Raw genomic sequence first — 50,161 nt, forward strand, 5'->3', positions numbered from 1 at the left:
AGGAAATTTCTGTGACATATGTTTTTGTTGCATTATCAATGTGATTGAAAAGTTGTGTGAACATTGTGAAGTTCATAGCATTCCTCTTTAGCGAATTTCTAGTTTTCCATTACCTTGAGATATGGTGTATGTTACATTTACATTTACATAATCAAGATCGGCATTTTATTGGGATTGGGGTGGATTAAATCCTTGTGTGTTTCTTTAGAATGTTGAGAGTATACCCAATATTATGTAGTTGATTTCTCCTAAAGCAGAGGTAAAAATAACTGATCGCTGAGATAAGTTGTTTATAAAAAATATCATCTTATAGATCTTATAGTAGGCATTTCGCTATTTTTACTGTTAAGAATTTTCATATTGCGTTTTTGTTTTTGTTGACTGATGAGTGTTTGTTCTGCATTGCGTGAATGTCCGACCATTTGAAATTTTGCCGTTTCATTCTGGATCATAGTTAACATGCCTTTTATGCGTGCTTGTAACTCGGCAATGCTTTTTAGATCAACTGTTTTATCTATTTGTTCTACAAGTTTTGAGATTTGCTCAAAACGATTTTCTGTTTCTTGAAAAGCTTGTAAACTTACAGCTTTATCAATGGCAGCTGCATATTGGATACGTTCACTGATAAAATCGCGAGACTTATGATGAGAGCTAGTAATTTCTTCTTCTTGTAAAATCTTTGTAAGCAATGTAGGTATATCCGGATGACCATCTTTGTAGATCAATTCTGGTTTCTTGAAAAAAAAACTGGTGTAATCTGTTGGTGTAGTCTTGGATTTTTGGTCACTCATAATAGCGTTATGTGTTTTTTGTGCTTGCTCCAACTGCTTTTGTTTTACTTCAAGGTGTTGTTTTATTAATTTGATAATCTCTAAATAATGCTCTGGTACAGAAGGCTTTTTAGGATTCGGATTCGGCTTCGGATTTGTAAGCCATTTGCTCCACTCTAATGGCCAAACAACCGCAAAAGCCATTGCTGAGTTTGGAATTCCTACAATTGCTATTGTTGCGATTGCGATAATCATCTTTTTCATGTTTCCCTCCTATTAGCTTTTACATGTTGTAAAAAAATTGGTAACCACACTGCTGGATCATCACCTACTTTATTGATAATGCTTTCGGCCAATTCTGCGTTATCAGGCGTACCTGATAACACTAAAAGTTCATCACTAAAGTCACGCTCGATGGTTTTTCCATCAATTGTTACATGGAATTTGCCGAGATTTAGTTCTGCAAGTGCCGATTGATCACCTTGTTTGATAAGGAACTGACGGCTAAACTCTCCAAGTCCTTTTATAAGCTCAAATTCAGCATCTGTGAGTTTGAATCCTTGTGTATAATCTTCGTAATTTGCTTTAGGATTGGCTAGAAAAATGTAAGTTGCGCACTGCTGAATAAGCGTCTTGGCGATATTGCTTTCCAAGGCATCACTAGGCTCTTGTGTAGCGTAAACAAAAATACCATTTTGTTTACGGATAGTTTTTTGTTTATTCTTTGCCAAATCCTCAAAATACGGGTCTTGCAAAGGTTTCCAGAACTCGTCAAAAATATACATAAAGCGTTGCCCGCTAATCATTCCTTCGGTGCGGTAAAGCAAATACATCATTACCGGAGTACGAGTTTCTGGATTATCCAAGAATTCTGTGATATCAAAGCCATAAATTTGATGTGTTGAAAGATCAAGGGCATCATTGGGATTGTCAAATAACCATCCATAATCACCACCTTCGCACCATTTTATTAAGCGAGCGTGAACTGATGGATGTGCATTGTAATCACTTAAATGCGGATTTGGTAGGAATTGCACTAGAAAAGACAAGCGACGTAGTGATGGATCAATGTTGCTACTCATAACAGACGTGACAGCTTGGTTAATTTCTTCGTTGTCGTGATGTGTAATTTCACCACCAGCTTCTGCTAACTTTTTAACAAACTGTTTTAGAAAAATCAGATTGTCTTGTGTGGGGGGCAGCTGGAATGGATTAAAACCACTTTGCTTACCAGCTTTAAATGATAGATATTTACCACCCATCGCCCGAATAGCAATTTCCATGCCACGATCTTTATCAAACACAACGGTTGTCGGCTTAAATTTTTGCGCTTGCGCTAACAGGAACCCAAGTAGCACCGTTTTACCGGAACCTGATTGTCCGATGAGTGCGGTATTCCCAAGGAGACGCTTGTCCGTTGAATCTTCTTCAAGTTTGGAGGCATGAAAATTGAAATAAAGCGGTGTTTTACTGGTTGTTTTAAGAATCGTGACTGCGGGACCCCATGGATTTCCAGTCGGCTTACCTGACATAAAATTATGAAAGGACGAGAATGACAAGAAATTCAGTGACGTAATGGGCGCAGGACGTGGTCGCCATTTCCAATTTGCGGGAAGTTGTGCCCAATAACCAGCCTCTATGGCTAAATCTACAGGTTTTGGCAATACTGCAACGTCTAGTAGTGCCGCGCTCGCTTTTGCCATATGGTCGCGAACTTGTTGAATTGTATCGCCGTAAAGTGTCAGTGTACAATGATGCTCACCCATAACAAAATGCCCACTGACAAGCTGGTTAAGTGCTTCGTCAATTTGTTCAATTTGACTCGTTGCCACATCGCGTGCATCAATAAGATTACGTTGATGTCTCTGCAAATAATCCTTGGCAGCATGCCGTGAGAGCACCGAAAAACTCTGTGTCAACACAAATTCGAAATCGCTTTCCAGCAAAACATTAAGTTGACCCGGTCTGGTTGTTGTGTCATATTCCTTAATTTCCAGCATTCCAAATCGACGCATTCCAGTGATTGTACGCAGTTCACCTACAGCACCCCATTTCGAGAAAAAAGGCCGATTGATAGACATATAGTCCGCAAAACGATCATGGCATATTGGCATAGGTCGGTATTCGCCGTTAATCAGCATTCCAAGAAATTCAAGGGCAGAAGAATAGGCATGCCCATTTTTTTCATAAGCACCAAGAAGTTCTGCACCGTAACGTTTTAATGATTGACTTAAGGTGCGATTAATATCATTGAGAGCTTTTATACATGATTCTTGCCGCATCTTTTTTTGATCGAGCGTTTCGCGTTCATGCTGAGAAAAAAATGACATAACCTTATCGGCTATCGGTTGAAAAACAATGGTTAGATATAGGTCATTGACCATTAGATTATAACCAGTAAAGCTTTGCCGGTATTTTTCATCAAGCTGATAGCAAAACATCTTATCAAACATTGAATCGGGATATTCATAAACACGCCGACGCACGATATGAGTCCACAGAGATAAATTGGCTGATGCAATACCACGCAAGGTGTTGTTTAGCTCTTTTGTCCACTGAAAAATATCTTCTTCTGAAGCACTTTGATGCGAACGCCCGTCAATCTTCCAGACCGACAAATATTCTGCATTTTTGGTAGAGATAATCGTATCTGTGATATGGTGTGAGTAGGGTATGAACAGACTTACTGGTGTCTCTGATGCAAGGCGCTTGCTGCTTTCAACAGCCGTCATACTTATCTCCTTTTGCGGTAGTTAGAGGGACTGTAACTTGAGGCGCCCCAAAAGCTCTTGTTTCGGTTACGGAACTTAGTATCAATCCACAACCACCAGATTCGGAATGCCTTATCATCGTTTTTGGTAATTTGTGCCATAATAAACCACAATGGTGGAGCTATGATCCACAAAAAGATATTTATTGTCATAGCGAAAGCAGCTACACCTACAACCATAATAATAAGTGGCATCATGGGTACACCCCAAAGTGTTGGAACGCGAGTTGCTCCCTTGAATAAAGGAAATTCTTCATGTTTTTGCGATCTCATGAGCCTCTCCGATTAGCTGATATGAAATAATATATGACTAAGATAGAATGCTGCACCAGCAATAACGACACTGAACGCCCACCGTGCAAATGTAACCCTTGCAATGATGCGAAATGCCCAAAGAAGTAATAGAAATACAAAAATGATAGCAGACGCAATGGGAATAATTACACTTAACCCGTACTGCATACCTATGAAAACATCTATGTTATTTGTTTTTTCTTGAGCATATGTAGGCTTTGTCGCTAAGAATAAAACTGGAATTATAAAAGAAACACGAATCCTGTTGCTTACATTTTCAATTTTTTTCTGGAAAGTATTTAATTGTTTCATGATTTTATTCCCCTTATGATTGAAGTTGCCAATAAAAAACATCCTTTCCTTGCAACATAAGTGAAAATTTCACTAGTATATTTACAACTGATGGATAAGGACTTCACGTTAAAAAAGAACACCTCGTTCCATACGGTTTCACAGTTTGTTTCAATTAGGTTTGAACAGCATTGTGGTAAGTTGAACTGCTGAACCAGCGATGACAACACCAATCGCCCATCGCACAAATGTATCCTTTTCGATGTAGCGCCCTGCATAACCTATTGCTAAGCATAGAAGTATAAGTGTAGCAGCAATAGGGATAATTTTACTTGTAAGTTCTGTCTGCAGAGTCTCTAGAGCCGTTTTAGCATTATCTAGTTTTGCATATGCAGGGTGGGTCATAAAAAACACCATCATAGCAGCAGAAATTGCCAAGATGTTATTTTTAAATTTGAAATTATTTAACCGCTTCATATTGGTTATCCTAGTTCAGATTATAATTAACACTATTGGCTTCTTTTTCTGTTGTAAAAGAAGCACTTCTTGATATGCATGAAACTACAGAAATTCAGGTCTCACTTTTAATAAAAGGAATACTTCGCGTTAGATAGCTTTACGCTTAGCCTCCTGTAAATAACATCTTGGCAATTTCGGCAGCCGAGCCAGCGATTACAACACCGATTGCCCAGCGTACAAATGTATCTTTTTCGATGTAGCGCCCTGCATAGCCGATTGCTAAGCACAAAAGTATAACAGCAGCGGCAATAGGGATAACTTTTTTTATGAGTTCATCTTGCAGTTTTGTTAGAGCTCTACTAGCATTATCTAGTTTTGCATATGCAGGGTGGGTCATAAAAAACACCATCATAGCAGCAGAAATTGCCAAGATGTTGTTTTTTAATTTGAAATTATTTAACCGCTTCATATTGTGTATCCTAGTTCAAGTTATAATTGGCACTATTGGTTTCTTTTTCTGCTATACAAGAGATACTTCTTCTTGATAGGCACTAAATTATTGCAATTCACGTCACACTTTCAATAAAGTGAACGCTTTGTGTTAAATAGCTTTACGCTTAGTTTCCTGTAAACAACAATTTGGCGATTTGAGCTGATGAGCCAGCGATGACAACGCCAATCGCCCAGCGTACAAATGTACCTTTTTCGATGTAGCGTCCTGCGTAACCAATTGCTAAACATAAAAGGATAACGCCGGCAGCAATAGGAATGATTATATCTAATTGTGTTTTGAATGTTTCTAAAGCAGTTTTTGCCTTGGTCAAATCTTGCGCTTGAGCACGCAAAGGATGTGCCATAAAAAACAATGTTACAACTATAGTAGTTATAAGGTTTTTTTTATCACTTATTGCTAGAAGAGTTTTTAACTGTTTCATATTGTTTATCCTCGTTCAGGTTATAGTTAGCACTAACAGTTTCTTTTTCTGCGGTACAAATCATACCCTCATTGATATTCATAAAATTATCGAATTTTAGTCTTTCAAATAAAAAGAACGTTTTATGTTGCGTGATTTTATAATTCATTGTGTAAATAACATTGCAGCAATCTCGGCTGCTGAACCAGCAATAGTGACACCGATCGCCCAGCGTACAAATGTATCTTTTTCGATATAGCGCCCTGCGTAACCAATTGCTAAGCATAAAAGGATGACAGCAGCAGCTATAGGAATAATTTTACCCAACTCTGTTTTGAATGTGTTTAAAACATTTTGAGCCCTATCCAAACTTTGGGCTTGGGCACATACAGGATGAGCTATAAAAAATACAGTTACAGCTGCAGCAGTTGTAATAATTTTATTATGAACTGTTGTTTGAAGAATATTTGATTGTTTCATGTTTTTCGTCCTGATTAAGTTTAAAATTGCCATAAACAACACCTCTTTCATGAAGAAATTTGAAGAGATATTTTGGATCAGCCCAAGTTCTTAATTTTCCTCTCTGTGTGAGAAGTGTGTACTTATTTGGTTTTCCGGTTATTGGATCATCTGCAACAAACGTAAAATACCATTCTCTCTCTGAACGCCTCACAATTGTAATTTCACGTGCTGCTTTTTGATTGAATGCCGTATCAACGCTGTTTTGTTCTATCATTTTCATTATTTTGCCCTCAATTAGAAAGATTTCATTCAATCTTACTAATTAGAGCTTTAATATTTCCTTATCTACCTTTCATTGCTTTATCCTATCAAAATTGTAGTTCTCATCCGTAAATGTAAGAATGATTACTCTTGTCATCTTTCTAATGAAGAGGGTTCTTCAGTTGTAAAAGCGTCACTGACACGGCTTTCTTTATGCATAAATGCATCTACTGACTCTTCTGAGGAGGGTAGAAGGGATTCTGTTTCGATGACATGTTCTGGTCTTTCCGTATGAAGCTGCAAAGTTTCTTGTAAGTCGTTACTCACAAGTGCAGGAACCTTCACTATGACATGCGAAGAAATTTCTTGCACAGAGATGGTAGTAAAATCACTGTTAGAATTTCTTGTGTTGTAACAGCTCAATGCCGCTTGCAGTGCAGCTTGTTCAGAGCTGTACTTAGACATCTCTTGTTTATAGCAATGAGTCAAAATAGTTTGTACAACTTTAAGATTTTTGCATGGATCAAACAAGTCAGAGAGAGACATACCAAGCAATTTCAAATTTTTGACATTAATTTGACCTAAACCCATGTCAAAATTATGACCATCTTTTTTAAGCTGTTCTGCTGTTGCGACTGCTTCGTTAAAGGAGGATGGTTGTTGCAATAGTTCGTAATTACCATTAACACCTATTGCATAGATATGACCCCGTGATTCTTGCATAACAATAGCTGAAAGTGTTGTCGGGTGAACAGCGGGCGCACATGCGGCAGCGAGCATCATAAAATCCGGAACAATCATGAACAACACACCCGATGATAGAAAATTTTGTTGATATAAACGCCAATCTTGTGTGGTTCCTTTGAGGATTGCCACAATGTATTTTCATAACTTGGCAAAGCATGTTTGTTTTGTCTAAAATCTTGTTTTTTACAATTATAGATTTTGTATTCTCTGAGAATATTTTGTACATGTACTAACATGCGACTAATTGTATGAATATATGGGACAAAACCGAACATATTATGCCAATTAATACTACGACCACTGCGTTTACAAAAAGAGAGACTGGATTCAAGTGATGACCGCTTTTGGAGGTTTATTGAGGTTGATTGTATCGTATCATTTTTTGTTTTTTCTACTGCTTTTGAAGAATACTGACATGAAACAGAGTCCAATTGTATGTAAGAATGCGTCTTATGGGAAGAATAAACATCTTTTTCGTTGTGTATAGAGGTCTTGTTCTTTGTCGAGTATTGCCATAGTTTATAGACTGATAGTTTGTATTGACTTTCGACCGCTGATCCATAAGCACTAGAAAGCCATAATGGAGTGTGCACATCCAGTCTACTCCTTTCAGCGTTCAAACTGAAAAGAGGTAAAGAAATGACAATTGATACACCAATAAAGGATTCTTTGTGGTTCAAAGTATGTCTCCGTAAAAGTGATATATTCATCATAACTTTAATTCCGATAATAAAGTTGTCAAAACTCGTCTATAATTGTGTTAAAAATATGTCAAAGTGCAATTCTTTTTTGCAAGGGGAGTAATAAAGTGGATGATCTCAAAAATATGAATCTTGATGAATTACAGGAAATGCGTATCCAAATTGACGCAGAATTAAAAAAACGGCAAGCAAGAGAAAAGCAGAATGCACGGAGAAAAATACTTGAAATTGCTAATGCGCATGGAATTGATATCGCCGATCTTGTGAGTAAAGAGCGCCATTATAGAAATCCTAATAACCAGTGGGAATTATGGAATGGGCGGGGGCGTAAACCTAAGTGGATTAAAGAATGGTTGGAAAATGGTTATGCGCTTGAAGAACTAGAAGTAACATAATATGTTGCAATATTCGTAAGGTATGAGGATATCAAAAAATATGAACTCAAGTAGTGTGTTTTTTTGGTGATGTGATAAGTCGAAACACAAAACTAATGCGTTGGTAATGTTCTAAGATGTTTGAATACTGCTATATATAACAGTGCAAAGAGTTTGTTTAACTGTGAGGAAGCTGTTGTTGTAACAAGTTAGCATCATCATTTTTTCAGTCTAAATATTGTGTTGCTTTTTCATCAAGATTGCTCATAAGAGGCATTTTTACTTCTTTCTTCAATGGTTTTATCGGCATATTATCTCTCTTGTGATACGGAAGAAAATAGTTCTGTTATGATTCGTCATAAGAAGGTTTAAAATGAGAGAGTCTTGCGATGTTTGGGTTTTCATTTAAATTGTAAAACGGTAAATTATCATTATAGGTTAATTTGTTTCTTTATACATACATTTTGTATATTTATAATGTTGATCTGTAAAATAACAGCTTGAGGGATTTTATGAATTTTGGTCGGAGATCTCTTTTATGAGGCGTTAGATATCAGTTTCAGGCTCTTGTTATTTGTGTGGTTTAGATTTGAGAGTGTCTTGGAAAACGGAATCTCTCTGTAATGGGTGTTGGTTTTGGCCTTTTCGTTTTTAGAGGGAGGGTGTGATACGTTTGATGTTTGTCTCCGAAATTTTTTCTGTGTATCAAGGAATAAAAAGTGTGTTGAAGGTCCCGAAAAGAACAGGTACTTTTCTGGTTTTTGTCCGTTTTTTTGAGTGTGTAGTAGGTAGTAGATGCAATCAACTCATCTTGAGTGTAGATACCTGTTGGCAGATTTCAATTGTTTAAAACGATTTTTCTATTTTATATTTATTTCGGATGCTCTGAATATTAGGTTTTTAGATTTTTAGAAAGTTTCTGTTACTTAAAAACATTGGGTTATAGTTTCCTTGGTGTTTTTTTGTTTTACTCGTCTATTGCTATAAGTTCGATTACATAACAGGCTCTTTTTGTATTATGAAGCTAGGTTATGGGGTAGCTTTCCTATTATATTATAAATACCTTTGGCTTTGACAGATTCAGAAGCTGGGCTTTACCAAAATTTTAGTACACCAGAGTGAACAAAAAGGTTATCTAATTGAAGAGAGTTTCATTTATAGGATGCCAAAAGTGCAAGGGTATATTTTTTCTTAGAGTGGGATTCCGTGTAACAAACGTGGGGCATTAGGGGTGAGTCCGGAGGCTTCCTGCATGAAATGCTTTTTCATTTTTGGTGTTTGATTGACAATTCCAAGTCCAACATCGCGGAGCATTCGCAAGAGAAGGTTATCATTAGAAAAAAGTTTGTGCAGCCAATCGTTACTCAAGGTCATACGTACAATTTCGAAACGTCTCCAGCGTTGATAGCGCTCTAAAGCAATGAGTGATCCGATATCAAGACCCAACCGTGCTGTTTCAATAATGATCTCAGCGAGCGCGGCGCTGTCGCGTAATCCTAAATTGAGTCCTTGTCCTGCAATGGGGTGAATTGTGTGGGCAGCATCGCCAATGAGAGCAAAACGAGGTTTAATACATTGGCGTGTTAAAGAAAGGCTCAAGGGAAAAGCTTGGCGTTCTCCATTCCAAGAGAGTTTTCCTAGTTGATGACCAATGCGTTTTTCGAGTTCTGTTTCAAAAATAAGAGCGTCAGCTTTGAGGTAATATTGCGCAGTTTCATGGTGTTCATTCCATACAATAGCGGATCGGTTGCCTTTGAGAGGAAGAAGAGCGAAAGGTCCAGTGGGTAAAAAATGTTGAATTGCTCGTCCATGATGGGGTTTTTCATGTTCAATTGTGCAAATGATTGCTGTTTGTTTATAGGGATGAGAAAAGTTTTTAAGTCCTGCTTTTTCGCGTAATTGAGAATGTGCTCCGTCGGCTGCAATCAGTAATTTTGTTTGCCAGATTTCTTTATTGCTTAACGTGACAGCAGTGTGTTGGTTTTTTTGATGAAAATCAATGACACGCATATTTGCAAAGAAAGTAATACTCAAATCTTGTGCACGCTTTTTTAAAGCACTCATAAGTGTACTTTGTTCTACCATAGCGGCAAAGGGTTCGTTGGGGGTGATATCTCCTTCAAAGGTTAAAAGGGTTGGTTTGACAGGATCATTTGTGCCTGTATCCGTGATGATCATTGAATGAATGGGTTGGGCATAGGGCTCTATATGTTTCCAACATTGCAATTGCTTTAACATACGAATAGAAGCAGCTGCGAGGGCAAATGCTCGTATATTGGAAGTGAGAAGTTTTTCTTGAGCAGCAGCGGCATCGACGATATTAATTTTCAGTTCAGGAGCTGCTTGCTTGAGCGCTATTGCCAGTGTTAGCCCGACAACTGCACCGCCTGCAATGAGGATATCACATTGTCTTATGTTTTTATTGGGTTCTAGATTTCTCTTGGGTTTTATATTTTTATTGGGATAAGAATGCACAACGCTTCATTCCATTATTTGCAGTTTTTTTTACTCTTAAACGAAAAGGGTATCTTTCTTCAATAACACCTTTTATACCATATTATAAGGCGATTGTTATGATTATGATGGTTAAAACTGTGTTAATATTTTTTTGTTATAATCTTATGACTCTTTAATGCAAAGGTTTTGTACTTGGAATTTATGAATGCATCAAAGTTCTTCCCCTTATGATCCATTAGAAGAGCAACAATCTTATGGTTCACGGCTTATTGAAATGTTTTTGCGCCAGATTGGTGTTTTCATTGGGCTTGGGCTTTTGGGTTTCATGATCTTTTGCGTTGTTGCTTTGGCAACTTGGAATATTGCAGATCCTTCATTAACGCATGCAAGTGCAAATAGGGTTACAAATTTTATGGGGTGGTTAGGTGCAATTTTCGCAGATTTTGTCATGCAGTTTTTTGGTTTGGCAAGCGTTGGTATTTTATTGCCGCCATTATTTTGGTCGTTTCTTTTGCTTGCACAAAAAGATATCCATAATTTGTTTTTTCGTCTTTTTCTGTGGGTGGTGTCAGCGGTTTGTTTTTTAGTTTCTTTTGCTCTTATGACACCTATTGTTCCTTTTACGTATTGGCCATTGCCGATGGGTTTGGGGGGAGTTTTGGGGGATAAAGTTTTAAGTGCTGCTTATTTAATCTTCCCTGTTTTTCTTTCTCCATTTCAAAATGTGCTCTTGGGTGTGATTCTTATCCTTTTAAGTTTTTTATTGGCTGCTTTTGCGGGTAATGTGGTGTGGCGACGCCAAACAAATAAAAGAAAAACAAAAAACGTTCAAAAGGTCGAAAATGTGAATTCAACTTTCGATATGTTAGAGGATGAAGAAGATTTTGCAGATAGAGCACAAAACAGTTTTTTTGTTACGACTTTTGGAGCTATTTTACACTTTTTTTATTTTTTACAAGCACGGTTTTTTCGTTTTTTCTTTTTCAAAAATTGCTTTAAGAAACAAGGAAAATCATTTGATCGGATTGAACCGGTTTTCCTTGATGGAAAAATGAAAGATCACGAAAATAGAGATAAGGTGCCGGTTTCTCCCCTGAAAAGCCGTGTTTTTAAGCCGTTAAAGGTTTCTAGAAAAGATGGTTTTCTCCTTCCGCTTTTAGATTATCTTTCGGTTTCTCCACCGGCAGCAAGGGATGCAAAGCTTTCTCCTGCTGTCTTAAGAGCTAATTCACAGGAACTTGAAGGTGTTTTGTTAGATTTTGGCGTTAAGGGAAAAATTATTGATGCACGTCCTGGTCCGGTGGTGACTTTGTATGAATTTGAACCGGCTGCTGGTATTAAGTCTTCCCGTATCATTGGTTTGGCAGATGATATTGCGCGTTCGATGCGTGCGATTTCAGCGCGTGTTGCTGTAGTTCCAGGGCGCAATGTGATTGGGATAGAATTGCCTAATGCAACACGTGAGATGGTTTATTTACGAGAAATTTTGCAAGCGCAGGAATTTGTTGAGAGCAAAGCAAAATTAGGGCTTGCTTTGGGCAAGACTATAGGGGGGGAGACGGTTATCGCAGATTTAGCAAAAATGCCACATCTTTTGGTGGCAGGTACAACAGGATCAGGGAAATCTGTCGCTATTAATACGATGATTTTATCGCTTCTTTACCGTATGACACCTGATCAATGTCGTCTCATTATGGTAGATCCCAAAATGCTTGAACTTTCGGTTTATGATGGCATTCCCCATTTGTTAACACCCGTGGTAACAGATCCTAAAAAAGCGGTCATTGCGCTTAAGTGGGCTGTTCGTGAAATGGAAGAGCGCTACAGCAAAATGTCAAAAGTTGGTGTCCGCAATATTGATGGGTTTAATGCACGTCTCAAAGAAGCAGAAAATCAGGGGGAGACAATAACCCGTACAGTTCAAGTCGGATTTGATCACGAGACTGGTGAGCCACTTTACGAAACAGAAACTCTCAATTTGAGTCCTATGCCCTATATTGTTGTCATTATTGATGAAATGGCTGATTTGATGATGGTTGCCGGCAAAGATATTGAAGGGGCAGTGCAACGCTTAGCGCAAATGGCGCGTGCGGCCGGTATTCATGTGATTATGGCTACACAACGTCCTTCGGTGGATGTGATTACTGGGACGATAAAAGCCAATTTCCCCACACGTATTTCTTTTTCTGTAAGTTCAAAAATTGATAGCCGAACAATTCTTGGGGAACAGGGAGCTGAACAGTTGTTGGGACAAGGAGATATGCTCTTCATGATGGGAGGAGGGCGTATTCAGCGTGTTCATGGACCTTTTGTGGCCGATGATGAAGTTGAGCAGGTTGTGGTACATCTCAAAGCGCAAGCACGGCCTGATTATTTGGAAAATATTACGCAAGAGATTTCAGAAAATGATACAGATACTTCTTTGATTTCTCCTTCAGCAGATGATCCCTATAGTCAAGCTGTTGCTGTTGTTCTTCGGGACCGTAAGGCTTCCACTTCTTACATTCAACGTCGTTTAGGTATTGGCTATAATCGTGCTGCTTCATTGATTGAACGGATGGAAGAAGAAGGTATCATTAGTCCAGCCAATCATGCGGGTAAACGGGAAATTTTAGTACCTGCGGAAGAAGAACGCTTTTAAAGTGAAAGCTTGTAAGTGTTTTTTCACAATATTTTTCTCTTTTAAAGAAAAATATTTATTCATCATTTGTTGTTTATATTAAAAGGTAAATATACTGGAAATGTTTTTTTATTCTAAAAGTGTCTAGGTTTTTAGGAATCATTTCTTGGTGGTGTTTAACTTTTTTCGGTTAAGTATTGACTGTAATTGTATTGCTTCATTGATTGGGCGGATGGAAGAAGAAGAAGGTGTTTTTAGTATCGCAAATCACGCAGGTATATGAAAGATTTTGATGCCTTTTGAAATAAAAATCTTTTGATAGTTTTTTCAAATAATATCTTTCTATTTTAAAGGAGGGTGTCTATTTATCGTTTGCTGTTTTATTGCAAGGTAAAATTGTATCGCTTGGGAGCATTTTTATGAGAACGTTTTTTTTACTGCGGAGAAAATCCTTTGCATTTGCTGGAATTATTGTCTTTTGGAGTTTAATTTTTCCTGCTGTTTTACAATCATCTCAACAAATTATAAGGGCGCAGAACGTTGTCAATCGCTTTGCAGCGATTAAAACAATGACAGGTGATTTTATTCAATTTAGCCCAAAAGGAAAGATGTCTCAGGGGACATTTTATTTAGAGCGTCCAGGAAAGATTCGTTTTATTTACAAAAAATTACCTTTACAGATCATTGCAGATGGTCAATTTGTTGGCATTAACAATCGTGCTCTGAATACTTGGAATTTCTCACAGCTCTTTCAAACGCCGATGAAGTTTCTGTTGGATGATAAAATTAATGTATCATCAGGGCGTTTATTAGCGTTTCGTGAAGATCCAGGGGCAGTGACAATTGTTTTGCGTGATAAAAGCATTGGAGCAGGGCAAATAAGGATGGTGTTTGATTCTGAAGGCACCGCTTTACGGCAGTGGACAATTGTTGATCAACAAAATCTGGAAACTACTGTTCAAATCATGAATGTACGGACGGGTGTTAGGTTTGCTGATGGGATGTTTACGCTTCCCTCAAAAAAATAATACGCTGTTATAGTATCGGAGTTATAGTATCAGAATTGAAACAAATGTTCTTTCGTATTGCGACTTGGAATATTAACTCTATCCGTTTGCGTTTGGCGCAGGTTTTTCAGTATTTGGATATATTTACTGCAGATGTTTTGTGTTTACAGGAGACAAAATGTCCAGATGCTTTATTTCCAGTTCAGGCTTTTGAAGCGGCCGGATATAAGCATATCGCATTGAGCGGACAAAAATCTTACAACGGTGTAGCGATTATATCGCGTTTGCCTTTTAAGAGTGTTGAAAAGCGTTCATTTTGTCAAAAGGAAGATTGCCGTTACATTTCTGTGACTGTTGAAGTCTATGGCAGAGATGTGCGGATTCATAATTTCTATGTTCCTGCTGGAGGTGATGTTCCTGACGCTAATGTGAATGAAAAATTTCGTCATAAGCTTGATTTTTTAGAAGAAATGTCTCTCATTCGCGCGGATCAGGGAGATGATCTTTCTTCTCTTTTGCTGGGTGATTTAAATATTGCTCCTTTGGCAGAGGATGTATGGTCTCATCAGCAATTATTGAAGGTTGTAAGCCATACACCTATTGAAACTGAGCGTTTACAGGCTTTATGTTGCCAAGGTGGGTGGATTGATTTGATGCGTGTGCGTTTTCCTGTTCCTCTCAAGCTTTATACATGGTGGAGTTATCGCGCACGCGATTGGGCACTTTCTGATCGTGGGCGGCGGCTTGATCATGTTTGGTCTTCTCCTGATCTCGTTCCTTTTATGACGGATCTTGCGATTTTTCGTGCTGCACGAGGGTGGAATCAGCCTTCAGATCATGTTCCAGTACAAACTATATTTGATTTTTCACGTCAAGTTTGAAATAAGACGTAAATAAAATATTAATGATTGATTCTGGAGAAATACGGGAGACTGGATGCATATCAGCAAATGGGTTGTTTCTAACGGATTGCTTTATAGTATTTTGTTGTGCTTTTTTATATTATCAGGATGTATGGTTGGTCCTAATTACCATAAGACATCTTTTCGTGTTCCAGCAGTTTGGGGAGAGACGTCTGCAAAGACGTCTGGGCGTATGGGTGTGCTTGCAGGATGGTGGCGACGTTTAAATGATCCTGTTTTGAATGCGTTAATGGATTATGCGATTTCTGAAAATAATAGTGTTGCTGTTGCCAAAGCACGGGTCCGTGAGGCGCGTGCTGGTTTAGGACAAGCTGTGGGATCTCTTTTGCCGAGTGTGTCAAATTCAATTTCAGGAACGCGTAGTAGCGCTGAGCAATCTAATGCGTTTTTCAGTCAATATCGTAGTGGTTTTGATGCGAGTTGGGAACTTGATTTTTTTGGTGGGCATAAACGGGCGGTTGAAGCAGCACGTTATGGTCTTGAAGCGTCTATAGAAGATATGCGTGCGACAATGGTGACGCTGTTGGGAGATGTGGCGACAAATTATGTTCAAGTACGTGGTTGGCAACAGAAATTGTTGATTGTACGGCAGATTGCTTCATCTCAGCGTAAAACATATGAATTGGTGCGTGCTAAATTGAAGGCTGGTGATGTTTCGGAGCTTGATGTTTCAAATGCGCAAGCACAAATGGCAAATACAGAAGCAGATATTTCACAGATGGAAGCGAATTTAGCAATGAGTATTCATCGCCTTTCCGTCTTAACTGGTCGTGTTCCTATGGCTTTGAAGGACCTTTTGCAAAAGAATGCTAAGCGCGCAAAGATTCCACAGCCACAGTGGCCAATACCAGCGGGGATTCCAGCTGATATTTTGTTAACGCGTCCAGATTTACGACGGGCGGAGCGCCAATATGCCCAAGCGACAGCACGCATTGGGCAGCGTGAAGCCGATCGCTATCCCTCTCTCTCTTTAACTGGGAATATTTCGACGGCAGCAACGGCAATTGATCAATTGTGGAAAAATTCAACGATTGGATGGTCTTTTGGACCGGGGCTGCGTTTTCCTTTTTTTAATGGAGGACAGGTTATGGCGTCTGTTGCGGTAGCACGTGCACAACGCGATCAAGCTTTTATTACTTATCGGGCCGCTGTATTAGGAGCTCTAGAAGACGTGGAAAATGCGCTTGTGAGATTGACAAAAGAACACCAGCGATTAGAAAAGCTTGTTGTTGCAAATAAAGCTTCTCTGCATTCTTTAAAACTTTCACGGAGTCTTTTTGAAAATGGAAATACCAGTTTCTTGGAATTATTAAATGCTGATCGCTCTTATTATTCTTCGCAAATGGCGCTTAAAGATAGCCGTGTTTCTTTGGTTACTCAATATATTACACTCATGAAGGCATTAGGTGGGGGGTGGGATGGCGTGGTTGATGTTTCACGTCCCGAAGTCGTTGATGGTATACCCCGTTCGCATATGAGAGTAGGGCAATGAAAAACAGTTTCATCAAAAATTTCATTACAAAACATAAAAAACTTTCCTTCTTTTTAACTGCTGTCCTTCTTCTTATCTTTTTTTTGTGGCTGCGTTCTGTTTTTTGGGGAACGTCATCGCCTGTTTATATGACAGCAGTAGTGAAGCGTGGTGATATCGAAGAAAGTGTTTTGGCTTCTGGTCTTGTGCGTCCTTATCGGTTGGTTGCTGTTGGTGCGCGTGCAACAGGGCGGGTGGTGTCAATGCGCGTTTTCCCAGGCAGTGTTGTGAAAGAAGGGGATCTCCTAGCAGAAATTGATCCTACAGATCAAGAAAATGATCTGAAAAGAAAAAAAGCAGCGTTATCCCATTATTATGCGAGTTTAGTAGAACAGGAAGCTTATCTCTCTCTTGCGCAGAAAAATTTAGAGCGCCAGAAAAAAATGATCGAAGCACATGCAATTTCACGGGCTAACCTTGATGAGGCTGCAACACAAGTAAAAATACGCGAGGCGCAAATTGCTCAGCTTCGGCAGCAGATTGTACAAGCACAAATTGATGTGGACAGTGCAGAGGTCAATTTAGGCTATACGAGGGTGACTGCTCCTTCAGCAGGAACGGTTTTGGCAACCATCGTGGAAGAAGGGCAGAACGTCAATGCTGTTCAGTCGGCTCCGACGATTGTTATTTTAGGCGATTTGTCAAAGATGACGGTCAAAGCGCAAATCTCAGAAGCCGATATTCTTAAAGTGCGTGCTGGGCAGCCTCTCTATTTTACCGTTTTTGGTAGTGCGCAGCGTCGTTATGAGGGAACTCTGGAAAGGGTAGAGCCGGCACCTGAAGCAATTCGCGCTGATGTGAGTATTAATCCTGGTATGGTCGGAGCTTCCAATTCTTTAGCATCATCGGCTATCTATTATAACGGCATTATCCATGTTGATAATGTGGATAATTTTTTGCGTACTTATATGACTGCTCAAGTTCATATTATTTTAGGGCGTGCTCAAAATGTTTTGTTGGTTCCCAGTGATGCTTTACGTGATGAAACGAAAGAGCGTAAAGCATGGGTTTCTCTTTTGGTAGGGCAAAATAAGGTGGTTGCAAAACAGGTGACTGTTGGGCTTAATAACAAAGTTGTGGCAGAGATTGTTTCAGGACTTAATGAGGGTGATGTCGTTATTACCGGTTCGCGCGATGGAGTGATGCCAGATATTCCTGATGAACATAGCGAAGATGAGAGCTAAAGCATGAAAGCAGATGCTGTCCTCGTTTTAGAAAATATTGCGCGCAAGTTTCCCGCGGGTGAAACGTTTGTCACTGTTTTGAAAGATATTAATCTGACCATTAAGCGCGGTGAAATGGTGGCGATTGTGGGAGCTTCCGGTTCGGGAAAATCCACCTTGATGAATATTTTAGGCTGCCTTGATCGACCAACCTCTGGACGTTATTGGATTTCAGGGAAAGAAACAGCTTTTCTTACTGCTGATGAATTGTCGGCTTTGCGGCGCAATCATTTTGGATTTATTTTCCAGCGTTACCATTTGTTGAATGAATTGACAGCTCTTGGTAATGTCGAAATTCCAGCGATTTACGCAGGATGCTCTGTCGCAACAAGAAGACAACGTGCACAAGACTTATTAACACGCTTGGGAATGGGCAATCGGATGAATCATCATCCAAATCAACTTTCCGGAGGTCAACAACAACGTGTGTCGATTGCTCGGGCGTTGATGAATAATGCGGAGGTTATTCTCGCAGATGAGCCAACCGGTGCGTTAGACAAACAAAGTGGTCAAGAAGTATTACGTATTTTGGATGAACTTCATAAAGAGGGGCGCACCATTATCATTGTGACCCATGATATGCAGGTGGCTGAAAGAGCAGATCGTATCATTGAAATCAGTGATGGGGAAATCATTGCTGATAAGGTGTCAAAGGGTGCAAAAATAAAAGCTGTGGGTGCAAAAACAAAAACTGATAGTCAATCTTTTCAGGGCAAACAAAATCTAAAAGATGAAAAATTGCTTGGTGTTTTTCGTTCTTTTACTGAGCGGTTTCGTGAGGCTTTTGTCATGGCGTTGTTGACAATGAATGCGCATAGGATGCGAACTTTTTTAACAATGCTTGGGGTCATTATCGGTATTGGTGCGATTATTGCGATGGTGGCTTTAGGAAATGGCACACGAGAAAAAATTATGGAAAATTTTAAGAGTTTGGGTTCTAATACATTGACAATTTTACCTGGAAAAAGTTTTTCTGATCCACAAGCAGGAAAAATAACTAGTTTGGTTGAGGCTGATGCAGAAGCTCTATCAAATTTATCTTATATTTCTGGTGTAACACCTCAGATTTCAGTAAACTCGATAGTGCGTTTTGGTGCGGTAGAAGTCAATACAGTCATTATGGGGGTAGGAGAACAATTCTTTCAGACACAGGGGCTTAACGCTATCGAAGGGCAATTATTTGATCAGAAAAGTGTGCATGATCGAGCGGTTGATCTTGTGGTTGAAAAAGAAGCGCTTTCTGTTCTTTTCCCCCATAGCCGTGAAAGTCCTCTTGGGAAAGTGGTGCATGTTGGGCAGGTTCCAGCGCGTATCGTTGGTGTTGTGGATCCACAAAATCATGCAAATGGAGGGGTATCAAATACGTTGCAGATTTATTTGCCTTATACAACAGTGCAAACACGTTTTCTTGGAACAACGCAGGTTCGTGCAATTACGGTTAAGGTTGCCGATGATGTTGATTCACATTTGGTAGAGAAGATGGTACAGCGTTTTCTCATTATGAGGCATGGTAGTGAAGATTTCTTTATTAGAAATTCAGAATTCTTCCGTAATCGCATCATGGAAAGTACTCATATCTTAACGCTTTTAGTCTCTTCAATTGCAGCGATTTCTTTGATTGTGGGCGGTATTGGGGTGATGAATATTATGTTGGTTACCGTTTCGGAGCGGATCAATGAAATTGGTGTGCGTATGGCTGTTGGTGCACGTCAAAGTGATATTTTACAGCAGTTTCTCATTGAAGCGGTTTTGGTTTGTGTGATTGGTGGCGGTGTTGGGATTCTATTCGGATTTTCTATCGGTGGTTTATTTTTGCTGTTTAAGGCACCTATCCACTTGATTTATACGATTGATTCTATCATTATGTCTCTTACTTTTTCAACGCTTATCGGAGTGTGTTTTGGCTTTTCGCCAGCGCGCCAAGCTTCGCGGCTTGATCCTGTTGTTGCTCTCTCACGCGATTAAGTGTCATGAAGTGTACAGGGGCATGGTTGTTTGATGTGTTACACGAGGTAAAACATTCGTGGGAAGCGGCATTGATCAAGAAGGTGATGCTGTACAGGATATCTGCTTTAACAAAGCAACAAGTAGGCACGGTGGTGGGTGAGTGTTTTTTGTTATTCTCTTTAATGGTAAATGTTCGTTACAGATTTCCTTTGATGAAACAGCTTTTGTGATGAGATATTTTCCCTTTTAATGGTTTCAACAATCAAATCCAATGCTATAAAAAGCATTTGGTGAGTTATCATATTTGCTAGTCTAAAGCTTCTTAAGTCTTTTGATTGTATCATCTAAAAGTGCGTGTTTATAGAAAGTGTTTTCATGGGAGAGTACACATATCGTAATGTTTTTAGTCTCATCAATTTCAGGCACTTTAGTGGTTGTAGGCAGTACGGTTACGTGGAGCTTTTTAATAAAAAATGTTATGAAGAGAATGCCTGATGGGCCAAAAGTAAAAAAATCAACTTTATTATTGTAAGTTATGTCGTAAATATTTTAGTGTTGCAGTTGGTGTTATAAAGGAATCTTGTAAAGTTTCTATCCCAAAGCAGTTTTAAGTAATGTATTTCACGAATATGTCCCACAAAGGTATTTCAAGTAGTCAAGTTGTTAAGCAACTAAGCATAAGGTAAAAAGACGGTTTAGTTTATGATACAACTAATTCGGAAGTTTTAGAAAATTGAGTAAAAAATACTTTCGGAGAGATTAAGATCCCCAAAATTCGTTTCTTATGAACATAAAACAGTTTGGCAAGTGCATTGGAGATTATATGAACGGAAAAAGCTGGTACAAATGGAGTCGAATCCTTGTTGGCTATTTTAAAGCACAGTTATTACGGAATTTATTGCAATTTCAGCAGCAAACACTTGCAAGGATATGTTAACGAGTTGACACTCTGCTATGATGCGGTCTCTATGAAACTTGATGAACGCTTTGGGTATCTGCTTAAAATAACTGTAGGTAAGAGAATCCGATACTTGGAGCTGATAGTATGAGAAAAATGATAAGTCAAAGAGATCTTCTAGAAGTCTCTATTTCAATGAAATTAAGCCTGTTTTTGATTATTTAGCAGAACTCAGAAATAAAAAATGCTTTTTAGGGATATAGATGACAAAGAGAATAGAATTTATTTTCTAATCTTGGAGGCTTTCTCTAAAGAATTTCAAAGGCTCTGTTTAGATTATCAAGATAAATTTGTAAAACTATTGTTTCAGCATATTACAGGTTCTTATGATTTTTATAAGATTATAATAGATACGAGATCTAAACAAAAATAGGTTATTATTCAGTCTTTTAATTTGAATGGTACTCTAGGATATGGTCGTAAATGGAGAATTCCAAGCACAATCTTATCTGTAGCAATCAAACCAGAAAGTAAAAATAAACTCATTATAATTTTTGAAGATGGCTGGAGCATTTCTTTTAGAATTCATAATGCATCGAGTAAAGTAGAAGCTTCATTAAAATTTGATATTCAATTTGTAGGATTATCTTCTCAGGTAATTAGCCATCAAATTCCAGTTGTCTAGTTATGTATATAATTTCTAATTTTTGCATAAAATAAGATTTCAGAGGGGAGATTTTAGTTCAAAAAGGTATGATTCATACCAAAAGGAATTGCTATGAAGAGAGCGGTGTTAGTGATGACTGTTGTGTAGAAAGAGCTCATTGTGTCTATGATATAAATGCTCTCTTAAATACGTGAATACGTGGTGCAAAGAGCTTTTTGGAAAATTTTCAGAAAATTAGTGCGTAAAGGTTAAAATGCGGTTCTGATATAGACATCGATTGTTTTGATATATTGGAATATAAGAATGCGTATTTGATTGATCTGTTGTATTGCGCTTTCATTGCCGCTTTTTTTAACAGGATAAGCAATGAACTTAATGTTAGGCATGAGATATTTAAGTTCACGCAAAGAGCGCCACATGTGGTAATCATGGGTGACGATATAAACTGTTTGGTAGTTGTTTTTTTTGATCCAAGTAGCACTTTCTTCAGCGTTTCCTTTTGTGTTAGTTGCTTTATGCCCGATGTCAACGCAACAGTTAAAGAGCTGTGGGACAATATACGTATTATGACTCAGTTTCTGAAGATTGGTTGTAGTATTTACTCCACTGATTAATAATCGCGAACCAAGTCCTTTTTGTAAGAGTTTTAACCCTTCTTCTATGCGGTTTTCTCCTCCTGTAAGAACGATGATTGCATCGGCTTTTGGCAAAGGATTTGGTGGTTGAAGTCGTTCGGTTTTTTCAGAAAAAACTACAAAACCAACACAAAAGAGGAGAATGACCATTAAAAGGGCAAGTGCTGTCGGTGAGAAATAGCGCAACAAGCAGCAAAGATGCCATAGATTGCCTATGCGACGTTTTTGCTGGGGGTGCTCTAAACTGCTTTGCGTCATAATTTAAAATTATATGAGTCGTGAGTTATAAAAATTAAAATAAGCCATTTTCACATTGATCTATTTTTTTTAGCTGTGCTAGAATAGTCATCCGGTTTGTAAACGTGGTAAGTAAAGAAACGAAAAAAATGAGGCCAATGATTTTTCCATAAGGAAGAGAACTTATAGAAATATATCCGAACAAAGCGGTTACTTGGCTAGTTTCTGCTTTCCCTAGGTTGTAGTTGGTCCACAAGGTAAAAGCAGCAAATAGAAATGCGCTTGTGATACCACCGTATAATGCTCCGCGTAGTGCATTTTTAAAAAAATGCCAGTCGAATTGTCGCGCAATAAAAAGGGTTTCAGTGCCAAGAAAATATAAGACATTGATAATATGCGCATTCTCTGCCAGCGCGTTGCGTGTGGCAAAGATAATTGTGAGTATCAGTGAGGCTAGAACCAATGTTAAGATTGAAAAACCAATAAAAACAGTTGTATGTGCCATTGTTGAAAAACGATTCACCCAAACACGGTGATCATCAAACTGACCTCCTGGAATTTGTGTTTTAATAGCGTCATTAATTGCACGAAAGTTGATTTCTTCATTCTCTTTCAGTGTTACGATGATAAGGCGAGGAAGAGGCAGTTCATTTAAGTTTAATCCTGTTCCAAGCCATGGTTCTAGTAATTTTTCTGTAGCTGTTTGGTCAACAATGTTGGCGTCTTGTACACCATGAAATGTTTTAACCAATTTAACTGCATCACGAAGGGTTTTTTCGATATCAACATTTTCAATGGGGCGTATTTGAATGGTTGCTTCATAGCTGATTTGATTGCTCCAACTGTTAGCAGCACGTTGTACTAAATCAACACCGATTAATGTGAGGCTTGAGAGAAATGTCATAATAGCAATCACTGCAACCAGCGCTTGACCAGAAATGTTGCTGCTGGGAATAATAGCTGTTGCGTTTTTTTGATTGTTTGTAAAAATAGGGAAAGACTTATTCATGAATTGTCATCCGTCCGTTATGGAGAAGCATACGCCGTGCTGCGACTTGTTCCATCAATGCGATATCATGGGTGGCGATAACGACCGCTGTTCCAAAACGATTTAATTCTATAAACAAACGGAGCAGGCGTTTTGCCAAAGGGGGATCAACATTTCCTGTCGGTTCATCGGCAAGCAGGATTTCGGGTTGGTCAATGAGTGCACGCGCAATGGCTACCCTTTGTTTCTCACCGCCAGAAAGAACCGGTGGTAAAACATGAATATGATCTCCAAGGCCTACCCAACAGAGAAGATCTTCCACTTCGCTGCGATAAGTTGCTTCTTCTTGCCCTTTAATGCGTAAAGGTAAAGAGACATTTTCATAAGTGGTCATATGATCAAGGAGACGGAAATCTTGAAAAACGACACCGATACGTTGTCGTAGTGCGGGAAGCTCTTGTCGTTTGAGCAATGCTGTATCGTTTCCAAAGAGGTCAATATGACCGCGGGTTGGTTTGAGAGCCAAAAACATAAGACGCATCAACGACGTCTTACCTGCTCCAGAGGCGCCTGTGAGAAATTGAAATGATCCGGGAGGAATATGAAAGCTAATATCACGAAGGACTTCAGGGCCCATTCCGTAGCGCAGACCGACATTCTCAAAATGAATCACTTTTCGTTACCACTTCTGCTTTTATATTGCACCACTGCGAGGACTTTTGCTCTCATTGCTTTAGGCTCTTGTTTGGTTTACACTTTACAGTTCTCAATATCTTTATCTTTTCTTTCACAATTTCTCATTTGTTGTTGAGAAATATTGCTTGTGAAAATATTATTGATCGTTACATCTCCTTATTTCACCTTTATTTATGATTTTAGCAGGAATTCCAAGGTGTTTCTAGCAGAAACATGAGGACGCTCACTCGAGTTTTGTTGGTTTAGCAGTGATTGTTTTCGTTTGCCGGTTGAAAAAGGGTGCTTGGCTTTTCTCTCTCCAAGTTTTTGTTAGAATTCATACTTCACAATTCTGAATGTTTTCCTCTTTACCCTTCACCGGTGGTTTTAGCAGGAATGCTAAAGCCACCGTTGGTGCTTTGCATTAAGCAATGGCTTCTCTATTTTGGCGATTGGCAATAAGATCATCAACGACTTGTGGTTCGGCAAGGGTTGAAATATCTCCTAGATTATCAAAATCATTTTCGGCTATTTTTCGCAAAATGCGTCTCATAATTTTTCCTGATCGTGTTTTGGGTAGCTGAGGAGCAAACTGAACTTTATCCAATATGGCAATGGAGCCGATTTCCTTTCTTACATGTTTAATCAGCTCTTTTTGCAATGCTTCACTTGGGGTTGTGCCTTCCATTAAGGTGACAAAACTGTAAATTCCTTGTCCTTTAATGGGATGAGGGTAACCGACAATTGCTGCTTCTGAAACAGCAGGATGAAGAACAAGCGCTGATTCAATTTCAGCTGTTCCTAACCTGTGTCCAGAGACATTGAGTATGTCATCAACCCGTCCTGTAATCCAATAATAGCCATCTCTGTCGCGTCTACACCCATCGCCTGTAAAATATTTCCCTTTATATGTGGAAAAATACGTTTCAATAAAGCGCGCATGGTCATTATAAAGGGTGCGCATTTGTCCGGGCCATGAGTCAATAATGCAGAGATTGCCTTCTGCTTCACCTTCCAGAACATTTCCTTGGGTATCAATGATTTGAGGTTGAACACCAAAAAAAGGACGGGTGGCTGAGCCTGCTTTAAGCTTTGTTGCACCGGGAAGAGGAGTGATCATATGCCCACCCGTTTCTGTTTGCCACCATGTATCGAGAATAGGACAGTGATTGTTTCCAACGATATGATAAAACCATTCCCATGCTTCTGGATTAATGGGTTCGCCCACGGTGCCTAAAAGGCGCAAGGATGTTCTTGTTGAGCGTTCGACAAATGAATTGCCTGCACCCATTAAGGCACGAATAGCAGTTGGTGCTGTGTAGAGCGTATTGACTTTGTGTTTATCGACAATTTCCCAGAATCTACCTTTGTCGGGAAAGGTTGGTGTTCCTTCAAACATGAGAGTGGTGGCACCGTTGCATAGAGGTCCATAAACCAAATACGAATGACCGGTAATCCAGCCAATATCGGCAGTGCACCAGTAAATTTCATGAGGATGATAATCAAAAACATATTGATGTGTCATCGATACATAAACGAGATAGCCCGCTGTTGTATGCAAAACACCTTTGGGTTTGCCTGTCGACCCCGAGGTGTACAGAATAAATAGGGGATCTTCAGCGTTCATTTCTTCTGCTGGGCAATCTGTTTTGGTATGAGGTATTTCTTCATGGTACCAAAAATCACGTCCCTCTACCCAATGAATTGTTCCACTGGTGCGTCGTATGACCATGACTTGATTGACATGCACGTTCTGGTGGGCTGCAATCTCAATAGCATAATCAACGGTCTCTTTTAAGTTTATCTGTTTGCCTCCACGCAAGCCTTGATCGGCGGTAATGATGAAGGTTGATTCACAATCAACAAGACGTTGTGCTATTGCTTCAGAAGAAAACCCCGCAAAAATGACCGAATGAATGGCGCCAATGCGGGCACAGGCGAGCATGGCATAGGTTGCTTCAGGGATCATGGGGAGGTAAATGGTAACCTTGTCGCCTTTTTTTACACCGTGGTTCTTTAAGATATTGGCAAAACGACAGACATGTTGATAAAGTTCTTTATAGGTTATTTTTTTATCATGATAAGGGTTATCTGCTTCCCAAATCAGGGCAATTTTATCACCATGGTTTTTTAAATGGCGGTCAATGCAATTATAGGCAACATTTGTTATTCCATCCTCGTACCATTGAATGGATATATCTCCATTAAATGAAGTGTTTTTTACTTTTGTATAAGGCTTAAACCATTCAATGCGTTGACCGTGTTTTGCCCAGAAGCTTTCTGGATCATTAATGCTTTCTCGGTACCATTGGTGGTAAGTTTCTTCATCAATCAAAGCATTTTTTTTGATATTATCTGGTATTGGATAGATTTTTTCAGACATATGTTCCCTCTCCTCATTTATTGTTTGGAAAAATCAGTCATTGTATTTTTGTGTTTTTGGCAGAGTTTTCCCAATAAGCTTTTCATTTTGAGATTAGACTAAATTACAAATATTGGAATAGTTAATTTTTCAAATCTGGTGAGTTTGTCTTTACGTTTTTATTTAAGAGGGCGTTTTTATGCTGTTTTAGGATGCTTAAATGCAATAAAGTATATCATCATAAAGAGATGTAAATTGTATAAAATACAAAAGAGCATATTATTTTATAGAGCTTTTTATAAACGAATAAAGAAATGAAAGTTTAAAAAACTTCGTATAAAAAATTAAAGATAGATGGGATGAGGGCGTTCATAGGTTATGGGCGTCATTTGTAAAGCCATTCCCGAAGTGCGAATATTGTGATGACACAGGTTTATCATGTTTTGCGTTATGCCATTCACGGATGGTGTTGGGAGATGGGATTGAGAGCAAGAAAAGATGTTAAAAAATAACAAAAATAGAAATATATATAATGGAATGGATAATAATTTTACAGCTATTTAATTAATCTGTATAAAAACATAAGAGTAAAATATATTATCATTATAAATAATAATTTTATTATAATACTTTTAATCTTATATCCTTTAAATTTCAAAATAATTACAAGTAATAATCCAACTCCAATTGTTTGAAATAATGCATCTAGGAATTTATGATAAATATCCATTATAAAAATTTCTCAAAACTTGATATAAACCAATATAGTTAAATAAAATACTAACAATAAAAAATATAAAGCTTGTTAATAATGCGTTTTTTAGAGAATCTTTCCAACTGTAAGAAATAAATTTATAATAAAAAAGATATATTAAACCAAAAAAAACTGTTACCATCAACGATTCAATAATTTTATGAGTAAAATCTGACATTACGAAATCCAAATTATAATATATGTGATTATAAAGTATAAATATCTCTGAAGTCCATCTTAACTATAATTGTAGACAATATAACTTAGCTATTTTTCTGAAAACAATTATAAAATTACTAACTTCAGAGATATCTTTGTAGCTATTCTCTTTAAATTAGAACCAACACTCACGAGCTTTCTCTACGAAACCCAAACCAAAACCTCCGAAGAAGCCAGTCGTGGCGCCCGCAAGCCCACCCATAAGTGCACCTGGACCAAATATAGCACCCGCTGCTGCCCCAGTTAGTCCTCCTGCAATTACAAAATCAAAACCCTGTGCATTCATGTGAGACATAAAATCATTAGCACTACATGCATTTCCATAAACAGGCGTTGAATCATTTATAGTATAAACTAAGCCTGAACCAAAATTACTCATATAAATCCTCCTTGTGAGATATTAAAAACAGTATCACTATGATACATGCAAAGGCTTATCATTTCCCTTTTTAGAATGTCAAACATAATTTTGCTTTATAGCAATAAAAACACTTTATAAACACTAAATATATATGTCTATATTATAGAATACAAAATATTATTTTAATAAATAGTATATTTTTTACAATACCGTAAAGATATAATCATTATAAATAATACTTTTAATCTTATATCCTTTAAATTTCAAAATAATTGTAAGTAATAATCCAAATGCAATTGTTTGAAATAATGCCTCTAGGAATTTATGATAAATATCCATTATAAAAATTTCTCAAAACTTGATATAAACCAATATAGTTAAATAAAATACTAATAATAAAAAATAGAAGGCTTGTTAATAATGAGTTTTTTAGAGAATCTTTCTAACTGTAAGAAATAAATTTATAATAAAAAAGATACATTAAACCAAAGAAAACTGTTACCATGAACGATTCAATAATTTTATGAGTAAAATATGACATTACGAAATCCAAATTATATTATATGATAATAATAGATATCTTTGAAAAATATTTTATTCAACATTTTTGAAATTTGTTCAATAAATGTTAATATAAACCAAAATATCTACACACACTATCAAAAATAAAAAAAACAATTCCTGCTGATAATGCTGTTATGATAGATAATTTCCAACTACGATTATAGAATAATTTAGCAATAGTAGCATATAGAGAGACAAATACAACAATCATAAAAAAAAATCTTATGATTTCATAACGAATGTTCATTATAACAAAGTCCTAATTGTAATATATGATACATAATAGATATCTATAAAATTAAGTTTATTAATTTTTCTCGAAATTTATTCAATAAACATTAATATAAACCAAAATATCTACGGGAAAAATCAGAAATAAAGAATATAATAATTGACGATAATGCTAACGTTATAGATAATTTCCAACTCCAACCACTAAATATTTTAGAAAAAGTGGCAATTATAGGAGTGATTATAATTAGCATGAGAAAAAGTCTTATGATTTCATAATGAATATCCATTATAACAAAATCCTAATTATATTATATGATACTAATAGATATCTCTGAAAAATATTTTATCTATAGATATAGATATTTAATTTTGATATATTTTTTCAAATATGTTTACAAGATTATTGATTTCAGAGATATCTTTGTAGTTATTATCTATAAATTAGAACCAACATTCATAAGCTTTTTGTCCGAAGCCCCAGACAGCACCTCCTATATATCCCGTTGTGAAACTTGCGATTCCAGCTGAAACTGCACCTGCTGGTCCTCCAGCTATACCACCTAACAATGCTCCGCTTATTCCTGCCGGACCCCCTATTTGAAGACCCTGTGAATTCATGTGAGACATAAAATCATTAGTACTACATGCATTTCCATAAACAGGTGTTGAATCATTTATAGTATAAACTAAGCCTGAACCAAAATTACGCATATAAATCCTCCTTTAAATTTTGGAATAAACGTATTATAATAATGCATGCAAATGCCTATCACTTCCCTTTTTAGGATGTTAAACATAATTTTGCTTTATAGCAATAAAAACACTGTATAAATAATAAATACATTATGTATATATTATAGAATACAAAATATTATTTTAATAAATAGTATATTTTGTTTACAATACGGTAAAGATATAAGATTGTTTACAATATTCTTTTAACAAAATAACAAAATAGGAAATGCTGAAAAATTGGTATTTTTTTCTTGGTTTATAAAGAGCACGAAGAAATATATTTACATTGTCATTGAATTCAGTTGCATTACTATTGTCTCGTGCGCATGTACTGGGTAAATTCATTTATTTTTAGGCAATTATCGACGGCGTTTTGCTTTTTCAGTGTGTGGAAAGTCTGAATGTTATTCTTGTGAATGCTATCATGCTGTTGCGTATAGCTCTTAGTACTTTATCGGCACTTTAGGGGCTTGTTGAGTTGGTAGGCTTGCTCTAGAATTGGGAGGTTGTATTGACACCCATGTTTTAAGCTTTTCCTTGTCTGCTCTTTGCACACTTGGTAAGTGGGTGAATTGTTTACACGGATTGGAGAGGTTAATATAATCTGTGTTTTTTAAGGAGAGCTATTGCGACAGCTGTTCTGAATGTTTTTTGTGATCATGTCTCTTGTGGTACTCTTTTCTATGAGTGTGTAATGTACCTCATGCACTTTTATCGTTCTCATTATTACAAATGGGTTCTTTTTTGTGGTATATTTCAGTGGAGAGGCGATTAGAGAGGGCGGTTTCCAAATAAAGCAGAACCAATGCGAAGGACGTTAGAGCCGAATTGAAGAGCTGTTTTAAAGTCGTTGGACATGCCCATCGAAAGCTTTGGAAGACCAGCTTTTTTTGCGAGTTTTGCTAAGAGTGCGAAATAGGGGCCGGGGTTGTCCTCTACGGGTGGGATTGCCATAAGACCAATAATATTAAGTCCGTAGTGATTTTTACACTGGGTGATGAAAGGAAGCACTTCTTGCGGTGCAACTCCACTTTTTTGCGGTTCTAAGCCAATATTGACCTGAACATAGCAGGGGAGAATTCTTTTTTGTTTTTGCATTTCTTCGGCCAAGCTTTTAGCTATTTTTTCGCGGTCAACTGTTTGAATGACATCAAAAATTTTGACAGCTTCTGCTGTTTTATTCGATTGTAAGGGGCCGATAAGGTGAAGTTCAATATTTTCAAACTGTTGACGCAAGCGTGTCCATTTTCTCATGGCTTCTTGCACGCGGTTTTCTGCAAAGCGCGTTTGACCTGCTTGCAAAAGGGGGAATATGTCATCTGCCGAGACGGTTTTTGAAACAGCGAGAAGTTGTACCTCTTCTAAAGAGCGATTATAGTCTTTACATGTCTCAGCAATGTCTTTTTGAAGGTTTTTCCATGCTTCAATGGAAGGGGCATGAGGGATAGTGTGGGTGCTCATTTTTTCGTGCTTTCTGTTTTTATTTAGCAATAAAATAATGGTTTGTAAAAACTTTGAAAAATACTTAGTGAAATATTCACTGAAAATGTTGACGTTGGGGGTAATCCATGGTCAAGCATAAAACAAGTTTTTTAGTTCAATTTTATAAAGAGTATAATAGAAATGACGATTGAACGTTATAATTTAGGTGAACGCTATAATCCTCGTGCCCACGAACAAAAATGGCAAGCGATTTGGGATGAAAAGAAGATTTTTCAGACCGCGGGGGAAGATTGCCGTGAAAAATATTATGTTTTAGAGATGTTTCCTTATCCCTCAGGGCGTATTCACATGGGGCATGTGCGTAATTATGCTATGGGAGATGTCGTTGCACGCTATAAACGTGCAAAGGGGTTTAATGTGCTTCATCCCATGGGGTGGGATGCTTTTGGGATGCCGGCTGAAAATGCTGCTATGCAAAATAAAGTGCATCCCAAAACGTGGACCTATCAAAATATTGCTGTGATGCGCGGGCAATTAAAGAAATTAGGGCTCTCATTAGATTGGTCGCGTGAATTTGCGACTTGTGATGTGGATTATTACCATCGTCAACAAATGCTGTTTCTTGATTTCTATCAAAAGGGGTTGGTTGCACGCAAAGTGGCTAAGGTGAATTGGGACCCCGTTGACCACACCGTTTTGGCAAATGAGCAGGTTGTTGATGGTCGGGGGTGGCGTTCTGGCGCGTTGGTTGAACAGCGTGAATTGACGCAGTGGTTTTTCAAAATTAGTGATTTTAGTGAAGATTTACTGGCAGGGCTGGAAGAGCTTGATCAATGGCCGGAAAAAGTTCGCACTATGCAAAAAAATTGGATTGGTAAGTCACAAGGTTTGCTGATTCGTTGGGCTTTGAAGACGGTAGATGATGTTGTTGATGGGTGTGCGGAATTTAACGAAGTTGTCTGTTATTCAACACGACCTGACACGCTTTTTGGTGCTGCTTTTTTGGCGCTGTCTGTTGATCATCCCATTGCAAAAGCTTTAGCGCAAAAGGATAAAGCGCTTGATGCTTTTATCGAAAATTGTCGGTGTGGGGGTACGACAACTGCTGTACTTGAAACAGCTGAAAAACAAGGGTTTCGCACAGTGCTTATGGCGGTTCATCCCTTTGATCCAACGGTGCATATCCCCGTTTATATCGCCAATTTTGTGCTTATGGATTATGGAACGGGGGCTGTTTTTGGGTGTCCTGCCCATGATCAGAGAGATTTGGATTTTGCACGTAAATATGGTCTCTCGGTGCGACCAGTGGTTTTGCCAAAGGGGGTTGAGAGGGAAAATTTTGTGATTGCTGAAACGGCTTATACTGGTGATGGGGTGATGATCAATTCAGACTTTTTGGATGGTTTGACATCGCAACAAGCTTTTGAAGCAGCAGCTAAACGGCTTGAGGGGCAAATGCTTGGAGGGCAGCCTCAGGGGAAAAAGACCGTGCAATTTCGCTTGCGTGATTGGGGGATTTCGCGTCAACGTTATTGGGGGTGTCCTATTCCGATGATCCATTGTGCGGCTTGTGGAGTGGTTCCGGTTCCGCGTGCTGATTTACCGGTTGTGTTGCCCGATGATGTCACTTTTGAGCAGCCTGGCAATCCTCTTGCGCGTCATGAAACATGGCAAAAGGTTGCCTGTCCTGTCTGTGGTCAGTCTGCTAGACGCGAAACTGATACCATGGATACATTTGTGGACTCTTCTTGGTATTATGCGCGTTTTACTGCACCTTTTGCACAAGAACCTGTCGACAAACAAGCGATAGCTGAATGGTTGCCTGTGCAACAATATATTGGTGGAATTGAGCACGCAATTCTCCATCTTCTTTACTCGCGCTTTTTTATGCGTGCTATGAAATTGAGTGGGCATGTGACTGTTGATGAGCCTTTTAAAGGGCTTTTTACCCAAGGGATGGTCGTTCATGAAACCTATCGCGATGACCAAGGGTGGGTTTCACCAGAAGAAATTTCTATTGTTGAAAAGGATGGAAAACGTCAGGCTTATAAATTGACCGATCAAAGTGAGGTGACGATTGGTTTGATTGAAAAAATGTCAAAATCAAAAAAGAATGTCGTTGATCCTGATGATATTATTGCATCCTATGGAGCCGATACTGTGCGCTGGTTTGTTTTGTCAGATTCTCCTCCTGAGCGGGATGTTATTTGGACAGAATCTGGTGTTGAAGGAGCGCATCGTTTTGTGCAACGCATTTGGCGTTGTGTGGCTTTGAGTGCTCCGATTTTAAGAGAAGTGGCGCCTTGTGCTGGTCGTCAGGGTGCGGCTTTGGAACTCTCAAAAGTGGCGCATCGCACGCTCCACGCCGTGGAAGATGATTTGGAAAAGTTCGCCTTTAATCGCGCCATTGCGCGCCTTTACGAATTCTTGAATATTATGGCGCCTTTACTAAATAAGGTAGAGAATGTTGAGAATGAGATGAAGGAAGCTTTGCGTCAAGCAATAGATTTTTTCCTTGTCCTGATTGCACCTATAATGCCTCATTTGGCAGAGGAATGTCATGCTGCTTTGGGAGGAAAAAATTTGATTTGTGAGCTTCCTTGGCCTGTTTATGACTCCGCATTAATTGTTGAAGATTCCTATATTTTGCCAGTACAGATTAATGGTAAAAAGCGTGGTGAAGTGACTGTTTTGGCAACAGCAAATGAAGCGATGATTGAAGAAGCTGTTCTAGCTCTTGATTTTGTAAAGGCACATCTGGTCGAAAAAACCGTTAAAAAAATAATTATTGTTCCAAAAAGGATTGTGAATGTCGTTGTTTAGAAAATTTATTTTTGTGGGTTTAGCTGGTTTGTCCACGCTTTTGTGTGGGTGCATAATTGAACCACTTTATCGTCAGGTATCTGAGATTTCGACAACAATAGATTCTGTGGATTCAGTTTTTGATAATTCATCTCAAAAATCAAAATCTTTGAATCTTTCCGAAAAACTAGCTTCCATTGTCGTAGCAGAACCGTCAGATCGTTTTGGTCAAATGGTACGCAATCATTTGCTGTTTCTGCTTTATGGAAATGGGCGGAAACCTTCTACTCCGGCTTATCAATTAGCATTGAAAACATCTACGTTTACACGAAATTCCGTACAGATAGAGGTGGATCGCGATAGAAAAAGAGAGGGGCGACCTTCCGTTGGAACCGTGATGGGTAAAGTTTCCTATATCTTGCAAGATATGAAAAATATTCTTATTGCCGAAAGTACGGTAAGCATGAGCACATCTTTTGAACGGCTTCGTCAAGAATATGCAACTCTGCAAGCAGAGGAAGATGCGCAAAAGCGTGTGGCCGAAGAACTGGCTGAAGAGATTTTACTGCTGCTTTCAAAAGATCTTTCAAATCACTAGGCGATATTTTGTCCTGTTTTTTTCCAATCACTTGAGAAGATTTGCAAGCCTTGATCAGTTAAAGGATGTTTGACCAGTGCTTTTAAAACTGTTGGTGGAATGGTTGCAACGTCTGCACCGCTTAATGCTGCTTCTTTGACATGATTAACGGTGCGGATTGAAGCTGCTAAAATTTGCGTTTCAAAGTTGTAGTTATCGTAAATTGTGCGAATTTCATGAAGCAATTCCACACCATCACTTGCGCAATCATCGAGCCTACCGATAAAAGGTGAAATAAATGTTGCGCCTGCTTTGGCGGCTAGTAATGCTTGGTTAGCAGAAAAACAAAGTGTGAGATTTGTTTTTAATCCTTGTATTGTGAGAGCTTTACAGGCTTTTAAGCCATCAAGCGTTAAGGGAAGCTTGATGCAAATATTGTCGGCAATTTTTGCTAAAACCGCCGCTTCTTTCATCATATTTTCAAATTCAGTTGCTGCAATTTCGGCAGAAACGGGTCCCTTAACGAGAGTGCAAATTTCTTTTGTAACCTCAAGAATATTGCGTCCCGATTTGAGGATAAGAGAAGGATTAGTGGTAACACCATCAACGAGGTTTAAATTTTGTAATTCTCGGATCTCTTCAATATTGGCGCTATCCACAAAAAATTTCATGCCAAATCTCCTTGGTTTCTGGCTCGTTATTCAAAGCTTCTGATGTTTCACTCTATTTTTGTTATGCGTTATTGTTTATCGCAAAAGCAAGAGGGAGAATACGTGTTTCCTATGGTAAATTAAGATATGAAGGGTAAAAATGCGGACTTACAGTTTGTTTATAGCGTTGGCGTTTCTGCTATCAATAACAGATGCACGTTAGAATCTTCATCGTTGATAAGATATTGTTGATGAGGGGGGGATGAGAGATCATACAAGGTGATTATTCTTCGCGACGGGTAATATGTCAAAAATAAGGTGTAAGGACGATAGTAGTATAAAAGAGGCTGTATAAAAGTTGGGACAAAAGATGAAGTCAAATGAGGGTATGACAGAGAGAAAAATTGTTTCTATTTTAGTACCTCTGCCTGTTGCACATGCTTATAGTTATGAGGTTCCATCTTCGATGGAGGTAGAGGCTGGTTCTTTTGTTCGTGTTCCGGTCATGGGGCGAGAAGTTTGTGGTTTTGTGGTGGATGTTGGAGAACAGTCCGCAAAGGATGGGCAAAGTGTTTCACCCGTGGCTCGTAGAAAACTACGCTCTCTCCTCCATGTTTTTGATTGCCCGCCGTTAAAAGTGGAGATGATCACATTCTTGCGTTTTGTTAGCCGGTATACGATGACTCCTTTGGGTCTTGTTGCACGATTGGTTTTGTGTGTTCCGTCCGCTTTGGAACCGGAGGAACAGATGCTGGGTTTGCGGTATTGTGGGGGAGAGATAGAGCGCTTAACACCAGCACGATCACGGGTTTTAGAGTTGGCACGCGCTGGTGAGATTTGGACACGTTCTGGTCTTGCCCATGCGGCAGGAACTTCTGTTTCCGTTGTTGAGGGGCTAAAGACGCTTGGGGTTTTTGAAGAGGTTATGGTACCTGCTCCTGCTCTTGTGGCGCTGCCTAATCCTGATTTTTGCTGCCCTCAATTGGAGGGAGAACAGAGCAAAGCAGCGCGTCTTTTGCGGGAAGGTGTTTTATCTTCTCAATTTCAAGTTTTTCTGCTTGATGGTGTTACTGGGTCGGGAAAGACAGAAGTTTATTTTGAAGCGGTTGCTCAAGCGCTTACAGGTGGTAAGCAAGTTTTGATTTTGTTGCCGGAAATTGCTTTAACACAACAATTTTTAGATCGTTTTCATGCACGCTTTGGAGCGGCAGCAGCGGAATGGCATTCAGATTTATCACCACGTCGTCGGGAACGCGTATGGCGGCAGGTTGCAGAAGGGCGGGTGCGGGTTGTGGCTGGAGCGCGTTCGGCACTTTTTCTCCCCTTTCCAGAGCTTGGGTTGATTGTTGTGGATGAAGAACATGATGGTGCTTACAAACAAGAAGAGCGCATTTTTTATCATGCACGTGATATGGCGGTTGCACGGGGGTCTTTCGGGCATTTTCCTGTTATTTTATCCTCAGCGACTCCTTCGATTGAAAGTCAGACAAATGTCTTGTGGGGGCGTTATCAACGGGTCCATTTGCCATCGCGTTTTAAAGCAGCTGCCCTTCCGCAATTGCGGGTGGTTGATATGCGTCAAGGAGATGAGGAAAAGGGAGGTGTGCAAAAGGGGCGTTTTATTTCCTCTACTCTTGAAGGGGCTTTAAAAAAAACGCTTGAGAAAGGTGAACAGGCACTGCTTTTTCTTAACCGGCGTGGTTATGCACCTCTCACATTGTGCCGAGTTTGTGGACATCGTTTTCATTGTCGTGACTGTTCAAGTTGGTTGGTGGAGCATCGTTTACAAGGACAGCTTAAATGCCATCATTGTGGATATCATCAGCCGCTTCCAGAGGCATGCCCTGAATGCGGGACATTAGATCATCTTGTTGCTTGTGGTCCAGGGGTAGAAAGAATTGCCGAAGAAACACGGGGGCTTTTTCCACAGGCGCGGTTGTTGATTCTCTCAACGGATCTCAAAGGCGGGATTGGTCAGTTGCGGCGCGAATTGGAAGCGGTGGCGAATGGGGAGGTTGACGTTATTATTGGAACGCAGTTGGTTGCTAAAGGACACCATTTTCCAGGACTTTCTCTGGTCGGGGTCATTGATGCGGATCTTGGTCTTGCCAATGGCGATTTACGTGCGAGTGAGCGTACTTTTCAGCTCTTATCTCAGGTTACAGGGAGGGCAGGGCGTATGGGATTAGAGAGTTTAGGATTATTACAAACCTATCAACCTGATCATCCAGTAATACAAGCTCTGCTTTCGCGACAAGGTGAAGATTTTTATACTCATGAGATTGCTATGCGTCAGCATTATCATCTGCCTCCTTATGGGCGACTTGCTTCTTTGATTGTGTCTTCAGAAAAGCGTCAAGCAGCGGAACATTATGCGCGTGCGTTGCGTCAAGTTGCACCGAGGGGAAAAAAGATCTCGGTAATGGGACCAGCAGAAGCCCCATTGGCACTTATTCGAGGGCGTTATCGTTTTCGCCTTTTGCTGCAAGGGCAACGTTCTTTTGATATACAAGGTTTTATTCGTGCAATGCTTTCAAGTGCACCCAAAATACCTTCTTCAGTTCGGGTTCAGATTGATATTGATCCGCAAAGTTTTCTTTAGAAAACACAAGGGAAGTAACGGGGAGGTTTATTTGCTTAAAAGATGCTCTAGAAGGAATAATTTTAAGCAAAAAGATACGTTCCCTCTTTGTTTAAGGGAATAGCCCATTATTGTTGCTTACTTATAAATTTGAAATGATAGATTTTTTGTCAGTTCTTTTGGTGGAAGAGTATTTAATACTGAAAAGAGAGCTTTTTGTTTATGATTTCAGAGTGATTATGAATGATCAAGGAAAGACATTTAAGAATTTATGGGGGTCAAAATTTATGAGGAGATGCCAAAAAGAAACACAAAAAATTGTGGTGCTGATTTGTGTAGTGTAAAAAATCCTTTTCAAAAATATTTTGAATATTTTATTTAAAATTTTCAAAAAGCAGTGATTTGGAGTGTTGCGAGTCTGTTATGTCTATGCTAGAAACCGAGAAGTTTTTTATTCTAGGTTTTAAGAAGGGTGTTCTTAAAATCTGGGATGTCTGATTCATTTCATCTGATAACTATCTTCATCTGGTAACTATCAGAGACTCGCTCAAGGGAAAGAGGCGGTATTTCGTGTCGGATTCATTTTCTCTTATACCGTTGCCATTGGTGGATCAACGCTATGCGCAAGCGCTTTTTGATTTTGTTCAAGAAGCAGGGATTGTGGAAAAGGTTGAAAAAGCAGTGGCGTCTTTTTTGCTTGTTTTGGATCAAAATGAAGATTTAAAACGCTTTGTGCAAAGCCCATTCTTTTCAGTAAAAGAACAGGTTAAGGTAATGCGTTCTGTTTGTGAGCGCATCAAATTTGTTGATGAGGGCGCTGGTCAGATTGTTGGTAATTTTTTGCGTGTTATTGCGCTAAACCGTCGGCTTTGTGCTTTGTCTGGGATTTTACACGCTTTTCAGCGTTGTGTTGCTCTCTCTCGTAGGGAAATTTCGGCGCAGATTGTTTCTGCGCGCCCACTGAGTTCGCACCAAGAACAAGAGTTGCGTGTGGCGTTGGAAGGTGTCGTGGGGGGAAAAGTTTTGCTACATGCCCTTGTTGATCCAACAATTCTCGGTGGATTAATCATTCGTGTGGGGTCGTTTCAGATTGATACGTCTCTTGAAACAAAATTATCTTCGCTTAAGCTTGCATTGAAAAAAGAGGTCAGCTGATGGATATTAGACCATCTGAAATTTCAAAAATTCTCAAAGAGCAAATCAGAAACTTTGACCAAAAGGCTGAAGTTTCAGAAATTGGTTGGGTTCTCTCTGTGGGTGATGGTATCGCCCGTGTTTATGGTTTGGATAATGTCCAAGCAGGGGAAATGGTTTCCTTTTCAAATGGCGTGCGTGGTATGGCTTTGAATCTGGAAATCGATAATGTTGGGGTTGTGATTTTTGGGTCGGATCGTGATATTCGTGAAGGTGATACCGTTAAACGGCTTGGGTCTATTGTGGATGTTCCTGTAGGACCAGCTTTGCTTGGGCGTGTTGTTGATGCATTGGGAAATCCTATAGATGGTAAAGGACCGATTAAGGCAACAGAGCGTCGTCGTGTTGATGTGAAGGCTCCAGGGATTATTCCACGTCAATCTGTGCATGAGCCCATGGCGACGGGATTAAAAGCCATTGATGCGCTTATTCCTATTGGACGTGGACAGCGTGAATTGGTGATCGGTGATCGACAGACAGGAAAAACAGCAGTTTTGCTCGACACATTTTTAAACCAGAAACCGTTTCATGAAAAAGATGCTGGACGAGATCAAGACAAAGTGTATTGTATTTATGTTGCCATTGGTCAAAAACGTTCAACGGTGGCGCAATTCGTTAAAATTTTGGAAGAGCGTGGAGCGCTCGAATATTCTATTATCGTAGCAGCTACGGCTTCTGATCCTGCTCCATTACAATTTATTGCGCCTCTTGCTGGATGTGCGATGGGTGAGTATTTCCGTGATAATGGTCAACATGCTTTGATCGGTTATGATGATCTTTCAAAACAGGCAGTTGCTTATCGTCAAATGTCTCTTTTACTTCGTCGTCCACCTGGTCGTGAAGCTTATCCTGGTGATGTTTTCTATCTTCATTCGCGTCTTTTGGAGCGTGCGGCAAAGCTGAATGCTGAAAATGGTTCTGGATCTTTGACGGCTTTACCCGTCATTGAAACTCAAGCAAATGACGTTTCTGCTTATATTCCTACAAATGTGATTTCAATTACTGACGGGCAAATTTTTCTAGAAACCAATTTATTTTATCAAGGAATTCGTCCTGCTGTGAATGTAGGTCTTTCTGTGTCGCGTGTTGGTTCTGCTGCGCAAATCAAGGCGATGAAGCAAGTTGCTGGTTCGATCAAAGGTGAATTGGCACAATATCGCGAAATGGCTGCTTTTGCACAATTCGGTTCAGATTTGGATGCTTCAACGCAGCGTCTTTTAAACCGTGGTGCGCGTTTGACAGAACTTTTGAAGCAGCCGCAATTTTCTCCACTGAAAACAGAAGAACAGGTTGTTGTTATTTTTGCTGGTGTGAATGGTTATCTTGATTCTTTAGCTGTTTCCGATGTTGCGCGGTTTGAACAGGGGCTTTTAACGCTTCTGCGCAGTGATTACCAAGATCTTTTGAAGGCCATTGCTGACCAAAAACAGATAACCGATGAACTTAAAGATAAATTGATAACTGTTCTTAAGTCTTACGCAAAGAATTTTTCGTAATGAGAATTGATGGAATGCTCGAATGGCGTCGTTGAAGGATCTTAGAGACCGTATCGCTTCGGTTAAGGCAACACAAAAGATTACCAAAGCCATGCAAATGGTTGCGGCGGCAAGGTTACATCGTGCGCAAGAGGCGGCAGAGGCTGCTCGTCCTTATGCTCAGAGGATGGCTGCTATTTTAGCTGGTGTTGCAGCCGACGTTGATGCTATTGATGCACCACCTCTCATGCGGGGTACTGGTCGAGATGATGTGCATCTTTTGGTGGTATGCACTGCGGAGCGCGGTCTTTGTGGTGCTTTTAATGTACAAATCGCTCGTCGTGCGCGCGAACAGATTAAGACACTGCTTTCTGCTGGTAAAATCGTTAAAATTTTAACCGTGGGAAAAAAAGGCGCTGATATTTTATCGCGTGATTACAAAGCTTTGATGATTGATCATATTGATTTACATTCTGTAAAACGGATTGGTTTTGCAGAAGCTGTGATGATCAGTCAGCGGATCATTGATTTGTTCAATGAGGAAGCATTTGATGTGTGTACGCTGTTTTATTCTGAATTTGTTTCCGTGATCAATCAGCGTCCAACAGCTTTTGGCTTGATTCCAACGCTGTCTTCTAAAGAGGTTGTCGAAGGAGAGGCTATCGTTGAAAAAAATGACGAAAACAAAAGTTCTCAATCAATTGTTTATGAGTATGAGCCTGATGCTGTTGCTCTTTTGGAAGAGCTTGTGCCGCGCAATCTTTCTGTGCAAATCTTTCGGGCTTTGCTTGAAAATGTTGCCGGTGAAATGGGGGCGAAGATGAGTGCTATGGATAATGCATCGCGCAATGCCGGTGAAATGATTAATAAGTTGACAGTGGCTTATAATCGTCAGCGTCAAGCACAAATCACGACAGAATTGATCGAAATTATTGCGGGCGCTGAAGCTCTTTAAATTGAAAAGGTAAGGATTAATGGTAAAAGCAGTGACGTCAAGCAAAGGAGCAGAAAAAGTTGAGAAAAAGAAAACAGCTGCTCGTTCAGGCGTGAAGAAAACCGCCTCAAAATCTCAAGCTGGTATAAAGAATTCTTCTGGTTCTGTGCGGTCTTCTTCTAAAGAGGCTCGTGCAAAAGAAAGTGTGCAGGCAAAAGGGGCCGTTGGTGAGATTAGGCAGGTTATTGGAGCTGTCGTTGATGTGCAGTTTGAAGGTGCGTTGCCAAATATCCTTAACGCGTTAGAAACAGATAATTTAGGTAATCGGCTAGTTTTAGAAGTTGCGCAGCATTTGGGTGAAAATACTGTGCGTACCATTGCCATGGATACAACGGATGGGTTGACGCGTGGTCAAAAGGTTTTTGATACAGGAACGCAGATTAGTGTTCCTGTTGGAGAAGCAACACTTGGTCGTATTATGAATGTGATTGGAGAGCCGGTTGACAATGTGGGACCAATTCTTGCGACCAAAACACGTTCTATTCACCAAGATGCTCCTGCATATGTTGAGCAATCAACGATGTCGGAAATTCTTGTCACGGGTATTAAAGTCGTTGATTTGTTAGCACCTTATTCTAAAGGTGGTAAAATTGGTTTGTTCGGGGGGGCTGGTGTTGGTAAAACCGTTCTCATTATGGAGCTTATCAATAATATTGCAAAAGCGCATGGGGGGTATTCTGTATTTGCTGGTGTTGGAGAACGTACGCGTGAGGGAAATGATCTTTATTATGAAATGATCGAAAGCCGTGTGAATGTGAATCCAAAAGACAATAATGGTTCAACAGAAGGCTCGAAATGTGCGCTTGTTTATGGACAGATGAATGAACCACCAGGAGCGCGTGCACGTGTTGCTCTTTCAGGATTGACTATAGCAGAAAGTTTCCGTGATGAGGGACAGGATGTTCTTTTCTTCGTGGATAATATTTTCCGTTTTACGCAAGCAGGAGCCGAGGTGTCCGCTCTTTTAGGGCGTATCCCTTCTGCTGTTGGCTATCAGCCAACTTTGGCAACGGATATGGGTGCTTTGCAAGAACGTATTACCAGTACAAAAACGGGATCTATTACTTCTGTTCAGGCTATTTATGTTCCAGCGGATGACTTGACAGATCCAGCACCTGCAACATCTTTTGCCCATTTAGATGCAACAACAGTTCTTTCGCGTTCGATTGCTGAAAAGGGGATTTATCCCGCAGTTGACCCGCTCGATTCTTTCTCACGCATGTTGGATCCATTGATTGTCGGTGAGGAGCATTATACTGTTGCTTGTCAAGTTCAAACTATTTTGCAACGCTATAGAGCCCTACAGGATATTATTGCGATTCTTGGAATGGATGAACTTTCTGAAGATGACAAGTTATTAGTGGGGCGGGCACGTAAAATTGAACGTTTTCTTTCGCAACCTTTCCATGTGGCTGAAGCCTTTACCGGTTCGCCCGGAAAACTCGTATCTTTAGAGGATACAATCAAAGGGTTTAAAGGTCTTTGCGCTGGCGATTATGATGATTTGCCGGAAGCAGCTTTTTATATGGTTGGTTCAATTGAGGAAGCCATTGAAAAAGGAAAGCGTCTCATTGCAGAAGCTTCTTCATAAGAGGAAATCTGTAACGAATGCTTGTTGTAGATAGCACAAGAGGTCTTAGTAGTGAACCTCGTGGAGGTTTTTGTGGAGAACAATAAAGTAGAGTGTTTTTTGTTTGAGATTGTATCACCTGAGAAATTTGTGTTTTCAGAACAGGTGCTATCTGTTGTTCTTCCTTCAGAGTCAGGTGCACTCACAGTGATGGCACATCATGCACCGTTGGTGGCTAGCATTGTATTGGGAAGTGTTCGCGTGCTCACGTCTTCGGGGGAAAAGCTGTTTGCTGTTTATGGGGGTGTTGTTAATGTTACCTTTTCGGGATGCTCTCTTCTGGTAGAGAAGGTTGTGACTGTTGAACATCTTTCTTTTAATGCGTTGGAACAGAAGATTTTGCAAGTTCGAGCGACATTGAAGGGAGGGGCAAGTGATGAGGCAACAAAGCATAAAGTAGAAGAATTTTTTCATCAATTGACAACTGTTGATACTGTATTGACAGAGGCGTAACCGATTATACAGGAAAAGGCGACATGAGCGGAAAGAAGAGTACGGTTATGTCTGCTAAAAGAGGAGGAAAGCCTTTCCCTCATCCAGGTCGTGTTTTTGCGGGACCTTTGCCAAAGTGTTTTGTTTATATTTTTGCTTCTTTTATTTTACAGTGGGCTTATGGCTTAGGGGCGAATATTGTTCAGTCTAACATTGTTTATCTTACGGGCGATTTTCATGCAACTCTAACAGAAACCACATGGTTGGTTGCTGCTTATATGGCACCAAATGTGAGCGTTGCGATTATGTTAATCAAAATTCGTTATCAGTTTGGGCTGCGTGCTTTTGCTGAATTATCAATTCTTGGCTTCGTTCTGGTTTGCATTTTACAGCTCTTTGTTACGGATTTGCGTTCTGCATTGATTATTCGTTTTTTTGCTGGTATTGCTGCGGCACCATTGGCTTCCTTAGCGCTCCTTTATATGATGGAGGCTTTTGCACCAGGAAAGAAGTTTACCGTTGCTCTTAGTTTGAACTATATGAATGCGGCTTTAGCTGCTCCTTTATCACGGTTGATTTCTCCAGATTTGTTGGAAAATGGTGGATTTTTGAGTCTTTCAGCGTTGGAAATGGGGTTGGTTCTTATCAGTTTGGGATGTATCTTTTCTCTTCCCCTTACCCCTGTTGTACGCAGCAAGGTTATTCAGAAGTTAGATTGGGTGAGTTATAGTTTGATTGCATTTGGTCTTGGACTCAATGCTGTCATTATGTCTGTTGGTACGTTGTATTGGTGGTATGAGGCACCGTGGATTGGTTGGGGGCTCGCGCTTGCTGTTCTCTCTTTGGTTACGGCGACCATTCTTGAGCTTAATAGAGAGAAACCATTGATTGATTTGCGCTGGCTTTTCAGTAAAGAAATGGTACAATCTGTTATTCTTTTATTGGTTTTTCACGTTTTTTTATTAGAGCGGTCAACCTTAGCTTCAGGTTTTTTTAATCTTTTTGGTTTGTTAAATCGTGAGATGGCGCCTATGTATCTTGCGGTTATATTGGGGACCCTTTTAGGGGGAGCGGCTTGTGTGTGTTTTTTACGTGCTGGTCGTGAGGATTATTTTTATCTTTTATCTTTGGGTTGTTTGGCGCTTGGGACTTATTTGGATAGTCATGTGAACCACTTAACACGTCCGCAAGATATGATGTTGAGTCAAGGGTTGGTTAGTTTTAGTTACGCACTTTTTTTGCCTCCTGCTCTTTTCAGGGGGTTTGTGATAGCCGGTGAGCGAGGACCGCGTTACGTTTTAAGTTTTATTGCTGTTTTTCTACTGACGCAAGTGACGGGTGGGTTGATGGGATCGGCTTTTTTTGGCAGCTTGCAGATTTTTTTCGCCCATAAGAATTTTGAGTTTTTAACACAAAATATTGTTGTTACGGATCCACGTATTTCAGTTGAGATGTCTGCCTTATTATCGCCTTCTTTTGGTGTTGGTGTTCCACCCGTCTTGGGAGATGAGCAAAACGTGTCTAAATTGATTGAGAAATTTAGATTAACAGCAAATGTTTTTGCTTATGATGATGTTTTTCGGCTTTATTTTTATATAGCAATGGTTGTTTTTGCTATTTTCCTTGTCAAAGTATTTGTCAAGTCATACTCTTTGACTGCCTTCGGTAAGCGGGATAATGCCAGTGAAGAGGGGAGTAAAAAATGATAAAAGCATTACGATCAAGAGCGACGCTTGTTGCATTTTTCTCAGGGGTTATGGGTGTTTTGCTCATTTTATGGGCTTGGAAACTTCCTCCTTTTGTTAGTACGATTCAGATAACTGATAATGCTTCCATTAAAGGCAATGTTACCTTGGTTAGTTCACAGATTTCTGGGGTGATTGCACGGGTTTATGTGCAAGATTATCAGAGAGTTGAAAAGGGAATGCTTTTATTTGAGCTCGATGATTCTCTTTTTCGCCAACAGCTTGCAAGAGCAAAGGCTGTTCTGGATTCAAAAAATGCAAAACTTGCAAGTGTTATGTTGCAGGCTCAGATTTTGCAAGGAGAAATTAATACAGTAGAAGCTGAACTGACGCGTTCACGAGCATTCTCTAACGTTCTTCCTGAAAACAAGAAGCTAAACTTTAGTGATCTTACGAGTTCTGTTTCTCGCCCTCTTTCGCAATTGTTGGTGACACTGGAAACAAAACGCCAATTGCAAAAACAATTAGATCTTGAACGGCAAAGTTTACAGTCAGATGTTGCAGGAGCAAAGGTTAGCGTTGAATTGGCTAAACTTAACCTAGATCACACCAAGATTTTGTCTCCTAGAACTGGGTATGTTGGACTAGTGAGTGCGCACGTAGGGCAATATGTTGTGCCTGGTACGCAATTGGTATCCGTTATTTCTGATGACATTTGGATTATAGCTAATTATAAGGAAACACAGCTTTCTCAGATGCGTGTTGGGCAGCCGGTTATTTTTTCTGTTGATGCATTGAATAATAAGAAATTAACAGGGCGTGTGGTTCGTTTCGCACCTGCGACAGGTTCAGAGTTTTCACTGTTAAAAACAGATACTACAATTGGTAATTTCATTAAAATTGCGCAACGTATTTCGGTGCGTATTGCTTTAGATCCTGGACAAGAGGGGATTGAAAAACTCATCCCCGGAATGTCTGTGGTCACCTATGTAGATACTTCACAACGTACTCCTGGAGGTTAAGATTTTGGTTTTTTTGAGTTTGATTTCTATGTCTTTTGCTTATAGCAAGTGGGCATTTACCTTAGAAGATTTCATTTGGACTTTCATAGTTGAGCTTTTTAACTTCTTAAGATTATTATTTTGGTATAATAATAACTCTGGTGTTCTGTATGTTGTTTTTTCCGAGATGTAGAAGAATGCCCACTTTGAGGTGGGCATTGAAAGGTTTTACTGTTGGTCGTGTTTTAGTTTTTACGTATCAGCAAGAAGCTAGCTAGAACTAATCCTGCGGCTAATGCGAGGGTTGTTTTAGGATTTTCTTTTGCTTTTTTCTTTAATTGTGTAGCATGCTCGTTGAGATGGTGAAGCGCGTGGTGGCCTTTTTGTTTCCATGTGTCAAACAGGACAGAGATGTTTTCAAAGCTGTCATCATGAAAACGCCAAGGACTCACTGGAACGAGTTGATTTTTTAATCGTGCGATGCGTTTTTTAATTTTTGCATTTTTGGCGCGGGTTGAAAATAGACTCATCTGTTCACTCCTTCATGTGTTATGCTGTTTCACGACAGTGGGAATTATGTTTAGGGTTTTGCTATAACGGCCTAAAAATTGAAAGGTTGCATTGGCTGTGCTGTTTATAGGTGAGGTAAAATCGAGAGATTTGGTTTAACGAAGCGCTGTCTTGCATTCATTTTTTAAATTGTATCATGATAAACATGATCATAAATGATGGCCGATAGATGCCAAGTGTTGAAAATTTGAGGGCTAGATGAGCACTGCGTATTCTTTATCTAAACCTTTTGAGCGTCGTCGGTCTGTTGGCGTTGCGGTTGGCGATGTGATGGTTGGTGGTGCGTGTCCGATTGTTGTTCAGTCAATGACGAATACGGATACTGCCGATGTTGATGCAACCGTTGCACAAATTGCTGCTCTTTGGCAAGCTGGTTCGCAATTGGTTCGCATCACCGTTGATCGTGATGAAGCTGCTGCTGCTGTGCCAAAAATACGGGAGCGATTGGAACGGTTAGGTTTTTTTGTACCATTGGTGGGGGATTTCCATTATATTGGTCATAAGCTTTTATCAGAACATCCTGCTTGTGCGCAGGCGCTTGCAAAATATCGGATCAATCCTGGGAATGTTGGTTTTGGCGTGAAAAAAGATCGCCAATTTGCGGAAATTGTTGAGATTGCCTGTCAGTACTGTAAACCTATTCGTATTGGTGTGAATTGGGGGTCTCTTGATAATGTGTTGTTGACACAACTTATGGATGAAAATGCTAAGCAGGAAAAACCTTTGTCTGTCGCTGAAGTGATGCGGGAGGCTGTTGTTCAATCGGCTCTACATTCGGCTGTTTTTGCGGAAGAGCTTGGGTTGGGACGCGATAAAATTATTCTTTCTGCTAAAGTAAGTGATGTTCAAGATCTCATTGCGGTCTATAGTACCTTGGCAGAGCGTTGTGATTATGCGCTCCATTTGGGATTGACAGAAGCAGGGATGGGAACAAAGGGCGTTGTTGCTTCTTCTGTGGCTTTGGGAATTTTGTTACAACAAGGGATTGGGGATACGATCCGTATTTCATTAACACCTGAACCCGGTGGAGATCGGACACGAGAAGTGAGGGTTGCTCAAGAGCTTTTACAAGTGATGGGGTTTCGGCAATTTTTGCCTGTCGTTGCGGCTTGCCCTGGATGTGGGCGCACAACCTCGACAGTGTTTCAGCAATTGGCACAAAAAATTGAAGCGAATTTATACAAAAATATGCCTGTCTGGCGTGAAAAATACCCTGGTGTTGAAAGTTTAAAGGTTGCTGTCATGGGATGCATCGTTAATGGACCAGGAGAATCAAAACATGCTGATATTGGGATTTCATTGCCTGGAATGGGCGAAAGTCCGGCAGCACCTGTTTTTATTGAGGGAAAAAAAGTGAAAATCTTGCGGGGTGAACATATTGCCGAGGAATTCGAATCTCTCTTGAGTGATTATATTCATACTCGCTTTGGGTAAGGTTGAAATAAATTCTTGGAGTTTATTTTTTCGATCAATGATGGTTTTTGTGTTTTTTCTTCATTGAAGACTGTGCTTTTTCTTGTGAATTAATATCCACTCCTCACTCGTTGCATGTTGAGAACAAGACGACCGTTCATAAGTTGAAGCGCTTCTTTATTGTCTTCGAGCATCTCTCCTAGATAACACGGTCTTCAAACAGGTTCATTAGCAAACTAAAGGTAACATTATCTCCAGCATTTTTATGGGTTTCATTGTAAAGCTGGATAGTGCTATTAGAACTTTTCCCAATTAATGGGATAATTTGAGTTCCTTTCAAAACTGCATTGTTTAATTTTTTAATCAAAGCTTTATTGTTTGTGGACCATTGTATTCTACATTTATTTTTTCAAATGCCTCAATATCTCAAAAAAGCGCCTTATATTGCCATAACAGCTCTATGCAGGTCCATAAAAAATACAAAAAATCATAAACTGCTCAGATGGTTGGAGGCATTTATCTTAGAAAAAACTGCTTCGGACAAATATTGCAGATTTGAGACGCTATAATAGAGACACTATAAAAAAGCATTGGCTTGAGAAATTTTGTAATTGAGTAAGCGACCAAAAACATTCGTTGGAATATTCTGATACAAATGCGAGGACAAATTTGGGAGAGATATTTCTTCCAAATGTTATTTTAAACGGGGAGGTTAAAATGAAAGTAGAATTAAATACTAAAGTGGTACTAGGAACGAAGATTAACTCTTATTCCTCTACATTTGCTAAAGTGAAATCTTTGATTTGTGACTCTTTATTGTCGTAACTAAAAATATTGGAAGGGATTGTGTGACCCCTTCTATTGACAGTTTGGGGTAATATGTATTTACAGAGTGAAGATGCGGTGCTGTTGGCTAGCGATATGAGAAAATGTGGAGTCAATTTGAATGTCCTTGGTTTAGGAAGGAGATCTCCATATATCGGTCGCGAAGATGCAATAAGAATGGCGATGGTTTCTTTATTTTGTGCTTACTTTATTTTGTGCTTATAAGAAAAGCATTGTCATTTCTGGTTCTGCTGGATGTGGGAAGACTTCTTTTGTGCGTGAGCTTGCTTGTAGGCTTAATCAGTCTAAGTCTATGGTGAATGGATATGTCATATTAGAAGTTAATTTAGGAAGCGTGATATCTGATACGGGATTGCGGGGGGAGTTTGAACGAAAAATTGGGGCTTTAATAGAAACTGTTTTTCCATATGAAAATGTTGCCCTGTTTATCGATGAAGGGCATTCAATTGCTCATACCAAAAGTGATGGGGGTATTGGCGCTATGGATTTATTCAAACCTTTTATGCTGGAACAGAATTTAAAGCTCATTATAGCAACGACTTCTGCTGAGTTAGCACATATTCAAGGAGATGCTGCGTTTTTTCGTAGATTTCATTATATAAGCTTGGACGAGTTATCAATAGATGAAAAAATGAATGCTATAAGGCTCCATATAAAATATCTTGAAGAGTATCATGGGCGTGAATTTTGTTTTGATAATTTTAATTTTGATAACACAAGAGATTTGCATGATTTGTTGAGTCATGTAGATCTTCAGCTAGCTAGGGGGAGATTTGAAAATGAGTTCGCTATATGAAAACAAGTATGTTTACTCGTATACTATATCAGCGAGGCAAGAAGGTGATGAGGTTTTGATAGGGGCAGATATACATAACGTTGTAGCCCTTGATATGAGTGGTACATCGCCGAATGTTATAAAGGCTTAGGCGTGTTTTGACGCAGATAATACCATAGGTGATATAATATTAAAATGTAACCTAGATACTGCAGAAAGCGAAGATTTTTTATATTTAACAAAATATATGCTTGATAATAGAATAATAGAACCTCCCTTTTCTAAGGAGGATTCTATAAGAAAAGCAGGGCTTAGTGAGAGCGAATATAACAGATTTGATAGGCAAATTAACTTATTTAAGCATGTATCAGGTAATTTTGACAATGCTCTTTTAGCTAACTCCAAATTGAAAGATGCTAAGATAACTATAGCTGGTTTGGGTGGATGCGGGAGCTATGTTTTTTATACATTATCTGCAATGGGTGTAGGACACATTAAAAGCTATGATTTTGATATTGTTGAAGAATCAAATTTGTCTAGGCAAATACTCTATAATTATAATGACTTAGGGAAAAAAAGGTTGATGTTGTTAGAGATAAAGCTCCCTATATTAGCCCTTCAACTCAATATGCGTTCTACGATGAAAAAATAGATAGTATAGAGAAGGCATGCCGTCTGTTTGAAGGAGCTGATCTTGTTATATCCGCAGCAGATAATCCAAGGCCCGATTTTTTTCATTTGATGAACGAAGCCGCTTTCAATATGAGGGGGGCGTTATTATATGTCGGTTCGGCTACGGTAAATGCTATTGTTGGGCCACTTATTATTCCAGGTAAAACCAGATGTTATGCATGTGTGAATCAGAATCATATAAAGGATGTTAATGCGTTTGAATTTGTTAAAAATATTAAGCAAAACTATATGAATACTTTGATAGATCCATATAATGCGGTTGCTGGTTCTTTGGCTGCTCTTGAAGCAGTGAAATATTTAACGGATTTTGACAAATGTCA

At 39.3% G+C, this 50,161-nt stretch carries 40 protein-coding genes and 3 pseudogenes; 22 read left to right on the forward strand and 21 right to left on the reverse strand.

What is annotated here, in order from left to right; all coding sequences use genetic code 11:
• Positions 1-302: 302 nt before the first annotated feature.
• The 10 genes from GQO39_RS04705 to GQO39_RS04750 form a co-directional block, all read right to left on the reverse strand.
• Complete coding sequence (locus tag GQO39_RS04705) at positions 303-1,034, reverse strand: TrbJ/VirB5 family protein (RefSeq protein ID WP_156851141.1); 732 nt, start codon at positions 1,032-1,034, stop codon at positions 303-305.
• The gene (trwK, locus tag GQO39_RS04710; protein WP_156851142.1) at positions 1,031-3,502 is read right to left on the reverse strand and encodes a VirB4 family type IV secretion/conjugal transfer ATPase TrwK; all 2,472 of its coding nucleotides are present in this window, start codon (positions 3,500-3,502) and stop codon (positions 1,031-1,033) included. The genes GQO39_RS04705 and trwK overlap by 4 nt, the downstream gene beginning before the upstream one ends.
• A gap of 2 nt (positions 3,503-3,504) precedes the next feature.
• Entirely contained in the window at positions 3,505-3,813 is a 309-nt protein-coding gene (locus GQO39_RS04715; protein ID WP_156851143.1) for a VirB3 family type IV secretion system protein, read from the reverse strand.
• Positions 3,814-3,825: 12 nt separating this feature from the next.
• A complete protein-coding gene (locus tag GQO39_RS04720; protein WP_156851144.1) occupies positions 3,826-4,146 on the reverse strand; it encodes a conjugal transfer protein in 321 nt (106 codons plus the stop codon).
• A gap of 150 nt (positions 4,147-4,296) precedes the next feature.
• The gene (gene trwL, locus GQO39_RS04725) at positions 4,297-4,602 is read right to left on the reverse strand and encodes a VirB2 family type IV secretion system major pilin TrwL (RefSeq protein WP_156851145.1); all 306 of its coding nucleotides are present in this window, start codon (positions 4,600-4,602) and stop codon (positions 4,297-4,299) included.
• Between the two features lie 145 nt (positions 4,603-4,747).
• A complete protein-coding gene (gene trwL, locus GQO39_RS04730) occupies positions 4,748-5,053 on the reverse strand; it encodes a VirB2 family type IV secretion system major pilin TrwL (RefSeq protein ID WP_156851146.1) in 306 nt (101 codons plus the stop codon).
• Positions 5,054-5,201: 148 nt separating this feature from the next.
• Positions 5,202-5,519: a VirB2 family type IV secretion system major pilin TrwL gene (gene trwL, locus GQO39_RS04735; RefSeq protein WP_156851147.1), complete on the reverse strand. Its 318-nt coding sequence runs from the start codon at positions 5,517-5,519 to the stop codon at positions 5,202-5,204.
• Positions 5,520-5,663: 144 nt separating this feature from the next.
• Positions 5,664-5,978: a VirB2 family type IV secretion system major pilin TrwL gene (gene trwL / locus GQO39_RS04740; protein ID WP_156851148.1), complete on the reverse strand. Its 315-nt coding sequence runs from the start codon at positions 5,976-5,978 to the stop codon at positions 5,664-5,666.
• Positions 5,941-6,240, reverse strand: coding sequence for a KorA family transcriptional regulator (korA, locus tag GQO39_RS04745; protein WP_156851149.1), 300 nt, complete (start codon positions 6,238-6,240; stop codon positions 5,941-5,943). Before korA ends, trwL (GQO39_RS04740) begins: the two co-directional genes overlap by 38 nt.
• 134 nt (positions 6,241-6,374) lie before the next feature.
• Entirely contained in the window at positions 6,375-7,097 is a 723-nt protein-coding gene (locus GQO39_RS04750; RefSeq protein WP_308418500.1) for a lytic transglycosylase domain-containing protein, read from the reverse strand.
• 679 nt (positions 7,098-7,776) lie between these two features.
• Here GQO39_RS04750 and GQO39_RS04755 point away from each other — a divergent pair.
• Positions 7,777-8,064: an H-NS histone family protein gene (locus GQO39_RS04755; RefSeq protein ID WP_156851150.1), complete on the forward strand. Its 288-nt coding sequence runs from the start codon at positions 7,777-7,779 to the stop codon at positions 8,062-8,064.
• 1,170 nt (positions 8,065-9,234) lie between these two features.
• Here the strand turns inward: GQO39_RS04755 and GQO39_RS04760 are convergent.
• The gene (locus tag GQO39_RS04760; protein ID WP_156851151.1) at positions 9,235-10,518 is read right to left on the reverse strand and encodes a ubiquinone biosynthesis hydroxylase; all 1,284 of its coding nucleotides are present in this window, start codon (positions 10,516-10,518) and stop codon (positions 9,235-9,237) included.
• 187 nt (positions 10,519-10,705) lie between these two features.
• Between GQO39_RS04760 and GQO39_RS04765 the strand changes: the two genes are divergently transcribed.
• From GQO39_RS04765 to GQO39_RS09460, 8 genes and pseudogenes are all read left to right on the forward strand, one after another.
• A complete protein-coding gene (locus tag GQO39_RS04765; protein WP_156851152.1) occupies positions 10,706-13,141 on the forward strand; it encodes a DNA translocase FtsK in 2,436 nt (811 codons plus the stop codon).
• A 398-nt stretch (positions 13,142-13,539) separates the two neighbouring features.
• Positions 13,540-14,148, forward strand: a complete 609-nt coding sequence (locus GQO39_RS04770) for a LolA family protein (protein WP_156851153.1) — start codon at positions 13,540-13,542, stop codon at positions 14,146-14,148.
• Between the two features lie 44 nt (positions 14,149-14,192).
• Positions 14,193-15,008, forward strand: coding sequence for an exodeoxyribonuclease III (locus GQO39_RS04775; RefSeq protein ID WP_007552947.1), 816 nt, complete (start codon positions 14,193-14,195; stop codon positions 15,006-15,008).
• A gap of 55 nt (positions 15,009-15,063) precedes the next feature.
• On the forward strand, positions 15,064-16,542 hold the full coding sequence (locus GQO39_RS04780; RefSeq protein ID WP_156851154.1) for an efflux transporter outer membrane subunit: 1,479 nt from the start codon (positions 15,064-15,066) through the stop codon (positions 16,540-16,542).
• Positions 16,539-17,765: an efflux RND transporter periplasmic adaptor subunit gene (locus GQO39_RS04785; RefSeq protein ID WP_156851155.1), complete on the forward strand. Its 1,227-nt coding sequence runs from the start codon at positions 16,539-16,541 to the stop codon at positions 17,763-17,765. The genes GQO39_RS04780 and GQO39_RS04785 overlap by 4 nt, the downstream gene beginning before the upstream one ends.
• 3 nt (positions 17,766-17,768) lie before the next feature.
• Positions 17,769-19,769, forward strand: coding sequence for a MacB family efflux pump subunit (locus tag GQO39_RS04790; protein ID WP_156851156.1), 2,001 nt, complete (start codon positions 17,769-17,771; stop codon positions 19,767-19,769).
• Between the two features lie 818 nt (positions 19,770-20,587).
• Positions 20,588-20,693, forward strand: a pseudogene (locus tag GQO39_RS09190) (transposase); the annotation flags it as partial.
• A gap of 200 nt (positions 20,694-20,893) precedes the next feature.
• Positions 20,894-21,334, forward strand: a pseudogene (locus GQO39_RS09460) (HaeIII family restriction endonuclease).
• 230 nt (positions 21,335-21,564) lie between these two features.
• On the opposite strand, the gene GQO39_RS04810 reads toward GQO39_RS09460, so the two are convergent.
• The 7 genes from GQO39_RS04810 to GQO39_RS04840 form a co-directional block, all read right to left on the reverse strand.
• A complete protein-coding gene (locus tag GQO39_RS04810; RefSeq protein ID WP_156851159.1) occupies positions 21,565-22,209 on the reverse strand; it encodes a YdcF family protein in 645 nt (214 codons plus the stop codon).
• Positions 22,210-22,243: 34 nt separating this feature from the next.
• Positions 22,244-23,197 carry a cell division protein FtsX gene (locus GQO39_RS04815; RefSeq protein WP_156851160.1) on the reverse strand — a complete coding sequence of 318 codons (954 nt, stop codon included), beginning with the start codon at positions 23,195-23,197 and terminating at the stop codon, positions 22,244-22,246.
• Positions 23,190-23,849 (reverse strand): cell division ATP-binding protein FtsE, encoded by a 660-nt coding sequence (gene ftsE, locus GQO39_RS04820; protein ID WP_007552938.1) that lies wholly within the window; start codon positions 23,847-23,849, stop codon positions 23,190-23,192. The genes GQO39_RS04815 and ftsE overlap by 8 nt, the downstream gene beginning before the upstream one ends.
• Positions 23,850-24,275: 426 nt before the next feature.
• The gene (gene acs / locus GQO39_RS04825) at positions 24,276-26,234 is read right to left on the reverse strand and encodes an acetate--CoA ligase (RefSeq protein ID WP_156851161.1); all 1,959 of its coding nucleotides are present in this window, start codon (positions 26,232-26,234) and stop codon (positions 24,276-24,278) included.
• 1,067 nt (positions 26,235-27,301) lie between these two features.
• Positions 27,302-27,565 (reverse strand): hypothetical protein, encoded by a 264-nt coding sequence (locus GQO39_RS04830; protein ID WP_156851162.1) that lies wholly within the window; start codon positions 27,563-27,565, stop codon positions 27,302-27,304.
• 1,221 nt (positions 27,566-28,786) lie between these two features.
• Entirely contained in the window at positions 28,787-29,056 is a 270-nt protein-coding gene (locus GQO39_RS04835) for a hypothetical protein (RefSeq protein WP_156851163.1), read from the reverse strand.
• A gap of 795 nt (positions 29,057-29,851) precedes the next feature.
• Positions 29,852-30,541 (reverse strand): YggS family pyridoxal phosphate-dependent enzyme, encoded by a 690-nt coding sequence (locus GQO39_RS04840; protein ID WP_156851164.1) that lies wholly within the window; start codon positions 30,539-30,541, stop codon positions 29,852-29,854.
• A 162-nt stretch (positions 30,542-30,703) separates the two neighbouring features.
• Between GQO39_RS04840 and leuS the strand changes: the two genes are divergently transcribed.
• Both leuS and lptE read left to right on the forward strand, forming a co-directional pair.
• Positions 30,704-33,346 (forward strand): leucine--tRNA ligase, encoded by a 2,643-nt coding sequence (gene leuS, locus GQO39_RS04845; protein ID WP_156851165.1) that lies wholly within the window; start codon positions 30,704-30,706, stop codon positions 33,344-33,346.
• Positions 33,333-33,923 (forward strand): LPS assembly lipoprotein LptE, encoded by a 591-nt coding sequence (lptE, locus tag GQO39_RS04850; protein ID WP_156851166.1) that lies wholly within the window; start codon positions 33,333-33,335, stop codon positions 33,921-33,923. The genes leuS and lptE overlap by 14 nt, the downstream gene beginning before the upstream one ends.
• Here lptE and fsa read toward each other — a convergent pair.
• Positions 33,920-34,573 carry a fructose-6-phosphate aldolase gene (gene fsa / locus GQO39_RS04855; protein ID WP_156851167.1) on the reverse strand — a complete coding sequence of 218 codons (654 nt, stop codon included), beginning with the start codon at positions 34,571-34,573 and terminating at the stop codon, positions 33,920-33,922. The two genes, lptE and fsa, sit on opposite strands and share 4 nt — an antisense overlap.
• A gap of 349 nt (positions 34,574-34,922) precedes the next feature.
• On the opposite strand from fsa, the gene GQO39_RS04860 reads away from it, so the two are divergent.
• The 8 genes from GQO39_RS04860 (at position 34,923) to GQO39_RS04895 (ending at position 45,565) form a co-directional block, all read left to right on the forward strand.
• Complete coding sequence (locus tag GQO39_RS04860; protein ID WP_156851168.1) at positions 34,923-37,154, forward strand: primosomal protein N'; 2,232 nt, start codon at positions 34,923-34,925, stop codon at positions 37,152-37,154.
• Between the two features lie 549 nt (positions 37,155-37,703).
• A complete protein-coding gene (gene atpH, locus GQO39_RS04865; RefSeq protein WP_156851169.1) occupies positions 37,704-38,288 on the forward strand; it encodes an ATP synthase F1 subunit delta in 585 nt (194 codons plus the stop codon).
• A complete protein-coding gene (gene atpA, locus GQO39_RS04870) occupies positions 38,288-39,823 on the forward strand; it encodes a F0F1 ATP synthase subunit alpha (protein WP_156851170.1) in 1,536 nt (511 codons plus the stop codon). The genes atpH and atpA overlap by 1 nt, the downstream gene beginning before the upstream one ends.
• A gap of 22 nt (positions 39,824-39,845) precedes the next feature.
• Complete coding sequence (locus tag GQO39_RS04875; protein WP_156851171.1) at positions 39,846-40,757, forward strand: F0F1 ATP synthase subunit gamma; 912 nt, start codon at positions 39,846-39,848, stop codon at positions 40,755-40,757.
• Between the two features lie 19 nt (positions 40,758-40,776).
• Positions 40,777-42,387, forward strand: coding sequence for a F0F1 ATP synthase subunit beta (gene atpD / locus GQO39_RS04880; RefSeq protein WP_156851172.1), 1,611 nt, complete (start codon positions 40,777-40,779; stop codon positions 42,385-42,387).
• Positions 42,388-42,459: 72 nt separating this feature from the next.
• Positions 42,460-42,879 (forward strand): ATP synthase F1 subunit epsilon, encoded by a 420-nt coding sequence (gene atpC / locus GQO39_RS04885; RefSeq protein ID WP_156851173.1) that lies wholly within the window; start codon positions 42,460-42,462, stop codon positions 42,877-42,879.
• A gap of 23 nt (positions 42,880-42,902) precedes the next feature.
• Complete coding sequence (locus GQO39_RS04890; protein ID WP_156851174.1) at positions 42,903-44,564, forward strand: MFS transporter; 1,662 nt, start codon at positions 42,903-42,905, stop codon at positions 44,562-44,564.
• Positions 44,561-45,565 carry an HlyD family secretion protein gene (locus tag GQO39_RS04895; RefSeq protein WP_156851175.1) on the forward strand — a complete coding sequence of 335 codons (1,005 nt, stop codon included), beginning with the start codon at positions 44,561-44,563 and terminating at the stop codon, positions 45,563-45,565. The genes GQO39_RS04890 and GQO39_RS04895 overlap by 4 nt, the downstream gene beginning before the upstream one ends.
• Before the next feature lie 224 nt (positions 45,566-45,789).
• On the opposite strand, the gene GQO39_RS04900 is transcribed toward GQO39_RS04895, so the two are convergent.
• A complete protein-coding gene (locus GQO39_RS04900; RefSeq protein ID WP_156851176.1) occupies positions 45,790-46,074 on the reverse strand; it encodes a hypothetical protein in 285 nt (94 codons plus the stop codon).
• A 238-nt stretch (positions 46,075-46,312) separates the two neighbouring features.
• Between GQO39_RS04900 and ispG the strand changes: the two genes are divergently transcribed.
• Complete coding sequence (gene ispG / locus GQO39_RS04905) at positions 46,313-47,548, forward strand: flavodoxin-dependent (E)-4-hydroxy-3-methylbut-2-enyl-diphosphate synthase (RefSeq protein ID WP_156851177.1); 1,236 nt, start codon at positions 46,313-46,315, stop codon at positions 47,546-47,548.
• 178 nt (positions 47,549-47,726) lie between these two features.
• Here the strand turns inward: ispG and GQO39_RS09430 are convergent, their stop codons facing one another.
• The gene (locus GQO39_RS09430) at positions 47,727-47,894 is read right to left on the reverse strand and encodes a phage capsid family protein (protein WP_308418501.1); all 168 of its coding nucleotides are present in this window, start codon (positions 47,892-47,894) and stop codon (positions 47,727-47,729) included.
• Positions 47,895-48,626: 732 nt separating this feature from the next.
• Here GQO39_RS09430 and GQO39_RS04915 point away from each other — a divergent pair.
• Both GQO39_RS04915 and GQO39_RS04920 read left to right on the forward strand, forming a co-directional pair.
• Positions 48,627-49,169: an ATP-binding protein gene (locus GQO39_RS04915; protein ID WP_246668527.1), complete on the forward strand. Its 543-nt coding sequence runs from the start codon at positions 48,627-48,629 to the stop codon at positions 49,167-49,169.
• Positions 49,170-49,395: 226 nt separating this feature from the next.
• Positions 49,396-50,161 (forward strand): annotated as a pseudogene (locus GQO39_RS04920) (HesA/MoeB/ThiF family protein); the annotation flags it as partial.

The sequence above is a fragment of the Bartonella refiksaydamii genome (genome assembly GCF_902652675.1).
GTDB lineage: Bacteria > Pseudomonadota > Alphaproteobacteria > Rhizobiales > Rhizobiaceae > Bartonella > Bartonella refiksaydamii.

What these genes read in the sequence shown, in the direction of transcription:
- GQO39_RS04705 (WP_156851141.1), bottom strand. Translation starts at nt 1,034, where the DNA reads ATGAAAAAGATGATTATCGCAATCGCAACAATAGCAATTGTAGGAATT.
- trwK (WP_156851142.1), bottom strand. Translation starts at nt 3,502, where the DNA reads ATGACGGCTGTTGAAAGCAGCAAGCGCCTTGCATCAGAGACACCAGTA.
- GQO39_RS04715 (WP_156851143.1), bottom strand. Translation starts at nt 3,813, where the DNA reads ATGAGATCGCAAAAACATGAAGAATTTCCTTTATTCAAGGGAGCAACT.
- GQO39_RS04720 (WP_156851144.1), bottom strand. Translation starts at nt 4,146, where the DNA reads ATGAAACAATTAAATACTTTCCAGAAAAAAATTGAAAATGTAAGCAAC.
- trwL (WP_156851145.1), bottom strand. Translation starts at nt 4,602, where the DNA reads ATGAAGCGGTTAAATAATTTCAAATTTAAAAATAACATCTTGGCAATT.
- trwL (WP_156851146.1), bottom strand. Translation starts at nt 5,053, where the DNA reads ATGAAGCGGTTAAATAATTTCAAATTAAAAAACAACATCTTGGCAATT.
- trwL (WP_156851147.1), bottom strand. Translation starts at nt 5,519, where the DNA reads ATGAAACAGTTAAAAACTCTTCTAGCAATAAGTGATAAAAAAAACCTT.
- trwL (WP_156851148.1), bottom strand. Translation starts at nt 5,978, where the DNA reads ATGAAACAATCAAATATTCTTCAAACAACAGTTCATAATAAAATTATT.
- korA (WP_156851149.1), bottom strand. Translation starts at nt 6,240, where the DNA reads ATGAAAATGATAGAACAAAACAGCGTTGATACGGCATTCAATCAAAAA.
- GQO39_RS04765 (WP_156851152.1), top strand. Translation starts at nt 10,706, where the DNA reads ATGCATCAAAGTTCTTCCCCTTATGATCCATTAGAAGAGCAACAATCT.
- GQO39_RS04770 (WP_156851153.1), top strand. Translation starts at nt 13,540, where the DNA reads ATGAGAACGTTTTTTTTACTGCGGAGAAAATCCTTTGCATTTGCTGGA.
- GQO39_RS04775 (WP_007552947.1), top strand. Translation starts at nt 14,193, where the DNA reads ATGTTCTTTCGTATTGCGACTTGGAATATTAACTCTATCCGTTTGCGT.
- GQO39_RS04780 (WP_156851154.1), top strand. Translation starts at nt 15,064, where the DNA reads ATGCATATCAGCAAATGGGTTGTTTCTAACGGATTGCTTTATAGTATT.
- GQO39_RS04785 (WP_156851155.1), top strand. Translation starts at nt 16,539, where the DNA reads ATGAAAAACAGTTTCATCAAAAATTTCATTACAAAACATAAAAAACTT.
- GQO39_RS04790 (WP_156851156.1), top strand. Translation starts at nt 17,769, where the DNA reads ATGAAAGCAGATGCTGTCCTCGTTTTAGAAAATATTGCGCGCAAGTTT.
- GQO39_RS04810 (WP_156851159.1), bottom strand. Translation starts at nt 22,209, where the DNA reads ATGACGCAAAGCAGTTTAGAGCACCCCCAGCAAAAACGTCGCATAGGC.
- GQO39_RS04815 (WP_156851160.1), bottom strand. Translation starts at nt 23,197, where the DNA reads ATGAATAAGTCTTTCCCTATTTTTACAAACAATCAAAAAAACGCAACA.
- acs (WP_156851161.1), bottom strand. Translation starts at nt 26,234, where the DNA reads ATGTCTGAAAAAATCTATCCAATACCAGATAATATCAAAAAAAATGCT.
- GQO39_RS04830 (WP_156851162.1), bottom strand. Translation starts at nt 27,565, where the DNA reads ATGAGTAATTTTGGTTCAGGCTTAGTTTATACTATAAATGATTCAACG.
- GQO39_RS04835 (WP_156851163.1), bottom strand. Translation starts at nt 29,056, where the DNA reads ATGCGTAATTTTGGTTCAGGCTTAGTTTATACTATAAATGATTCAACA.
- GQO39_RS04840 (WP_156851164.1), bottom strand. Translation starts at nt 30,541, where the DNA reads ATGAGCACCCACACTATCCCTCATGCCCCTTCCATTGAAGCATGGAAA.
- leuS (WP_156851165.1), top strand. Translation starts at nt 30,704, where the DNA reads ATGACGATTGAACGTTATAATTTAGGTGAACGCTATAATCCTCGTGCC.
- lptE (WP_156851166.1), top strand. Translation starts at nt 33,333, where the DNA reads ATGTCGTTGTTTAGAAAATTTATTTTTGTGGGTTTAGCTGGTTTGTCC.
- fsa (WP_156851167.1), bottom strand. Translation starts at nt 34,573, where the DNA reads ATGAAATTTTTTGTGGATAGCGCCAATATTGAAGAGATCCGAGAATTA.
- GQO39_RS04860 (WP_156851168.1), top strand. Translation starts at nt 34,923, where the DNA reads ATGAAGTCAAATGAGGGTATGACAGAGAGAAAAATTGTTTCTATTTTA.
- atpA (WP_156851170.1), top strand. Translation starts at nt 38,288, where the DNA reads ATGGATATTAGACCATCTGAAATTTCAAAAATTCTCAAAGAGCAAATC.
- GQO39_RS04875 (WP_156851171.1), top strand. Translation starts at nt 39,846, where the DNA reads ATGGCGTCGTTGAAGGATCTTAGAGACCGTATCGCTTCGGTTAAGGCA.
- atpD (WP_156851172.1), top strand. Translation starts at nt 40,777, where the DNA reads ATGGTAAAAGCAGTGACGTCAAGCAAAGGAGCAGAAAAAGTTGAGAAA.
- GQO39_RS04890 (WP_156851174.1), top strand. Translation starts at nt 42,903, where the DNA reads ATGAGCGGAAAGAAGAGTACGGTTATGTCTGCTAAAAGAGGAGGAAAG.
- GQO39_RS04895 (WP_156851175.1), top strand. Translation starts at nt 44,561, where the DNA reads ATGATAAAAGCATTACGATCAAGAGCGACGCTTGTTGCATTTTTCTCA.
- GQO39_RS04900 (WP_156851176.1), bottom strand. Translation starts at nt 46,074, where the DNA reads ATGAGTCTATTTTCAACCCGCGCCAAAAATGCAAAAATTAAAAAACGC.
- ispG (WP_156851177.1), top strand. Translation starts at nt 46,313, where the DNA reads ATGAGCACTGCGTATTCTTTATCTAAACCTTTTGAGCGTCGTCGGTCT.